Annotated in this window: 55 protein-coding genes and 1 pseudogene (2 of these 56 cut by a window edge); 18 read left to right on the top strand and 38 right to left on the bottom strand. The window is 69.9% G+C overall.

All coding sequences use genetic code 11. The features are described from left to right. Nucleotides 1-218 carry the 5' portion of a hypothetical protein gene (locus tag A3862_RS14590; protein ID WP_043350951.1) on the bottom strand. The gene continues 1 nt to the left of window position 1, outside the view, so only the first 218 of its 219 coding nucleotides appear in the window; it begins with the start codon at nt 216-218; the stop codon is cut by the window's left edge — 2 of its three bases fall inside, at nt 1-2. A 170-nt stretch (nt 219-388) separates the two neighbouring features. Here A3862_RS14590 and A3862_RS14585 point away from each other — a divergent pair, with 170 nt between their 5' ends. From A3862_RS14585 to eda, 3 genes are all read left to right on the top strand, one after another. Next, nucleotides 389-1,510 carry a type II asparaginase gene (locus A3862_RS14585; RefSeq protein WP_111473676.1) on the top strand — a complete coding sequence of 374 codons (1,122 nt, stop codon included), beginning with the start codon at nt 389-391 and terminating at the stop codon, nt 1,508-1,510. A 339-nt stretch (nt 1,511-1,849) separates the two neighbouring features. Next, complete coding sequence (edd, locus tag A3862_RS14580) at nt 1,850-3,676, top strand: phosphogluconate dehydratase (protein WP_043350955.1); 1,827 nt, start codon at nt 1,850-1,852, stop codon at nt 3,674-3,676. Nucleotides 3,677-3,698: 22 nt separating this feature from the next. Then, a complete protein-coding gene (eda, locus tag A3862_RS14575) occupies nt 3,699-4,334 on the top strand; it encodes a bifunctional 4-hydroxy-2-oxoglutarate aldolase/2-dehydro-3-deoxy-phosphogluconate aldolase (RefSeq protein ID WP_170861869.1) in 636 nt (211 codons plus the stop codon). 205 nt (nt 4,335-4,539) lie between these two features. On the opposite strand, the gene A3862_RS14570 is transcribed toward eda, so the two are convergent. Next, nucleotides 4,540-6,651, bottom strand: a complete 2,112-nt coding sequence (locus A3862_RS14570; protein WP_043382818.1) for an ABC transporter ATP-binding protein/permease — start codon at nt 6,649-6,651, stop codon at nt 4,540-4,542. A 149-nt stretch (nt 6,652-6,800) separates the two neighbouring features. Then, entirely contained in the window at nt 6,801-7,118 is a 318-nt protein-coding gene (locus tag A3862_RS14565; RefSeq protein ID WP_043758785.1) for a hypothetical protein, read from the bottom strand. 290 nt (nt 7,119-7,408) lie between these two features. On the opposite strand from A3862_RS14565, the gene A3862_RS14560 reads away from it, so the two are divergent. Further along, on the top strand, nt 7,409-8,041 hold the full coding sequence (locus A3862_RS14560) for a 2OG-Fe(II) oxygenase (protein ID WP_043758786.1): 633 nt from the start codon (nt 7,409-7,411) through the stop codon (nt 8,039-8,041). A gap of 22 nt (nt 8,042-8,063) precedes the next feature. Further along, nucleotides 8,064-8,738, top strand: a complete 675-nt coding sequence (locus tag A3862_RS14555) for a peptidase inhibitor family I36 protein (protein ID WP_111473675.1) — start codon at nt 8,064-8,066, stop codon at nt 8,736-8,738. Nucleotides 8,739-8,747: 9 nt separating this feature from the next. On the opposite strand, the gene lpxB is transcribed toward A3862_RS14555, so the two are convergent. The 9 genes from lpxB to A3862_RS14510 all read right to left on the bottom strand — a co-directional run bounded on the left by lpxB (nt 8,748) and on the right by A3862_RS14510 (nt 20,483). After that, the gene (lpxB, locus tag A3862_RS14550) at nt 8,748-9,926 is read right to left on the bottom strand and encodes a lipid-A-disaccharide synthase (RefSeq protein WP_043758788.1); all 1,179 of its coding nucleotides are present in this window, start codon (nt 9,924-9,926) and stop codon (nt 8,748-8,750) included. Beyond that, a complete protein-coding gene (locus A3862_RS14545; RefSeq protein ID WP_043758790.1) occupies nt 9,923-10,786 on the bottom strand; it encodes an LpxI family protein in 864 nt (287 codons plus the stop codon). Before A3862_RS14545 ends, lpxB begins: the two co-directional genes overlap by 4 nt. Before the next feature lie 11 nt (nt 10,787-10,797). Further along, the gene (gene lpxA, locus A3862_RS14540) at nt 10,798-11,616 is read right to left on the bottom strand and encodes an acyl-ACP--UDP-N-acetylglucosamine O-acyltransferase (protein ID WP_043351218.1); all 819 of its coding nucleotides are present in this window, start codon (nt 11,614-11,616) and stop codon (nt 10,798-10,800) included. Further along, complete coding sequence (gene fabZ / locus A3862_RS14535; protein WP_043351216.1) at nt 11,613-12,089, bottom strand: 3-hydroxyacyl-ACP dehydratase FabZ; 477 nt, start codon at nt 12,087-12,089, stop codon at nt 11,613-11,615. Before fabZ ends, lpxA begins: the two co-directional genes overlap by 4 nt. 109 nt (nt 12,090-12,198) lie before the next feature. Next, nucleotides 12,199-13,260 carry a UDP-3-O-(3-hydroxymyristoyl)glucosamine N-acyltransferase gene (gene lpxD, locus A3862_RS14530; RefSeq protein ID WP_111473674.1) on the bottom strand — a complete coding sequence of 354 codons (1,062 nt, stop codon included), beginning with the start codon at nt 13,258-13,260 and terminating at the stop codon, nt 12,199-12,201. Between the two features lie 50 nt (nt 13,261-13,310). Then, nucleotides 13,311-15,881 carry an outer membrane protein assembly factor BamA gene (bamA, locus tag A3862_RS14525; protein ID WP_053609505.1) on the bottom strand — a complete coding sequence of 857 codons (2,571 nt, stop codon included), beginning with the start codon at nt 15,879-15,881 and terminating at the stop codon, nt 13,311-13,313. A gap of 420 nt (nt 15,882-16,301) precedes the next feature. Continuing rightward, nucleotides 16,302-17,456 (bottom strand): RIP metalloprotease RseP, encoded by a 1,155-nt coding sequence (gene rseP, locus A3862_RS14520; RefSeq protein WP_111473673.1) that lies wholly within the window; start codon nt 17,454-17,456, stop codon nt 16,302-16,304. A 166-nt stretch (nt 17,457-17,622) separates the two neighbouring features. Further along, complete coding sequence (locus tag A3862_RS14515; RefSeq protein ID WP_205782341.1) at nt 17,623-19,233, bottom strand: DHA2 family efflux MFS transporter permease subunit; 1,611 nt, start codon at nt 19,231-19,233, stop codon at nt 17,623-17,625. 8 nt (nt 19,234-19,241) lie between these two features. Continuing rightward, a complete protein-coding gene (locus A3862_RS14510) occupies nt 19,242-20,483 on the bottom strand; it encodes an HlyD family secretion protein (RefSeq protein ID WP_111473672.1) in 1,242 nt (413 codons plus the stop codon). Nucleotides 20,484-20,621: 138 nt separating this feature from the next. Here A3862_RS14510 and A3862_RS14505 point away from each other — a divergent pair, with 138 nt between their 5' ends. Then, nucleotides 20,622-21,260, top strand: a complete 639-nt coding sequence (locus tag A3862_RS14505; RefSeq protein ID WP_043351208.1) for a TetR/AcrR family transcriptional regulator — start codon at nt 20,622-20,624, stop codon at nt 21,258-21,260. A gap of 9 nt (nt 21,261-21,269) precedes the next feature. On the opposite strand, the gene dxr is transcribed toward A3862_RS14505, so the two are convergent. The 14 genes and pseudogenes from dxr to dxs all read right to left on the bottom strand — a co-directional run bounded on the left by dxr (nt 21,270) and on the right by dxs (nt 35,567). After that, nucleotides 21,270-22,448 (bottom strand): 1-deoxy-D-xylulose-5-phosphate reductoisomerase, encoded by a 1,179-nt coding sequence (gene dxr, locus A3862_RS14500; protein WP_043351207.1) that lies wholly within the window; start codon nt 22,446-22,448, stop codon nt 21,270-21,272. Between the two features lie 19 nt (nt 22,449-22,467). Next, entirely contained in the window at nt 22,468-23,325 is an 858-nt protein-coding gene (locus A3862_RS14495; RefSeq protein ID WP_043758800.1) for a phosphatidate cytidylyltransferase, read from the bottom strand. Nucleotides 23,326-23,345: 20 nt separating this feature from the next. Beyond that, a complete protein-coding gene (gene frr, locus A3862_RS14490; RefSeq protein WP_043351205.1) occupies nt 23,346-23,909 on the bottom strand; it encodes a ribosome recycling factor in 564 nt (187 codons plus the stop codon). A gap of 115 nt (nt 23,910-24,024) precedes the next feature. Further along, nucleotides 24,025-24,747 carry a UMP kinase gene (pyrH, locus tag A3862_RS14485; protein ID WP_043351203.1) on the bottom strand — a complete coding sequence of 241 codons (723 nt, stop codon included), beginning with the start codon at nt 24,745-24,747 and terminating at the stop codon, nt 24,025-24,027. A gap of 457 nt (nt 24,748-25,204) precedes the next feature. Continuing rightward, a complete protein-coding gene (gene tsf, locus A3862_RS14480; protein ID WP_043382788.1) occupies nt 25,205-26,131 on the bottom strand; it encodes a translation elongation factor Ts in 927 nt (308 codons plus the stop codon). A gap of 118 nt (nt 26,132-26,249) precedes the next feature. After that, complete coding sequence (locus A3862_RS14475) at nt 26,250-27,317, bottom strand: 30S ribosomal protein S2 (protein WP_012320390.1); 1,068 nt, start codon at nt 27,315-27,317, stop codon at nt 26,250-26,252. Between the two features lie 265 nt (nt 27,318-27,582). Next, the gene (locus A3862_RS14470; protein ID WP_043758803.1) at nt 27,583-28,323 is read right to left on the bottom strand and encodes a pseudouridine synthase; all 741 of its coding nucleotides are present in this window, start codon (nt 28,321-28,323) and stop codon (nt 27,583-27,585) included. Further along, complete coding sequence (locus tag A3862_RS14465; protein WP_043758805.1) at nt 28,320-29,225, bottom strand: class I SAM-dependent methyltransferase; 906 nt, start codon at nt 29,223-29,225, stop codon at nt 28,320-28,322. Before A3862_RS14465 ends, A3862_RS14470 begins: the two co-directional genes overlap by 4 nt. A 149-nt stretch (nt 29,226-29,374) precedes the next feature. Continuing rightward, complete coding sequence (gene era, locus A3862_RS14460) at nt 29,375-30,373, bottom strand: GTPase Era (RefSeq protein ID WP_043351189.1); 999 nt, start codon at nt 30,371-30,373, stop codon at nt 29,375-29,377. Continuing rightward, nucleotides 30,370-31,149: a ribonuclease III gene (gene rnc, locus A3862_RS14455; protein WP_100793995.1), complete on the bottom strand. Its 780-nt coding sequence runs from the start codon at nt 31,147-31,149 to the stop codon at nt 30,370-30,372. Before rnc ends, era begins: the two co-directional genes overlap by 4 nt. Continuing rightward, the gene (gene lepB, locus A3862_RS14450) at nt 31,146-31,931 is read right to left on the bottom strand and encodes a signal peptidase I (protein WP_100793996.1); all 786 of its coding nucleotides are present in this window, start codon (nt 31,929-31,931) and stop codon (nt 31,146-31,148) included. The genes rnc and lepB overlap by 4 nt, the downstream gene beginning before the upstream one ends. Nucleotides 31,932-32,122: 191 nt before the next feature. Next, nucleotides 32,123-32,533 (bottom strand): holo-ACP synthase, encoded by a 411-nt coding sequence (gene acpS, locus A3862_RS14445; RefSeq protein ID WP_043758808.1) that lies wholly within the window; start codon nt 32,531-32,533, stop codon nt 32,123-32,125. After that, entirely contained in the window at nt 32,530-33,279 is a 750-nt protein-coding gene (locus A3862_RS14440) for a pyridoxine 5'-phosphate synthase (protein ID WP_043382776.1), read from the bottom strand. The genes acpS and A3862_RS14440 overlap by 4 nt, the downstream gene beginning before the upstream one ends. Before the next feature lie 312 nt (nt 33,280-33,591). After that, nucleotides 33,592-35,567, bottom strand: a pseudogene (gene dxs, locus A3862_RS14435) (1-deoxy-D-xylulose-5-phosphate synthase). Nucleotides 35,568-35,769: 202 nt separating this feature from the next. On the opposite strand from dxs, the gene A3862_RS14430 reads away from it, so the two are divergent. From A3862_RS14430 to ettA, 4 genes are all read left to right on the top strand, one after another. Next, complete coding sequence (locus A3862_RS14430; RefSeq protein ID WP_111473671.1) at nt 35,770-36,024, top strand: hypothetical protein; 255 nt, start codon at nt 35,770-35,772, stop codon at nt 36,022-36,024. Further along, on the top strand, nt 36,024-36,905 hold the full coding sequence (locus A3862_RS14425; RefSeq protein ID WP_100793997.1) for a DNA/RNA non-specific endonuclease: 882 nt from the start codon (nt 36,024-36,026) through the stop codon (nt 36,903-36,905). The genes A3862_RS14430 and A3862_RS14425 overlap by 1 nt, the downstream gene beginning before the upstream one ends. An 8-nt stretch (nt 36,906-36,913) precedes the next feature. Next, complete coding sequence (locus A3862_RS14420; RefSeq protein ID WP_043758810.1) at nt 36,914-37,216, top strand: hypothetical protein; 303 nt, start codon at nt 36,914-36,916, stop codon at nt 37,214-37,216. A gap of 182 nt (nt 37,217-37,398) precedes the next feature. Continuing rightward, entirely contained in the window at nt 37,399-39,051 is a 1,653-nt protein-coding gene (gene ettA / locus A3862_RS14415) for an energy-dependent translational throttle protein EttA (protein WP_043758811.1), read from the top strand. Between the two features lie 329 nt (nt 39,052-39,380). On the opposite strand, the gene A3862_RS14410 is transcribed toward ettA, so the two are convergent. After that, on the bottom strand, nt 39,381-40,328 hold the full coding sequence (locus A3862_RS14410; protein ID WP_043758812.1) for an NAD-dependent epimerase/dehydratase family protein: 948 nt from the start codon (nt 40,326-40,328) through the stop codon (nt 39,381-39,383). Between the two features lie 286 nt (nt 40,329-40,614). Here A3862_RS14410 and A3862_RS14405 point away from each other — a divergent pair, with 286 nt between their 5' ends. Next, a complete protein-coding gene (locus A3862_RS14405; RefSeq protein WP_043758814.1) occupies nt 40,615-41,808 on the top strand; it encodes an OpgC family protein in 1,194 nt (397 codons plus the stop codon). A 16-nt stretch (nt 41,809-41,824) separates the two neighbouring features. Further along, the gene (locus tag A3862_RS14400) at nt 41,825-42,031 is read left to right on the top strand and encodes a DUF2256 domain-containing protein (RefSeq protein ID WP_193376698.1); all 207 of its coding nucleotides are present in this window, start codon (nt 41,825-41,827) and stop codon (nt 42,029-42,031) included. A 76-nt stretch (nt 42,032-42,107) separates the two neighbouring features. Here the strand turns inward: A3862_RS14400 and A3862_RS14395 are convergent, their stop codons facing one another. From A3862_RS14395 to A3862_RS14380, 4 genes are read right to left on the bottom strand one after another with little or no spacing between them, the layout of a single operon-like run. Next, nucleotides 42,108-42,707, bottom strand: a complete 600-nt coding sequence (locus A3862_RS14395; RefSeq protein WP_043758818.1) for a nucleotidyltransferase family protein — start codon at nt 42,705-42,707, stop codon at nt 42,108-42,110. Nucleotides 42,708-42,727: 20 nt separating this feature from the next. Next, nucleotides 42,728-43,771, bottom strand: coding sequence for a molybdopterin-binding protein (locus A3862_RS14390; RefSeq protein ID WP_111473670.1), 1,044 nt, complete (start codon nt 43,769-43,771; stop codon nt 42,728-42,730). Next, nucleotides 43,768-44,469, bottom strand: coding sequence for an XdhC family protein (locus A3862_RS14385; RefSeq protein WP_043758821.1), 702 nt, complete (start codon nt 44,467-44,469; stop codon nt 43,768-43,770). Before A3862_RS14385 ends, A3862_RS14390 begins: the two co-directional genes overlap by 4 nt. Continuing rightward, on the bottom strand, nt 44,469-44,792 hold the full coding sequence (locus A3862_RS14380) for an XdhC family protein (RefSeq protein WP_043354401.1): 324 nt from the start codon (nt 44,790-44,792) through the stop codon (nt 44,469-44,471). The genes A3862_RS14385 and A3862_RS14380 overlap by 1 nt, the downstream gene beginning before the upstream one ends. A gap of 279 nt (nt 44,793-45,071) precedes the next feature. On the opposite strand from A3862_RS14380, the gene A3862_RS14375 reads away from it, so the two are divergent. Beyond that, nucleotides 45,072-46,469, top strand: a complete 1,398-nt coding sequence (locus A3862_RS14375; protein ID WP_043354403.1) for an ATP-binding protein — start codon at nt 45,072-45,074, stop codon at nt 46,467-46,469. A 6-nt stretch (nt 46,470-46,475) separates the two neighbouring features. Here the strand turns inward: A3862_RS14375 and A3862_RS14370 are convergent, their stop codons facing one another. Continuing rightward, nucleotides 46,476-46,709 carry a hypothetical protein gene (locus tag A3862_RS14370; RefSeq protein ID WP_236952712.1) on the bottom strand — a complete coding sequence of 78 codons (234 nt, stop codon included), beginning with the start codon at nt 46,707-46,709 and terminating at the stop codon, nt 46,476-46,478. Between the two features lie 249 nt (nt 46,710-46,958). Here A3862_RS14370 and A3862_RS14365 point away from each other — a divergent pair, with 249 nt between their 5' ends. Further along, a complete protein-coding gene (locus A3862_RS14365) occupies nt 46,959-47,150 on the top strand; it encodes a hypothetical protein (RefSeq protein WP_043354407.1) in 192 nt (63 codons plus the stop codon). 23 nt (nt 47,151-47,173) lie between these two features. After that, nucleotides 47,174-48,355: a pyridoxal phosphate-dependent aminotransferase gene (locus tag A3862_RS14360; protein ID WP_043758823.1), complete on the top strand. Its 1,182-nt coding sequence runs from the start codon at nt 47,174-47,176 to the stop codon at nt 48,353-48,355. Between the two features lie 174 nt (nt 48,356-48,529). Here the strand turns inward: A3862_RS14360 and A3862_RS14355 are convergent, their stop codons facing one another. The 3 genes from A3862_RS14355 to A3862_RS14345 form a co-directional block, all read right to left on the bottom strand. After that, complete coding sequence (locus A3862_RS14355; protein WP_236962004.1) at nt 48,530-49,540, bottom strand: esterase; 1,011 nt, start codon at nt 49,538-49,540, stop codon at nt 48,530-48,532. A 162-nt stretch (nt 49,541-49,702) separates the two neighbouring features. Next, nucleotides 49,703-50,215, bottom strand: coding sequence for a DUF533 domain-containing protein (locus A3862_RS14350; protein WP_043758825.1), 513 nt, complete (start codon nt 50,213-50,215; stop codon nt 49,703-49,705). 69 nt (nt 50,216-50,284) lie between these two features. Next, a complete protein-coding gene (locus A3862_RS14345) occupies nt 50,285-50,620 on the bottom strand; it encodes a hypothetical protein (RefSeq protein WP_043387705.1) in 336 nt (111 codons plus the stop codon). 250 nt (nt 50,621-50,870) lie between these two features. Here A3862_RS14345 and A3862_RS14340 point away from each other — a divergent pair, with 250 nt between their 5' ends. Further along, nucleotides 50,871-51,755 (top strand): transglutaminase-like domain-containing protein, encoded by an 885-nt coding sequence (locus A3862_RS14340; RefSeq protein ID WP_043387706.1) that lies wholly within the window; start codon nt 50,871-50,873, stop codon nt 51,753-51,755. A gap of 11 nt (nt 51,756-51,766) precedes the next feature. Here A3862_RS14340 and A3862_RS14335 read toward each other — a convergent pair whose 3' ends face one another. Then, the gene (locus tag A3862_RS14335) at nt 51,767-52,795 is read right to left on the bottom strand and encodes an alpha/beta hydrolase (protein WP_043354580.1); all 1,029 of its coding nucleotides are present in this window, start codon (nt 52,793-52,795) and stop codon (nt 51,767-51,769) included. Nucleotides 52,796-52,986: 191 nt separating this feature from the next. Between A3862_RS14335 and meaB the strand changes: the two genes are divergently transcribed. Both meaB and A3862_RS14325 read left to right on the top strand, forming a co-directional pair. After that, entirely contained in the window at nt 52,987-53,973 is a 987-nt protein-coding gene (gene meaB, locus A3862_RS14330) for a methylmalonyl Co-A mutase-associated GTPase MeaB (protein WP_043387707.1), read from the top strand. Between the two features lie 144 nt (nt 53,974-54,117). Then, on the top strand, nt 54,118-54,495 hold the full coding sequence (locus A3862_RS14325; protein ID WP_043354576.1) for a CsbD family protein: 378 nt from the start codon (nt 54,118-54,120) through the stop codon (nt 54,493-54,495). 166 nt (nt 54,496-54,661) lie between these two features. On the opposite strand, the gene A3862_RS14320 is transcribed toward A3862_RS14325, so the two are convergent. Both A3862_RS14320 and A3862_RS14315 read right to left on the bottom strand, forming a co-directional pair. Further along, complete coding sequence (locus tag A3862_RS14320; RefSeq protein WP_043758827.1) at nt 54,662-55,447, bottom strand: 3-hydroxybutyrate dehydrogenase; 786 nt, start codon at nt 55,445-55,447, stop codon at nt 54,662-54,664. Nucleotides 55,448-55,521: 74 nt separating this feature from the next. Continuing rightward, nucleotides 55,522-55,899, bottom strand: the 3' portion of a protein-coding gene (locus A3862_RS14315; RefSeq protein ID WP_052083657.1) for a sensor histidine kinase. It continues 1,131 nt past the right edge of the window; 378 of the gene's 1,509 nt are visible here — the last part of the coding sequence; its start codon lies off the right edge, out of view; it ends in the stop codon at nt 55,522-55,524.

Raw genomic sequence — 55,899 nt, 5'->3', positions numbered from 1 at the left:
TACGACACCGCGGCCAGCTCCGGCGCAGCCGTCGCCGTAGCCGGGTCGGTCGCCTCCGGCGGGGCCTTCCGCGAGACGTAGTAGATGTCGACGGCGCGCCAGAAGGCCCCCTGCTCTTCTACCGAGCGGCGGGCGAGGGACGCCTCAAGGATCGACATCGCGGCCCGTGCGGGCTCGCTCCGCTCGAGTTCCTCGAGCAGGCCGGCGAGATTCAGCATGGGGCTTACCTCCGAGCGGACAACAACCCTAACTAACGCCCGAGCGGGCGTAACGATCCGCCGCGCCCTGCATGCCCGAGCCCTGCATGATCCTTGCCTCGGACCGAGGCGCGGCTACCATCCCCGCGTCGAGTCCGACTCGTCCTCCCGTCCATCATCGAGGATTTCCGATGTTCTCCTGCCGAAGCGGTGCGGCCCTACCCCTGCGCGGAGCGATCTTCGCCCTGGCCCTGGCCGGCGGATTCGGGGCGGCTCCCCTCGGCGCCCGCGAGATGCCCGAGTCCGGCACCGCCGCAGCGGTGAAGAAGCCGAACGTCGTGATCCTCGCCACCGGCGGCACGATCGCCGGCGCCGGCGCCGATGCCGCCAACAGCGCCACGTACACGGCCGCTAAGGTGCCGGTCGAGAAGCTGATCGCGGCCGTGCCGCAGGTGAACACCATCGCCAATGTCCGCGGCGAGCAGGTCTTCCAGATCGCCTCCGAGAGCTTCACCGACGCCCAGCTCGTCCAGCTCGGCAAGCGCGTGTCCCAGCTTCTGAAGCAGGATGACGTCGACGGCGTCGTCGTCACCCACGGGACCGACACCCTGGAGGAGACCGCGTTCTTCCTCGATCTCGTGGTGAAGAGCGACAAGCCGATCGTGGTGGTCGGCTCGATGCGGCCGGGCACGGCGATCTCGGCGGACGGTGCCCTCAACCTGCTCGACGCCGTCACGGTCGCCGCCAGCAAGGAGGCGATCGGCCAGGGCGTCACCGTGACGATGAACGACTACATCCAGTCCGGCCGCGACGTGAACAAGCGGACCAACATCGTGCCCAGCGCCTTTTACAGCCAATGGGGCCCGCTCGGCATGGTCGTCGAGGGCAAGACCTACTTCTTCCGCTCGCTCACGAAGCGGCACAACATGAGCTCCGAATTCGACATCGACCAGATCGACAGCCTGCCGCTGGTCGGTATCGTCTACGGCTCGGGCAACATGATCCCGGGCGTTTACGATGCCGAGGTCCAGGCGGGCGCCAAGGCGATCGTCAACGCCGGCACCGGCAACGGCTCGGTCCCCGGCTACCTCGTCGACAAGCTCAAGGACATCCGCTCCAAGGGGACGCTCGTGATCCGTTCCTCACGGGTGCCGGATGGATTCGTCCTGCGCAACGCCGAGCAGCCCGACGACAAGTACGATTGGGTGGTCGCCCACGATCTGAACCCCGCCAAGGCCAAGGTCCTGGCGGCCGTGGCGCTTACCAAGACGACCGACACCAAGGAGTTGCAGCGCATCTTCTGGGAGTATTGAGGATCGGCGACGGACGCGTGCCGCCCGGGTCGCAGGCGCAGATTCCGGCGCCGCTGCAACCTGGGCGGTCCCATCAGCCGCGCCTCATTCTGAGGTGCGGCGACGTCGCCTCGCAGGAGCGCTCCGGCGAGCCGCCCGATGCCTGGAGCGCCCCGGCGCTTCAGGATGAGGCCGTGAATTGGACGCCGGCTCCCGAAATGGCCGGGCGCTCCCGCGCGCCGCCCGGGTTACATCCCGCGGTGCACTCCTTAGATACCAGCCACCGACGCGGCCGCCGGACCGAGCCCGAATCACGGCCTCAGCCCCGCGCCCGTCGGCACCGAGCCTGGAGGAACGAGAATGACCGAGCTTCATCCCGAGGTCGCGGCGGTCACCGAGCGCGTCGTGGCGCGCTCCCGCGAGACCCGGCGCGCCTATCTCGACCTGATCGCCCGTGAGCGCGAGTCGGGGGTCCGGCGCGGCAAGCTCGCCTGCGGCAACCTCGCCCACGGCTTCGCGGCCTCCGGCGAGGACAAGGCGGCGATCCGCGACGAGCGGACGGTGATGAACATCGGCATCGTCACCGCCTACAACGACATGCTCTCGGCTCATCAGCCCTACGGGCGCTATCCGGACCAGATCAAGCTGTTCGCCCGGGAGCGCGGGGCCACCGCGCAGGTGGCGGGCGGGACGCCGGCCATGTGCGATGGCGTCACCCAGGGGCAGACCGGCATGGAGCTGTCGCTGTTCTCCCGGGACACAATCGCCCTGTCCACCGCGGTGGCCCTGAGCCACGGCATGTTCGACGGCGCGGCGCTCCTCGGCATCTGCGACAAGATCGTGCCGGGCCTGCTGATCGGCGCGTTGCGCTTCGGCCACCTGCCGACGATCCTGATCCCGGCCGGGCCCATGCCCTCCGGCCTCGCCAACAAGGAGAAGCAGCGGATCCGCCAGCTCTACGCCGAGGGCAAGGTCGGCCGCGCGGAACTGCTCGAATCCGAGTCGGCCTCCTACCACGGCGCCGGGACCTGCACGTTCTACGGCACCGCCAACTCGAACCAGATGATGATGGACATGATGGGCCTGCACATGCCCGGCGCGTCCTTCATCAATCCCGGCACCAAGCTGCGCCAGGCCGTGACCCGGGCGGCGATCCACCGGCTCACCGAGATCGGCGCAGCCGGCAACGATTACCGGCCGCTCGGCCTGTGCGTCGACGAGAAGGCGATCGTGAACGCCGCGGTCGGCCTGCTCGCCACCGGCGGCTCGACCAACCACGCGATCCATCTGCCGGCCATCGCCCGCGCCGCCGGCATCGTGATCGACTGGGCGGATATCGATCGCCTCTCCAGCGCGGTTCCGCTGATCGCCCGCGTCTATCCGAACGGCTCCGGCGACGTGAACCACTTCCACGCGGCCGGCGGCATGAGCTTCGTCATGGCCGCGCTGCTGGATGCCGGCCTGCTGCACGACGACATCCTCACCGTGGCGGGCCAGTCGCTGCGCGACCACGCCCGCGACCCGAAGCTCGCCGGCGAGGAGTTGGTCTTCGAGGACGCCGTGCCGGAGAGCCTCGACGACGCGATGCTCCGCCGGCCCGCGAACCCGTTCCAGCCGGATGGCGGCATGCGGCTGGTGAAGGGCAATCTCGGCCGGGCGACGTTCAAGACCAGCGCCGTGGAGGAGCACCGCCGGACCATCGAGGCACCGGCCCGGGTCTTTTCGGACCAGGACGATGTGCTCAAAGCCTTCAAGGCCGGCGAGCTGGAGCGGGACGTCGTGGTGGTGGTCCGCTTCCAGGGCCCGAAGGCCAACGGCATGCCGGAGCTGCACAAGCTCACCCCGCCGCTAGGCGTGCTGCAGGACCGCGGCCACAAGGTCGCGCTGGTGACCGACGGGCGCATGTCGGGGGCTTCGGGCAAGGTTCCGGCCGCGATCCACCTGAGCCCCGAGGCGCTGGGCGGCGGTCCGATCGGGCGGATCCGCGACGGCGACATCGTCCGCCTGAGCGCGGCGGACGGGCTGCTGGAGGTGCTGGTCGACGAGGCAGAGCTGGCCGCCCGGCCGGAGGCCGAGGCTCCGGAGCCGGCGCAGGGCACCGGTCGGGAATTGTTCGCGTTCATGCGCCAGGGGGCCGATACGGCGGAGCGGGGCGCCTCGGCGATGCTCGCCGCCGCCGGTCTCTGAGTTCATAGAGGAGGTGCCGACCATGAATGATCTGACCAGCATCGACGCGCTGATGCGCTCCGTGCCCGTCATTCCGGTCCTGGTGATCGACGACGTGGCTCAGGCCCGGCCCATCGCCGAAGCCCTGGTGAAGGGCGGCCTGACCGCCCTGGAGGTCACCCTGCGCACTCCGGCCGCCCTCGATATCATCCGGGAGATGACCCGGGTCGAGGGCGCGGTTGTGGGCGCCGGGACGGTGCTCAACCCCCGCGACCTGGAGAACGCCCTGAGGGCGGGGGCGGAGTTCATCGTCTCGCCGGGGCTCACCGACCCGCTGACCGACGCCGCCAAGGCCAACGGCGTCCCCTATCTGCCGGGCGTCGCCACGGCGGCCGACATCATGCGCGGGCTCGATCACGGGCTCGACCGGTTCAAGTTCTTCCCGGCCGAGGCCGCGGGCGGGATCAAGGCGCTGAAGGCGCACGCGGCGGTGTTCGGCGCGGTGCGGTTCTGCCCGACGGGTGGCATCACCGAGGCGACCGCCCCCGACTGGCTGGCGCTCCCGTCCGTGCTCTGCGTCGGCGGGAGCTGGGTGGTGAAGCCCGGCACGCCCGATCCGGCGGCGATCGAGCAGGCAGCCCGGGCCGCTGCGGGGCTGCGGACAGGAGCTCACCGCTAAGTCGCCGCGTCCGAAGGGCGTCCCTCCTCCCTCTCGGGGGAGGGAGAGCCGCGGCGTCTCCGGCGTCTCCTGCCGATCCCGATAGATGTCGCCGCCAGCCGGTGCGGCGGATGAAGATCGCGCTTGTCCCGGAGACGCTGGCGTCCGGCGGCGACGTTTAGGCTCGCAGCCCTCTTCCGCCGAAGGCGCGCTGCGGCGCCGCCCGCTACTCCGCCGGCAACGCCTCCCGCCGCGCCCGCGGCACGAACACACCGCCCTCCGGCTCCAGCGTGATGCGCCGCTCGTGGAACGCGTCCAGCGTCGAGCGGTGGCCGATCGACACGATCGTCGTCCCGGGCAGGCGCTCGCGCAGCATCCGGTAGAGGGCCGCCTCGGAGGGTTCGTCGAGCGAGGCCGTCGCCTCGTCGAGGAACAGCCATTCCGGCTTGGACAGAAGCGCACGGGCGATGGCCAGCCGCTGCTGCTCGCCCCCCGACAGCCGCCGCTCCCAGGTGTCGGTCTGGTCGAGGTGGTCGACCAAGTGCGGCAGCTGGGCGGCCGTCAGCGCATCCTTGATCGCCGCGTCCGAGAACTGATCGGTCGTGTTCGGGTAGACCACGGCGCCACGCAGTGTCCCCTGGGGGATGTAAGGCCGCTGCGGCAGCACCAGCGCCGACTGCCCGGCGGGCACGTCGACCCGGCCCTTGCCGAACGGCCAGATCCCAGCGATCGCGCGGAACAGGGTCGACTTGCCCGAGCCGGAGGGACCCGTGACCAGGGTCGCGCCGCCCCGCGGCAGGGTCAGCGTGTCGGCGGTCACGATCGGGCGCCCGTCCGGCAGGGCGAGGACGAGTCCGCGCGCGGTGACGTCGCCCGTGCTCTCGTTGCCCTGGATCAAGCCGTAGCCTGCGGCCTCGAGGGCCTCGGCCTTGGTCATGGCCCGGCGGAAGGATCCGAGACGGTTGGTGTTGGCCTTGTAGGCGGCGAGCGTCGTGTAGGAATCCACGAAGAACGACAGCGAACTCTGCACCTGGCTAAAGGCCTGCGAGGTCTGCTGGAGGGCGCCCAGCGTGATCTTCTTGGCGAAGAAGGACGGGGCCGCCAGCACCATCGGGAAGATCACGCTCGCCTGCCGGTAGCTGAACGTGAAGGCGATCAGCTTGATGCGGCGGAAGATGATCCCGACGTAGTTGTCGATGACGCTGTGGAACAGCGTCGAGAGCCGCGAGGCCTCCGCCCGCTCGCCGCGCAGCAGGGCGATCTGCTCGGAGTAGATGCGGTTGCGGGCCAGCGCGAAGCGGAAATCGGCCTCGACCCGCTCCTGCCGGAAGTCGAGCCCGATGAGCGGCCGGCCGATGAGGTGGGTGAGCCACGTGCCGACCACCGCGTAGGCGATCACCAGCCAGACCAGGAAGCCCGGGATCACCGTGTCGGTGAACGGCACCACGAAGTCCCGCGACAGGGTCCAGAGGATCACGATGAACGAGACGAGCTGCGCGGCCTGGCTCAGCAACCGGATCGACAGCGTCGTGGTCTGCACGATGAAGCTGTTGACGTCGGCCTGGATGCGCTGGTCCGGGTTGTCGGCCTCCTCGTCGGTGAACGGGATCCGGTAATGGGTGCCGTTGCCAAGCCAGCGCTCGTACAGGCTGTGCGTCAGCCACGTGCGCCAGCGGATCAGCAGCGAGGAATCCACGAACAGGTCGAACATGCCGATGGCGATGTTCAGCGTGGCCAGCGGCACGAACACCCAGAGCAGCTGATACCAGAAGGCGTTCGCGTCGTATTCCTGAAGCGAGTTGTAGATGTCGCGGTAGAAGAAGTTGAACCGCAACGTCAGCGCAACGTCGGCGAAGTTCACGAAGATCGACAGGGCCACGAGGTTGCGGCCGATCCGGCCCTCCGTGGTGCCGAACCAGCGGAACAGGCCGATCTCCTTGGTGGGCTTGTCGCGGTTGGCGAAATACGGGTCGGCGATGTTGGTGATCGCCCGGATCGGCTCGAGATGCGAGATGCCGAGCACGATGGCGGCGAAGACCACCGCACCGGTGGCGGCGAAGGCGGGCGGCAGAAGCGCCGCGATCACCGGCGGCAGCAGGCCCATGGCGGCGATCGTCTTCGATCCGGCCAGCAGCAGGTAGCCGACGCCGTAAACCGAGACGAAGACCTTCAGGTAGGCCGAGATGCCGTTCGCGGCGATCAGGATGCCCGCCATGGCGAAGCCGGCGAGCGAGACATAGAGCGGCGGGCTCGGAATACCGGGAAATGCCAGCAGGATCAGCGCGGCCAGAGCCGTGAGCACGGCCTGGATTCCCAGTCCGGTCCTGAGTGCTGCCACGCGTCGATCCCCCATCCGTGTGCGCCCACTGGGGACGCCACCGGCGGCCTTGACCCCGGCTGATGGCCAGATAGTGGCACTTGCCCCAGGCTGTCGCGTGAAACTTTGGTCACGTTCCGACGGTGCGGCGATTTACGCGGTCGGCGCGGCTACCAGTTCCACTCCTCGAAGCCCGGCTCGCGGCAATGATAGCCGATCGGGCATTGCGGGTTGTCGCGCGTGGGGGCGAAGCGCAGCTCGGCGATCTCGGAGGCGCTGCATTGGCCGGGATTGCTCACGAAACGCTCCGGGGCCGACCCGGCGGCGATGATGACGTCACCCTCGTTCCTCACCAGGGCCATGGCCTCGGAGCAGGTCATGCGGGCCGTCATCGAGCCGCGGGGCGGCCGCGACTGCGCACGGGCCTCCAACCCGACCGCAACGACGGCGAGGTGGCTGAACAGCAAGGCGAGGGCCCACGGCCTCATCGGGAACGGGTTCCGGTACGCACCCGGGAAGAAAGCCCGCGGGTCTGGCACCATCCTGCACAAGCGGACCGCCCGAGACTGTCACCGGAATGCGCCACCGGGCCGCTTTCGCCGTCGGACCGCCGCAATCGGCGGATTAGGAGATTCCAGGATTGCCGAAAGCCGCTTTAGATTTGTGATCGTGGACGCCTGCGCGGCGACCCGGGCACGATGGCTCGACCGGCCCTCCGGCACGCGTCTCCGGCGCCCGGCGTGCCGGCCGACCGGCGCCGGAGTCAAGGGACCCAGCGATGTCCGCTCTCTCGATCCTCGACATCTCCGCCGTGCGCGCCGCGCCCGTTTCCCGCGAGCCCTACGCCTACACGCTCGGCAGCAACGTCCTGAAGCCCGACGCGATCGACGACATCCGCCGCGACTTCCCCGAGATCGCCAAGCCCGGCTACCTCACGGTCGACGAGGTCGCCCTGAAGGGCCGGTTCAAGGCGCTGATCGACGAGCTGGAGAGCGACGCCTTCTCCAAGATCCTCGGGGAGAAGTTCGGCATCGACCTCGTCTCCTGCCCGCGTCTGACCACGATCATGCGGCGCAGCCAGCTCAAATACGGCTCGATCCACACCGACGGGCCGTCGAAGGTGCTGACGCTGCTCGTCTACATGAACGACGCCTGGGACGCCCCGGCCGCGGGGCGCCTGCGGGTGCTCTACGACGGGCGCAACTACGAGCCCTTCGCGGTCGAGGTGCCGCCCACCATGGGCACGATGTTCGCCTTCCTGCGGGCGGAGAATTCCTGGCACGGCCACGAGCCCTTCGAGGGCGAGCGTCGGGTCGTGCAGGTCGCGTGGCTCAGGGACGCATCGGAACTGGAGCGCAAGCGCAAGCGCAACCGTACGGCGCAGTTCCTGAAGGGTATCTTCGGCCGCTGATCGAACGAGAAGGGGGCGGACCATGGGTGCGGTCGTGCTGGCGGATCCGGGCGGCGGGGCGCGTTCCGGCTCCTGGCGTCGCTTCGCCCTGCCGGCGCTCCTCGTCCTCGGCTGGGTCGGCCTGTTCGCCTACAGCGCGGCCTACCTGACCGAGGACCTGCCGTTTCGCCCGACGGCGCCGGAGGCCAGCCCCTCCGCGGGGGGCGCCGCCGGTCCGCGCGCCACGGCGCGGCGGGTCGTGATGCTCGACGCGCCCGACCCGGGTGCCCCTGCGGAAGATCCGCCCGGCCAGACCGCCATGGCGGCGCCCACGGCGCCGCCGCCGCCCCAGGCGGCCACCGCGATGCCGGGCGCCGCGGCGAATGCCCGTCCGGCGCCGCACCCCGCCCCGGCCCCCGTGGCGGCCGAGTATGTCGGCGTCTGGGGGCCGACCCCCGAAGCCTGCGGGACCCGATCCCGGCGCCGGGGCTACATCCCGGCCACGATCACGCAGGATCGCGCCCGCGCCGGCCGCACGATCTGCCTCTTCCACGACATGCGACGGGTCGGCAGCGCCTGGGTCGCCGCCGCCGAGTGCAGCGACCGTGGCAGGCGCTGGTCGTCGCAGGTCCGCCTGCTGGTGGATGGCGAGCACCTGACGTGGTCGAGTAATCGCGGGACATCGACCTACACCCGCTGCAGTCGCCGCGCCGGCTGAGCGGCCCCGTCACGCCCTCGGATCGGACGCGTGGCGCTCTGCGGCGCGCAGGACGATGCGCGCGGCGGCCCGGCTCGGCGTGTCATTCGCGGCGAGCCGCATCAGCCCGTCGATCCGGGCGAGGGCAGCGAGCTGTGCGTCGCGGCCCGCACCGCCTACCAGGAGCGACCACATGGCGCCTGCCAGGCGCTCCGGCGTGCAGTCGGCCTGGACGAATTCCGGCATGGCGTTCTCAGCCAGGATCAGGTTCGGCAGCACGATGCTCGGGACCTGGATCAGCCGGCGGGCGATGAATTCCTCCGCCCGCGAGACCTTGTAGGCGACGACCATCGGGACGCCCGCGAGGGCGAGTTCCAGCGTGACCGTGCCGGAGGCGGCGAGCGCCGCCCGGGCCTCCCGGAAGGCGGCGTATTTCGGCGCCTCGCCGGTGACGATGCGGACGGGCACCGTCCACTCCGCGGAAAGCCGCTCGATCAGCGCCCTGTGACGCGTCACGGCGGGCAGCACCGCCTCGACCGCGAGGCCTTCCGCCACCCGCGCCAGCGCCGCACCGAAGACCGGCATCAGCCGCTCGATCTCGGACCGGCGGGACCCCGGCAGCAGCACGAGGCTGTAGGGAACGGACTCGCGCCGCCGCTGCTCGGATGCGGTGGGCCGCAGTTCCGGAAGGCGCTCGATCAGCGGGTGTCCGACATAGGTGCAGGGCGGCCCGCCGAGCCGCAGATGCGCGTCCGGCTCGAAGGGCAGCAGGGCCAGGACGTGGTCGATGAACGGTCGCATCCCCTTCGCCCGCCAGGGCCGCCACGCCCAGACGCTCGGCGACACGTAATCGATGATCGGGATGCCGGGGGCCACCTTGCGCACCCGCCGCGCCACCGCGTGGGTGAAACCCGGACTGTCTATGATCACCAGCACGTCCGGCCGGGCGTCGACCGCCGCCGAGACGGTTTCGCGGATGCGCCGGAGCAGGGTCCGGGCCCGGGCGAGGACCGGCAGATAGCCCATCACCGCCACGTCATCGAGGGGGAATAGGGATGCGAACCCCGCCTCCGCCATGGCCTCGCCGCCGACGCCGCCGAAGACCACATCGGGCGCCGCCTCGCGCAGGGCCCGCATCAGCTTGGCGCCGAGCTGATCGCCGGAATCCTCGCCGGCCACGAGCCAGATGGTCCGGGGCCGGCCGGTCACGGCGTCCCTCCGTAGCCGACGACGAAGAGACCGAGGCGGTCGGCTTCCGCGGCCGTGGCCACGCGGTCGATGACCAGGGTCCCGCCGGCCTCCAGCGCCAGGCCGACGCAGCCTGCCTGGGCCGCGTTGCGCACGGTGCGCGGTCCGATGGCCGGGAGATCGATGCGACGGTCCTGGCCGACCTTGGGGGCCTTCACCAGCACGGTGGCAGGCATCGCCCGGCCGAACCCGAACGGACGGCGCCCCAGGGCCCGCGCCCGAGCCAGCATGCGATCGGTGCCCTCCGGCCCCTCCACGGCCAGGATCCGGTCGCCGGCCAGGGCCACAGCCTGTCCCAGATCGTAGGGCGAGAGGGCGTCGAGGACCCCGCGCCCGGCGCGGATCGAGGCAGCCGCCTCGGCATCCGGAATCCGGCGCCCGATGGGGCCCTCCGGGCAGAGCAGGTCCGGCGCGGCCTCGTGGACGCCCACGACCCTGTGGCCGTCCTCTTCCACCAGTGTGACGGCGGCGCGCAGGAGGCGGTCGTCGCCCCCGCCGGCGATCGCCCGCAGGGCCTCCCGGTTGCGCAGGGCGGCTCCGGCATTGAGGATCGCGGCCGGGCTCGGCCGGGAGACGCCGCCGGCCGGTACCACGACCGCCGGCCCCCAGCGCCGCAGAAGCTTCAGGGTGGCGGCGAGGTCGAGCAGGTCGACCGTGGCGTCGGCACTGGCCCGCAGGGTCGCCCCCGTGAAACCGCGCAGGGCGATCACGCGGAAGGGCCGGCGCGCCCGGCGCAGCGACTCGGCGACGAGTTCCGGCAGCCGGCCGGCCCCGGCGATCAGGACCAGGGCCCCCTCGGGGTGCGGATCGGCCTCGGTCACGGCCCGGCCGCTCAGGCGGCGCTGATGGGCGTCGGGATCTCGCGCGGCGTGCAGATCGAGCGCTTGCCGCCGAGGCGGATGAAGTCGAGGATCTCGCGGACCGCCGCGTGGGATTCGAAGGTCGCGGCCACGTCCTCCACCCGCTCCATCAGCGTGCCCTCGGGCGCGAAGAGCAGGCGGTAGGCGCGCCGCAGGGCGTGGATGTCGTCGCGGGCGAAGCCGCGGCGCTGCAGCCCGATGATGTTGAGCCCCGACAGGTAGGCCCGGTTGCCGAGCACCATACCGTACGGGATGCAGTCGTTCTCCAGGCCCGACAGGCCGCCCACGAAGGCGTGCGCACCGACGCGCGCGAACTGGATCACGGCGGCGCCGCCACCCAGGATCGCGTAGTCGCCGACGCTGCAATGGCCCGCCAGCATCACGTTGTTGGAGAAGATCACATGCGCGCCGACCCGGCAGTCGTGGCCGACATGCGAATTCGCCAGGAAGGTGCAGTGATCGCCGACCACGGTCTCCAGGCCGCCGCCGCTGGTGCCCGGGTTCATCGTGACGCCCTCGCGGATCAGGCAATCGGCGCCGATCGTCAGGGTCGAGGCCTCGCCCCGGTACTTCAGGTCCTGCGGCTGGTGGCCGATCGACGCGAAGGGGAAGATCCGGGTGCGGGGGCCGATCGTGGTGCGGCCCGCCAGGACGACGTGACTGATGAGTTCGCAATCCGGCCCGAGCACGACCTCGGGGCCGACATGGCAGAAGGGGCCGATCCGGGCCCCGTCGCCGATCCGGGCGCCGGACTCGATCACGGCGCTCGCATGGATGAACGGCGCGGTCACTCCGTCACCAGCATGGCGCTGATCTCGGCCTCGGCGACGAGGTTGCCGTCGACCCGGGCCTCGCCGCGGAACCACCACATGGTCCGGCGCTGATTCAGCTTCGTCATGTGGAAGCGCACCTGGTCGCCGGGGGTGACGGGCTTGCGGAACTTGCACTTGTCGATGGTCATGAAGAACACCTGCTTGGTGTTCCGTCCGTCCGCCCGGATGTGGCGGCAGCAGATTGCGCCCGCCGTCTGCGCCATGCCCTCGATCAGGAGCACGCCCGGGAAGACCGGCATGTCCGGGAAGTGTCCCATGAACTGCGGCTCGTTCGCCGTGACGTTCTTGATGCCGACACAGGACTCGTCCCGGTCGATCTCGACGATGCGATCCACCATCAGGAACGGGTAACGGTGTGGCAGCAATTCCAGCAACGTCTGGATATCGGCTATGCCCAGCTCGGTGCCGGTCTCGCGCGCCGCCTCACTCATCGAAATCCGCACCTCGACTTGCCGCCCGGGGCGGCTTGCAATCCGGCCGCCCTTGGCGGGCCGAACGCCCTCTTCGGAAGAAATCGCCGGAAGCGCAAGGCCTTCCCGGTCAGGTGTCCTCGCCGCTCAGGTCCTTGCCGCCGCGCTCGGCGAGGCGGGCCAGCGTCGTCAACTCCCGGAACCAGGCCCGGACCGGCTTGGCGGGCGTTCCGCCCCAGCGGCTGCCCGGCGGCACGTCGCGGTTGACGTTGGACGAGCCTGCGATCTGCGCACCGCGGCCGATGCGCAGGTGGCCGACGACGCCGACCTGACCGCCGAGGACGACGTAATCCTCCAGGGTGGTCGAGCCCGAGATGCCGACGCCCGACACGATGACGCAGTGCCGCCCGATCACGACGTTGTGGGCGATCTGCACGAGATTATCGATCTTGGTCCCCTCCCCGATCACCGTGTCGCGCGAGGCGCCCCGGTCGATCGTGGTGTTGGCGCCGATCTCGACATCGTCCTGAACGATCACCCGCCCGACCTGCGGGACCTTGAGGTGGCTGGCGCCCATGGCGAAGCCGAACCCGTCCTGGCCGAGGCGCGCACCCGGGTGGATGATCACCCGGTTCCCGAGGAGGGCGTGGCTGAGCGTGGTACCGGCGCCGATCGCACAGTCCCGCCCGATGCGGACGCCGGGACCGATCACGGCATTCGGCCCGATCACCGTTCCTGCGCCGATCTCGGCACCCGGCCCGACGACCGCGCCGGGATCGACCGTGACGCCGTCCTCGAGCCGGGCTTCCGGATGGACATGGGCGCCGGACGCGACGCCGCGGACGGCGAACTGGGAGCCGGGACGCAGGGCATCCGGATGCAGACGGCCGAGCAAAGCCGCATAGGCGCGGTAGGGATCGCGGCTGACGAGGGCAACGGTGGTTGCGGGACAACGCGCCGCGAACCGGGGGGAGACCAGACACACCCCCGCTCGCGTCGCGGTGAGCGCGTCGCCGTAGCGGGCATTGTCCATGTAGGCGAGGTGTTCCGGACCGGCGCTCTCCAGGGAGGCCGCGCCGCTGAACCGGCGTTCCGGATCCGCTCCGTCGGGAAGGCTGGCGCCGGCGGCTGCCGCGATCTCGGCCAGGGTGAGGCCATCGGCGGCGGCGGCGAAGAAGATGGGATCTGACATGCTCAATAACGCGCCGGCCGGGACAATCCGGCCGGCGCGCGCAACTTTTATCAGAAGCGCGAGCCGCCGGAGAAGCGGAACGCCTGGGTCTGATCCTTGCCGATATGGCCGTACTTGCCGAGGGCCGGGACGAACACCTTCTCACCCTCGTCCTTCGTCAGAGCGTAGGCGTAGTCGAACCGGATCGGGCCGAGCGGCGAGTTCCACAGGATGGACGCACCGATCGAGGAGCGGATCGCCGCCGTGTCGCGGACGTTCACGCATTCCGGCTCCACGCCGATCGTGAAGGCGTTGAAGTTGCACTTCCCGGTCGTCGGCGAGATGCCGTTGATGAAGGCGTCGCCGTTCACGTTGAAGTTCCGCTGGCCGTGATAGCCGAACAGCGTGCCGGCATCGGCGAACAGAGCGCCCTTCAGACCTAGATCGCGCGGCACGGCCGGGAGCGGGAACTGCACCTCGAGGGTACCGCCCACATAGGTGGAGCCGCCGATCGCGTTCGAACGGGCATCGGCGATGCCGACGTCGCGCGGACCGATGCCGTTCGGCGCGAAGCCGCGGACCAGCGACGGGCCGAGGAAGAACTGGTCGGTCACCCGCAGCGGGTCGTTGTTGAGCGACGAGATGTGGCCGCCCTGGAAGCGGATGAAGCCGACGACGTCCTCGAAGATCTCCTTGTAGTACCGCGCATCGGCCGTCACGCGGAAGAACTTGGAGTCGCCACCCAGGCCGGCGACGTCGGGCTTCAGCTCGGCGTAGAGGCCGTTGCGGGGCGCGCCGATCACGTCGAGTGTCGAGTAGGCGAGCGTCAGGCCGGCCAGCGAGGTCAGCGTGTTGCCCTGCGAACCCTTGATGGCGATCGAGGCTTCGCCGTCATACGCGCAGTTCGGGTAGATCGACTGGCCGCCGATGTTCCGGCCCGTATTCGGGTCGATCGTGCCCGCCGCGTAGGTGGCGGTGTAGCCCGGGATCGGGATCGAGCAGTCGTTGTACGGCCGCTTGAGGGTGTTCGGGACCTTCAGCTCGGTGTTGTACAGCGAGTAGCGCAGCGTGATGCCGAACTCCTCGGTGATCGGCAGGCCGAGGCGGAGCTGGCCGCCATACACCGTGGTCTCGTAGCGCGAGTACCGGGTCAGGTCGGAGTACTTGTAGAAGGCGTCGAAGCCCGCTGCCAGCCGGTAGCCGAGGAAGTACGGCTCGGTGAACGAGAAGTCGACGCCGCGCGAGTACTGGCCACCCGTACCGGCCAAGCGGACGTACTGGCCGCGGCCGAGGAAGTTCGACTCGGAGACCGAGACCTCGCCGATGATGCCGTCCTGGGTGGAGTAGCCGCCCGCCACCGAGAACGAACCCGTGGGCTGATCCTCAACGTCGATGTTGATGACCACGCGGTCCGGGGCCGAGCCCGGCTCGTTGGAGAAGCGGACCTTCTTGAAGAAGCCGAGACCGTTCAGGCGCCGCTCGGCGCGGTCGGTCAGCACGCGGTTGTAGGCGTCGCCCTCGGCGATATCGAGCTCGCGACGGATGACGTAGTCGCGGGTCCGGGTGTTGCCGCGGATGTTGATGCGCTCGACGTAGACGTGCGGGCCGTCCTCGACCACGAAGCCCAGGGAGACCTGATGGCTGGCCGGATCGCGCTGCCCGGTCGGGCGAACCTGCGCGAAGGGGTAGCCGGCGCGGTTGACCTCGCGGGTGACGTTGTTGAGCGTCTTCTCGACGTCGTCGGCGTTGTAGATGTCGCCCACGGAGGTGGCGATGTCGGTGTCGAGCTTCGTGGTGTCGAGGCCCGGCAGACGCGAATCCACCTGGACCGCGCCGACCTTGTACTGCTCGCCCTCGTTCACCGTGATGGTGATGACGTAGCCGGACTTGTCGCCCTCGACGTAGCGCGCGTCGGCGCTGACCACCTGGAAGTCGGCGTAGCCGTTCTTCAGGTAGTAGCGGCGGACTTGGTCGAGGTCGTTGGTGATGCGGTCGGGATCGTAGACGTCGGAGGTCTTGATGAACGACAGGAAGTTCATCTCCGAGGAGCTCATCAGCCCCTTCAGCGTCCGCTCCGAGTAGGCGTTGTTGCCGACGAAGTTGATCGAGAGGATGCCGGTCTTATCGCCCTCGTCGATCTGGTAGATCACGTCGACGCGGCCGTTGGGCAGGTCGACCGTCCGGTAGGTCACCTTGGCGGTGCCGCGCCCGAAGCGCTTGTAGACGTCGCGGATGCGGGCGAGGTCGGCGTTGATGATCGCCTCGCTGTACGGGCCGCGGGCCTTGGCCTCGACGATCCCCTCGAGGGTCGCCTTCTCGACCTTCTTGTTGCCCTCGAAGACAACGCGGTTGATCAGGTTGTTCTCGCGGACCGTCACCACCGTGCGGCCACCCGACTGGGCGACCTTCACGTCGGAGAACATCCCGCTCGCGAGGAGGTTGCGGCGGGCCTCCTCGGCGGAGCCGGACGCCGTCCCGGTCACGTAGGACCGGATCGTGTCGGCATCGACGCGCTGGTTGCCCTGGACGACGATCTGCTGCGCCTGGGCGGCCCCGCTCAGGACAACGCCAAGACCCGCAGTGACTAGGACGATGGTTTTCCGCACCGACTTACGTCGGGGCTTCCCCGTCAACGACATCATGCAATCGCCCGTTTCTGTTCTGGTCGCGGGGGTTAGCCCGTCACAGGCGACCGTTGATCGGCCGTCCCGTCACCTGGTCCAAGCGTGGCTTCGGTCCAAGCGTAGCTCTTACCGGGATTCCCCAGCCAAGCAAACGCGCGGGAGGCCATCGTCAGGGGATTTTGGGGGGTCGTGGCCTTCGCGCCACTTAACGGTGCGGTCAGCATGAAGACAAACCGCAGATCGTGGTGAACGCCACGTAAATGTCTGGACTGTCGGAGGTTTTCAGACCCGATCGCGATCCCGTGAACAGGATCTTAACCCGGTTTCACCCCGTCGGAGCGGTGCCATCCGGGCGGCGTCCGGGCGAGACCGCGGCGGGATTGGGGCAGCCTTTCCGGTGGAGATCCGGCGGAATCACAGGACCCCGCCGGCCCCCAATCAGGTGTTCCGCCAGGAGGCGCCGAGATTGAGGATGTCGTTCCAGGCGGCGAACAGCATCAGCATCAGCACCAGGGCGAGACCGATACGGAATCCGATCTCCTGGGCCCGCTCGCTCAGCGGACGGCCGCGCACCACCTCGAAGGCGTAGAACAGCAGGTGTCCGCCATCGAGCAACGGCACGGGGAACAGGTTGAGCAGGCCGATCGAGACGGAGAGCAGCGCGATGAGCCCGACCAGACCGCCGACGCCGCCGGTCTTGGCGACCTCGCCGGAGACGCGGGCGATGCCGATCGGACCCGAGAGCTGGTCGGCGGATTCCCGGCCGGTGACGAGCTTGCCGAGATACGAGAAGGTGCGCTCGACGACGAAGTAGGTCTCCTTCACGCCGAGATTGAGCGAATCGAGCGCCCCGTAAGTCACGAGGCGGGCCTCCGAGCCCGCGGGCGACCGGATGCCGAGCCGGCCGATCCGGTGGCGGCCGAACGGCGTCTTCTCCTCAAAGGTGGCGGGCGTCGCCTGGATCGTGATGGGCTGGTCGTTGCGCTCCACCGTGAAGGTCAGCGGCGTCCCGGCGCTGCCGGTCACCGTGCGGTACATGGCGTTGAAGTCGCCGATCTTCTCGCCGTCGATGGCGGTGATCACGTCGCCGGGCTGGAAGCCGGTCTGGGCGGCGACGCTGTTCGGCTCCACCGACGAGACCCGGGCGGGCAGCTCGTAGCGGCCGCCCAGCCAGATCGCGCCGGCGAAGAGCAGGATCGCCAGGATGAAGTTCGCCACAGGGCCGGCGGCGACGATCGCCGCGCGCTTGGACACGGGCTGGGTCGGGAAGCTGATCGCCCGCTCCTGCGGGCTCATCCGGGCGACGGCCTCGGGATCGGGCATGCTGGCGCCGTTCACGTCGCCGTGGAACTTCACGTAGCCGCCGAGGGGGATGGCGCAGAGCTTCCAGCGGGTGCCGCGGCGGTCGTTGAAGCCGAACAGCTCGGGGCCGAAGCCGAGCGAGAAGGCGTGAACCCCGACCCCGCACCAGCGCCCGACCAGGAAGTGGCCCATCTCGTGCACGAACACCACGACGGTGAGCACGAATAGGAACGGAATCACTGCGCCAAAGAAGCCGCCGGCGGTTCCGCCCATCGCGTTGAGGAAGTCCATACGCCGTATCCTGGCCGTCTCGGCGCCGGCTTCTCGGGCCGGCCATCCGCCCTGTCTAGCAGATCGGCGGGTCCGACCGCCAACGCAATCCTGCGGGGCGGCTGCGGAAGGTCGCACGCGCGGTCCGATTCCGCACCCGCCGACCGCCCGGGATCGGGGCAACCCGTCAGTGGCCGGCCCTGCCACCCGCACCGGCCTGGGGCCGCCGGATCATGGGAACGGCGCAGGCCATCACCAGGAACAGTACCGTCAGCGCCAGGAATACATCCTCGAAGGCCATGACCAGGCCCTGGATCCGCACGGTGTTGGTCATCGCCTTCAGCGCCATGCCCGACGCGGCACTTCCATAGGCCTCGAAGCCGCGCTGCATCGTATCGAGGCGCTCCAGGGCGGCCGTGTTCGCCCAGGTGAAGCGCTCGTGCAGCCGCGCGAGATGGAGGTCCCACCGGTCGTTGAGGATCGTGTTGATCAGCGCGAGGCCGACCGCGCCACCGAGGTTACGGGTCAGGTTGAACAGCCCCGACGCGTTCTTCATCCGCGCCGGCGGCAGCGTCCCGAGCGCGATGTTGTTGATCGGGATCATGCACAGCATCAGCGAGCAGCCACGCAGGATCTGGGGCAGGAGCAGCTCGTAGAAGTCCCAGTCCTTGGTCAGGCCGGTGACGATCCACGTGCCGCAGGCGAAGCCGACGAAGCCGATCCCCATCATGATGCGGGGATCGACCTTGCCCGAAAGCCGGCCGGCGATGGGGGCGGTGGCGAACATGCACAGGCCGGAGACGAACATCGTCTCGCCGATCATCAGCGCCGAGTAGCCGCGCACCCGGGCCAGATAGACCGGATAGATGTAGGTCAGCCCGTAGAGCCCGATGCCCAGGACGAAGCTCGCCACGCACCCACTGGCGAAGTTCCGGTCCGAGAAGGCCCTCAGATCGACGATCGGCTGCTTCGCCGTGAAGACCCGCCAGAAGAACAGCAGCGCCGAGGTTCCGCAGATGACCGCGCAGGCGAACACCGCCTCGTCCTGCAGCCAATCGTGGTTCGGCCCCTCCTCCAGCACGTATTCCAGGCAGCCGAGGAAGCCGGCCATGAAGGCGAGACCGGCCCAGTCGAACGATTTGATCAGGCCGTAATTGGGCTCGTCGAAATCGACCAGGATCCAGGTCGAGACGGTCACGAAGATGCCCGGCACGACGTTGATCAGGAACAGCCAGTGCCACGACATGAGATCGGTGAGATAGCCGCCCACCGTCGGGCCGATCGTCGGCGCCAGCGTCGCCACGAGCCCGATCATCGGCGACACGATGGTCCGCTTCGAGGGCGGGAAGATCGTGAAGGCCGCCGCGAACACGGTGGGGATCATGCCACCGCCGATGAAGCCCTGGAGCGCCCGCCAGACGATCATCTCGCCGATCGACGAGGAGGTGGCGCACATCAGGCTCATCAGGGTGAAGCCGCCCGCCGAGATGGCGAACATCCAGCGCGTCGAGAGCACCCGCGACAGGGTGCCGGAGAGCGGGATCGAGATGACCTCGGCGATCAGGTAGCTGGTCTGGACCCAGGGGATCTCGTCGCCGGAGGCCGAGAGGCCGGCCTGGATCTCGTTCAGGGAGGCCGAGACGATCTGGATGTCCAGGATCGCCATGAACATCCCGAAGACCATGCAGACGAACGCCACCATGCGGCGGCGGTCGAGGGGCGGCTCAGCGGCGCGAGCCGTCACGCCGCGCGTCGGGGCGGCGGCATCGCCCGCGGAGGTGGCGGCACTGGCGGCCATCGCGGGTCTCAGCGGCTCGCGGTGTTGACCGGCCGCGGCGCGGAAGCGCGGTCGAGGACGGAGCGGTCCGCGCCGATGCGGGTATCGACCCGCACCACCGCCGACAGGCCCGGCCGCAGCAGGCCCTCGCGGGCGACGTCCTCGGGCACCCTCACCCGGACGGGCAGGCGCTGAACGATCTTGGTGAAGTTGCCCGTGGCGTTGTCGGGCGGCAGCAGGCTGAACACCGAGCCGGAGGCCGGCGAGAACGATTCCACCACGGCGTGGATCTCGCGGTCCGGATAGGCGTCGACCGTGACGGTCACGGGCTGGCCGGGACGCATGCGCTCGACCTGGGTCTCCTTGAAGTTCGCGTCGATCCGGACGCTCTGGAGCGGGACGAGCGCGGCGATCCGCGTGCCGGGCCCGACATAGGCGCCGGCCTCCACGGCCTTGTTGCCGACGACTCCGTCGAAGGGCGCGCGGATCACCGTGAAGTCGAGGTCGCGGCGGGCCCGGTCGACGGCGGTGCGGAGTTCCGCCGCGAGGCTCTCCGCCTCGCGCTTCTGCGCGTGGAGGACGTCGACATTGGCGCGGGCCGCGACGAGGCCGGCCTCCATGGCCTTGACGGAGGCCTCGGTGCGGTCGCGGTCGGCGCGGGTCTGGTCGATGCGCGACTTGGCGACGTAATCCGCCTGCATCTGCATCGACCGGGTGAAATCGGCCTGGGCGCGAACGGCGTCGGCGCGGCTCGCGTCGAGCTGCGCGGCGGCCTGGGCGACCTGCGCCTGGGCCGCCTCGGCTTGCCGGGCGATCCGCGCGATGGTGCTCTCCTGCGTGGCGAGCTTGTCCTGCGCGGCCTGGAGCGCGAGGCGATAGTCGCCGTCGTCGAGTTGGGCGATGACGTCGCCCTTCTTCACCGCGAGGCCGTTCACCACCGGGACCGACTGGAGGTAGCCCGGGATCTTGGCCGCGAGAACGGAGATGTCGGCCTGGACGTAGGCATCGTCGGTGGAGACGAAGAACCGCCCGACGGTCCACCACTGCCACCCTTCATAGGCGCCGCCGCCCAGGGCGGCCGTCAGGAGGCCGAGCAGGAGGAGCCGCCTGACGGGACGCTTGCGCGCCGGGACCGCCTCGTCCGGCACGGGCCTCGGCAGAGGTGCCGTGACTGAGGCCTGCGCAGGGTGCTCCGCGCGCTCCTCGTCTCTGGCCTCGATTCCGGCCTCAAGACCGGAATTGGGCCGATCAGCGTCCTCGCGAAGGGACATATCAGCGCCTCGACATCAATGACCGAACGGTTCGGTCAATAACAAGGCACGGCTTGACGCGCCCCCGCAGAAGCCGCAGATTATTTTGACCGAACGGTTCGGTCAAGCGTGGCGGCGCCACGGGCGCGGAGCGGGATGATGGCTCAGGGTGCGGTTCTGGAGCGAGGTCAGGCCCAGCACGAGGGCGACAAGCGGCAGCAGATCCTCGAGGGTGCGCGGATTGTGTTCCTGTCGGCGGGGTTCGACGGTGCCAGCATGGGCGAGATCGCCCGCGCGGCCGGCGTCTCGAAGGGCACGCTCTACGTCTATTTCGAGAGCAAGGAGGCGCTGTTCGAGGCGCTGACGACGCAGGAGAAGGCCAGCCTCGCCGAAGCCCTGTTCACGCTCGATGCGGATGATCCCGATGTGCCGGGCGTGCTCACGCGGCTGGGGGTGAGCTTCCTGACCGAGATGTGCCGGCCGGAGCATGTCTCGCTGGTTCGCATGGTGATCGGTGCGAGCGAGAAGTTTCCCCGCTTCGGGCAGGTCTATTATCAGGCCGGTCCGGCCTGCGGCGTCGACCGCCTCTCCCGCTATCTCGACGCGCAGGTCCAGGCGGGACGCCTGACCATCGCCGACACCGAACTCGCGGCCCGACACTTCCTGCACCTCTGCCAGGCCGGTCTGCTGACGCGCCTGCTGTTCGCGGCAGGCGGCATCGCCGGCGAGGCCGAGATGCGCCATCAGATCGACGAGGCGGTGCGGGTGTTCCTGGCCGGCTACGGCCCGGCGCGCTGAGGCGAAGGTTCAGCCGGCGGCGCGCAACTCCGGCAGGGCCTCGGCGCTCCAGATCCGGACGTGGGCGTCGATGGCGAGCGCCTCGTCCACGTCGGCCGGTGCGGTGCGGTACGAGCCGGCGAAGTGCGTGCAGGCGCGCTCGACCAGATCGCTGATCCCGTAGAAGCCGATCCGGCCGGCAATGAAGGCCGCCACCGCGATCTCGTTGGCCGCGTTCATCACGGTCGGCGCCGCGCCGCCGGCGGCCAGCGCCGCCCGGGCGATCCGCAGGCAGGGGAAACGCGCCTCGTCCGCCGCCTCGAAGGTGAGCGAACCCAGCGTCACGAGGTCGAGGGGCCGACCGCGCTCGATGGTGAGCCGGTCCCCGAGCCCGAGGCAGTGCGAGATCGGCACGCGCATGTCGGGCAGCGCCAGCTCGGCGGTCACCGCCCCGTCGAGCCAGTAGACCAGGCCGTGGATCACCGATTGCGGATGCACCACGACGTCCAGGCGCTCGGGCTCGATCCCGAACAGATGGTGCGCCTCGATCAGTTCGAGGCCCTTGTTCATCAGGCTCGCCGAATCGATGTTGATCTTCATGCCCATCGACCAGGTCGGATGGGCGGCCGCCTCGGCCGCGGAGGCGGCGGCGATGCGCTCGCGGGTCCAGGTCCGGAACGGGCCGCCCGAGGCCGTGATCATCATGGTGCGGACGTCGGCGAGCGGCCGGCCGGCCAGCGCCTGGCTCAGGGCGTCGTGCTCGGAATCCATCGGCAGGATCGTGGCGCCGTAGCGGGCAGCGTCGCGCATGAAGGCGTCGCCGGCGCAGACGAGGCTCTCCTTGTTGGCGAGCGCGACCTTGCGGCCCAGCCGAAGGGCGGCGTGGGTCGATTTCAGCCCTGCCGCCCCGCTCACCGCCGCCACGACGATGTCGGCGTCGCGGGCGGCCGCCTCCATGACGGCCGCCTCCCCCGCCCCGCTCGGGATGCCGGAGCCCGACAGGGCCTCGGCGAGGGCCGGGCCGGCGGATTCATCGGCCAGTGCCGCGAAGGACGCATTCAGCTCCCGCGCGACCTTGGCCAGGGCGACGGGATCCTTGCCCCCCACCAGGGCGCCGGCCCGGAACCGGTCGGCATGCTGGGCGAGGAGGTCGGCGGTGGAACGGCCGATCGAGCCGGTGGCGCCGAAGACGGTGACGACCTGGGTCACGGGTTCAACTCCCTCATCGTCACGCGATCAGACCGCCCCCGCGCAGGGCGAGATAGAGGGCCGCCAGCACGGCGACCGCGAAGAATCCGTCGAGCCGGTCCATGACGCCGCCATGGCCCGGGATGATCTTTCCGGAATCCTTCACGCCGTAATGGCGCTTGAGACCGGATTCGATCAGGTCCCCCGCCTGACTCAGGACGGAGGCGAGCGCGCTGACGCCTGCCACAACCGGCAGGGAGGCGGCACTGGGCAGAGGCATCCCGGCAAGGTCGGCGACCACCGGGACCAGCGTCCCGGCCGCGACCGCGCCGACGAGGCCGCCGAGGGCCCCCGACCACGTCTTGTTGGGCGAGACCCGGGGCATCAGCTTCGGGCCGCCGATCTTCCGGCCGGCGAAATAGGCGGCGATGTCGGTGGACCAGACCACCGCGAACATCCAGGCCGGACCGACGAGACCGATGGCGGGATCGTCGCGCAGGGCCACGGGCACCGCCGCGATCGCCGCCGCGCCGAGCACACCGGCGAACGCGCGGAACCGGCCCCCGGGCGTCCGCGCCACCGTGGCGCAGGCCGCGGCGCCGAGTACAAGGACTGCGATGCAGGCCGGTGTCGGGGCACCGCCGCGCTGGCAGAGCAGCAGGGCGCCCAGCGTCGCAGCGCCCAGTGCGATCAGAACCTCGCGGGGCTCGGTGCGGCTCATCACCATCCACTCGCCGAATCCGATGATGCCGGCGGCGAGCCAGATCCCCGCGAAGGGCCAGCCCCCATAGACGAGTGCGGCCAGCACGCCGGCTCCGAGCACGAGGCCCGAGGCGACGCGCAGCCACAGCTCGCGCCGTCCCGAGGGACGCGCGGCCGGTGCGGCGGCGGCGGTCACGCGCGTCCCGTCCCTTCGCCTCAGACCTGCATGATTTCCTTCTCCTTGGAGGCCAGCACGCCGTCGATCTCGGCGATGAACTGGTCGGTCGCCTTCTGCACGTCGGCGGCCTGGCGCTTCTCGTCGTCCTCCGAGATGGCGCTGTCCTTCAGGAGCTTCTTCAGATGGTCGAGGCCGTCCCGGCGGACGTGGCGCACGGCGACGCGGGCCTCCTCGGTGTACTTGTGGGCGACCTTGACCATCTCCTTGCGGCGCTGCTCGTTCATCTCGGGGATGCGGAGCCGGATGGTCTGCCCCTCGGTCTGCGGGTTGAGTCCGAGATCGGATTCGCGGATCGCCTTCTCGACGGCGGTGACCATGCTGCGGTCCCAGACCGAGATCGACAGGAGCCGGGGCTCCGGCACGCTGACGGTGGCGACCTGCGCCATCGGCATCATCGATCCGTAGGCATCCACCTGGATCGGATCCAGGAGCGACGGCGTGGCGCGCCCGGTGCGCAGCGAGCCGAGATCCTTCGAGAGCGAGGACACGGCGCCCTGCATCCGGCGCTTGAGGTCGTTGAGATCGAATTCCGGTGTGGCCATGGTGGTCGTCCCGAGACGTCTGACGGTATCTTGAGCCCGGCGCGGGCAATCGCGGCCTCAATGGACGAATTTTTTCAGGGCCGCAAACGGTCGCGGCGGCATCACAGCCGCGTCGTCAGGGAGCCACGAGGGTCGAGGGGGCCTCGCCCGACAGGATGCCGGCAATCGAGCTCGGCGGATGGAGCGATCCGACGAGGATCGACAGCCGGCTCTCCCGGGCCAGCGCGAAGGCCGCCGTGTCCATCACCTTGAGATCGCGGGCGATGGCCTCGTCATGGGTGATGCGGTCGTAGCGGGTCGCGCTCGGATCCTTCTTGGGATCGGCCGTGTAAACGCCGTCGACCTGCGTCGCCTTCAGAACCGCGTCGCAGCGCAATTCGGCGGCGCGCAGGACGGCGGCGGTGTCGGTGGTGAAGAACGGGTTCCCGGTGCCGCCCGCGAGGACGACCACCTGCCCCTTGTCGAGGTGGTGCAAGGCCGGCTGGCGGGCGTAGGTCTCGCAGATGGTCGGCATCGACACCGCCGACATGGTGCGGGCCTGGACGCCCGCGGCGTTCAGGGCGGTCTCGATAGCCAGGGAATTCATGACGGTGGCCATCATCCCCAGCGAATCCCCGGTGGCCCGGTCGATCCAGCCGGCCGCCGAGATCCGCGCTCCGCGGATCATGTTGCCGCCGCCGACCACGATGGCGATCTCGGCGCCGGCCTCGATGGTACGGGCGATGTCCTCGGCGAGCCCCGCCAGGGTCGGCGGATGCAACCAGTACCCGTCAGGGGCTGCAAGGGCCTCGCCCGATAGCTTCAGCAATATCCGGCGAAACGGCGTCGTATCCGGCATCGGGTTTCCCGGCTCCATCCCGCGTCGCGCAAACCGGGAGGCTTCTACGTCAGACGCGGGAGTTCCGTCGAGGGGTTCGGGCCGATCCGGCGGGGCACATCGGTCGAATCATACGGGAGAGATGGCCCAATCCCGGTAGGACCATCCGTCAACGGGCGAGGCGCCGGCCTGATCGTGGATCAGGCCGGCACCCGGTTTTCAGCTGCCGGTCAGGACGCCGACGGCGCCGAGAACGGTCATAACGAGACCTGAGGCGAACACGCCGATCATCAGGTAGGAGAAGGGTTTCAAAGGCATGGGCACGACATAGCGCAGCGCCGCGAAACGGCGTGTGCGCCGCAACACGGTCCGGCGTGGAACGCTTTGGCGCGCCCGAAAATGCGAAGCCCCGCCCGGCTCGCGCCGGACGGGGCTCGTCTCTCGGCGGCCCGGCGCGCCGGGCGATCGCGGACGATGATCAGGCGCGGCCGGCCTGCTGGGCGACCTCGGTGGCGAAGTCCGGCCCCTCTTCCTTCTCGATGCCCTCGCCGAGGGCGTAGCGCACGAAGCCCGTCAGGGTGACCGGACCGCCGACCTTCGAGCCGGCCTCCTTGAGAACCTGGCTCACCGTCTTCGAGCCGTCGTGCACGAAGGGCTGCTCCAGGAGGGTGACCTCCTTGTAGTAGCTCTTCAGGCCGCTCTCGATGATCTTGGCGAGGACGTGGTCCGGCTTGCCGGCGTTCTTCTCGCGCAGGATGTTCGACTCGCGCTCCACCGTGGCGGTGTCGACGCCCGAGGCGTCGAGCGCCACCGGGTTGGTCGCCGCGACATGCATGGCGATCTGGCGACCGAGGGCCGAGAGCGCCTCGACGTCGCCCTCGGACTCGAGAGCCACGAGCACACCGATCTTGCCGAGCCCCTCGGAGATCTGGTTGTGCACGTAGGAGGCGATCACGCCCTTCTTGACCTCGAGCTTGGCCACGCGCCGCAGGTTCATGTTCTCGCCGATCGTGGCGATCAGGTTCTGCAGCTTCTCGGAGACGGTCTCGGTGGCGCCCGGGAAATGGGCGGCCTGCAGACCCTCCAGCGTGCCGTCGGTGTTGAGCGCGATCTTGGCGGCCTCGCGGACGAAGGCCTGGAAGGCGTCGTTGCGGGCGACGAAGTCGGTCTCGGAGTTCACCTCGACCACGGCGGCGTGGTGGCCGGCGGACTCGACGGCCACGAGGCCCTCGGCGGCGACGCGGCCGGCCTTCTTGGCGGCCTTGGCGAGACCCTTCTTGCGCAGCCAGTCGACGGCGGCCTCGATGTCGCCCTGCGTCTCGTTGAGCGCGCCCTTGCAGTCCATCATGCCGGCGCCGGTCTTCTCCCGGAGCTCCTTCACCATCGCGGCGGTGATGTTGGCCATGGCGGTCCCTTTCGTGTGGTCTGGATGCGAGAGGCCCGGCGCGCGGGTGAGCGGCCGGGCCCGGTATGCCTGGAACCGCGACGGCCCGATGACGGTGCCGCCGCGGAGTCCCGATGGATCAGGCTGCGGCGGCGGCCTCGACGAAGCCACGGGCCTGCGAGACCCACGAATCGCGGTCGATGCGGCCGTTGAGCTTCAGGTCGGCGTCGACCTTGGCAACGTCCTCGGGGGTCATCGCGGCGAGCTGCCAGTAGTGGTAGATGCCGGCGTCGTTCAGCTTCTGGACGATCTGCGGGCCGGCGCCGTTGAGCTTGGTCAGGTCGTCCGGCGCGCCGCGCGGGGCGGCGAGCAGCTCGAAATGCTCGGTCGACTCGGCGAGCATCGCCACGTCGGCCGGGTCGAGGGCGTCGGACTCGACCGTGACGGCCGCGTCGTCGTTGGCGGGCAGCTCCTCGGCCATCGGCTCCTCGGAGGCGCCGAGATCCATGCCCGACGAGCCCTGGGCGCGCGAGATGCCGTCGATGGCGGCCTTGGCGATCAGGTCGCAGTAGAGCGCGATGGCGCGGCCCGCATCGTCGTTGGCCGGGACGATGTAGCTGATGCCGTCCGGGTTGCAGTTCGTGTCGACGATGGCGGCCACCGGGATGCCGAGGCGGTTCGCCTCCTTGATCGCCAGCTGCTCCTTGTTGGTGTCGATCACGAACAGCAGGTCGGGGACGCCGCCCATGTCCTTGATGCCGCCGAGCGCCTTCTCGAGCTTCTCCTTCTCACGGGAGAGCATCAGGCGCTCCTTCTTGGTCAGGCCCGGGCCGCCGGTCTCCAGCGTCTCGGTGACCTTGCGCAGGCGCGAGATCGAACCCGAGATCGTCTTCCAGTTGGTGAGCATGCCGCCCAGCCAGCGGGAGTTGACGTAGTACTGGGCCGAGCGCTTGGCCGCCTCGGCGATCGTGTCGGCCGCCTGGCGCTTGGTGCCGACGAACAGCACGCGGCCGCCCTTGGCGACGGTGTCGCTCACCGCCTGCAGCGCCTGGTGCATCGCCGGCACGGTCTGGGCCAGATCGATGATGTGGATGTTGTTGCGCGTTCCGAAGATGTAGGGCTGCATCTTCGGGTTCCAGCGGTGCGCCTGGTGACCGAAATGCGCCCCCGCCTCGAGGAGCTGACGCATAGAGAAATCGACGGCCATGTCTGTGTACTCTCCGGTTATATCCGCCGCGGAGGGATGCGGCCGTCCGAGATCTCGGACGACCACCGGAAACGCCTCATTCAGGCATGAGGCCGGCTCCGCGTGTGGGATGGGCCGGCGCTTAGCAGAGGCCGGGTGCGAAGGCAAGGCGCGGAACGGGGGCCGCGCGATCGGCATCCAGGCCCCGGCCGTCGTCGGCGCAATCGTCAGTCTTGCGTCAATCTTGCCCGGTCGCCGCGCTGGTCGCCCTCGAACACGGGACGGCTCACGCAGCCGCAAACACCGCCGCCACGTCCCCGGCGGTCATCACCCGGTAATCCCCCGCCGCCAGATCCGCCGGCAGGTCGAGGCCGCCGACCCGATCCCGGTGCAGGGCCGTGACGTGGTTGCCGATGGCGGCGAACATCCGGCGGACCTGATGGTAGCGGCCCTCCGTCAGCGTCACCGCGCAATGCGTGGCATCGGCGACGTCGAGGTGCACCGGCAGCAGCGGGCGGTCCTCACCCTCGAGCATCAGCGTGCCGGCGGCGAAGACCGCCGCCTCCCCGCCGGTCAGCGGCCGGTCGAGGGTGACGCGGTAGCGCTTGGCCACCTGCGCCTTCGGGCTGATGATCCGGTGCAGCAGAGCGCCATCGTCGGTCAGCAGCAGGAGGCCCGAGGTCTCCTTGTCGAGCCGCCCGACGGTCGAGAGCGGCGGGTCACGGCGGCGCCAGCGCTCCGGCAGAAGCCCGTAGACCAGCGGACCGGCCTCCTTGTGCGAGCAGGTCACGCCGAGCGGCTTGTGCAGCATCAGACACAGGCCGGGCAGCGGATCGACGGGCGCGCCGTCGATCGTCAGCCGGTCCGGCAGATCCGGGTCGAGGGCGATCCGGTCGCCGGCATCGACCAGATCCGCGCCATCGAGGCGGATCGCGCCGGCGCGGGCGAGGGTCTGGATCTCGCGGCGCGAGCCGTAGCCGAGATTGGCGAGGAGCTTGTCGAGCCGGACGGACTTGGCTGCGCTCACCGGCGCGCCTCGTAGACGCGGAAGCCGTTCGCCTGCACGGCGACGGAGACGCTCCGGAACGCCGCGCGCAGGGGCGCCTCGTAAGGCAGATGCGCGTTGGCCACGAGCCAGAGCATGCCGCCCGGCCGCAGAACCTCGGATGCCCGGGCGATGAATGCGCGGCCGAGGGACGGGTCCTCGGTTCCGGCCTCGTGAAACGGCGGATTGGTGACGATGAAGTCGAGCTGGTCCGGCACCACGCCGGGCGTCCGGACATCCGCCCAGTGGATCGTGGCCCGCGGGTCGGCGACGTTGCGCCGGGCCATCTCGACGGCCCGGCGGTCGATCTCCACCAGCGTCAGGGCGGTGACCGCGTCCGATCCCAGCACCGCTCGGGACAGGATCCCGAGGCCGCAGCCGAAATCGGCGCCGCGGCCCTTGAAGGCCGGCAGATTCGCCAGGAGCAGCGCCGTGCCGGCATCCAGCCGGTCCCACGAGAAGATTCCGGGCTGCGTGCACAGGGCGAGGTTGTCGACATGGCGCGGACCGCCCTCATCGATCGCCTCGGCGAGGCCGGCCGGCTCTGTCGGGCGCTCCGCCGTGCAGATCCGGTGATGCCGGCGCGGCTGGTCTGCGGCGGCGCAGCCGAAGGTCGTCAGCTCCTTGGCGAGACGGGTGCCGCCCCGGTCCTTCGGGGCCAGGGCGACCATGCGCCCGCCCGGCCCGAGGGCGCGCAGCACCTGGGCCAGCACGTAGCGCCGCTCGACCGTTCCGGGCGGCGCGAGCACCGTGGCCGCGTCGAGGCTGTTCTCGGACAGATCCTCAAGCCGTGCGGCGCCGGGGATCATGGGGGAAAGCTGGACGGCGTCGCCGGGAACCTCAGCGAGGTCGGCCGGCGGCAGGCCGTAGACGGCATGGCGCATGAACGGTTCGGGATCTGGAGAGCCAACGCCGGAACGCGAATCCGCGGCGGAGCGGGGCAAGCCCGCGCCCGACTCGGTTCATCCGGGGGAACACCGCGTTTATACCGGAACCGGCCGGGAAGCCCAGCCTCCCGGGCGCGGCCCCGTCGTCAGCCGCGCGGGAATTCGAGGCCCATCTCGCGGTAGCGGGCCGGATCGTCGGCCCAGTTCTCCCGCACCTTCACGTGCAGGAACAGGTGGACCTTGGCGTCGGCCGCCTCGGCGATCTCGACGCGGGCCGCCTGCCCGATCGACCGGATGGTCTGGCCGCCCTTGCCGAGCACGATGGAGCGCTGGCTCTCCCGCTCGACGAAGATCGTCTGCTCGATCCGAACCGACCCGTCGGGCCGGATCTGCCACTGGTCGGTTTCCACCGTCGAGCGATAGGGCAGTTCCTCGTGAAGCCGGTCGTAGATCTTCTCGCGGGTGATCTCGGCGGCGAGCATGCGCAGCGGCGCGTCCGAGACCTGATCCTCCGGATAGAGCCAGGGGCCCGGCGGCATCCGGGCCGCGAGGGCGCGGCGCAGATCGTCCACGCCGTCGCCGTTCAGCGCCGAGATCATGAAGGTCTCGGCGAAGGGCGCCGCGGCGTTGAGCTTGGCGGCGAGGTCGAGCAGGCGCTCGCGCGGGATCAGGTCGATCTTGTTGAGGATCAGCAGCTTCTCGCGCTTCACCTCGCCGAGCCGCCCGAGCACGGCCTCCACCTCCGCATCGACGCCCTTGCGCGCATCGACCAGCAGGCAGACCGCGTCGGCATCGGCGGCGCCGCTCCAGGCCGAATGCACCATCGCCCGGTCGAGGCGGCGCTTGGGCGCGAAGATGCCGGGGGTGTCGACGAGCACGACCTGGGCCGAGCCCTCGATGAGGATGCCCCGCACCAGCGCCCGGGTCGTCTGCACCTTCCGGGAGACGATCGAGACCTTGGTGCCGACGAGGTTGTTGAGCAGGGTCGACTTGCCGGCATTCGGCACGCCGATCAGCGCGACGAAGCCGGCCCGGGCGTCGGCGGGCGTGCCCGGGAGCATGGACGGATCGCGCGCGGGCTCCTGGCCCGGCATGGCGCCGGGGCCGTCCTGCGCGTCGTGATCGTCCGGTTCGTGCGTGTTCATGCTGTCTCCGTCGGCCCCGCATCCGCGGAGGCTCCGATTCCCTCTCGCTCCATCAGCGCCCGGGCGGCGGCCTGCTCGGCGATCCGCTTCGAGGTGCCGTCGCCGAGACCGGGCTCGAGGCCCTCGACCTGGACGGCGATGCGGAACCGGGGCGCGTGGTCGGGACCCGTGCGTTCGACCACCGCATAGGTGGGGATCGGCAGGCTGCGGCCCATGGCCCATTCTTGCAAGGCCGATTTGGCGTCACGGCCCCGTGCCGCAGCCGTCGGCTCGCCCGGGCGGAAATGCGCCTCGACCACCGCCCGGGCGGCGTCGAAGCCGGCGTCGAGGTAGATCGCCCCCAGGATCGCCTCGCAGACGTCGGCGAGGATCGTCTGATTGCGCCGGCCGCCACCCATCACCTCGCCCTGGCCGAGGATCAGGTGCGGTCCGACCTCCCAGGACGCGGCCACAACCGCGCAGGTCTCACGCCGGACCAGGGCGGCGAGCCGCCGGGAGAGATCGCCCTCGTCGGCCTCCGGAAAGGCGCCGTAAAGGCGATCGGCGACCGCGAGCCCGAGCACCCGGTCGCCGAGGAATTCCAGGCGCTGGTAGCTGCCGCCCCGACCGCTGGATTTGCTGGTATGGGTCAGGGCACGGGTGAGCAGGTCCTGATCGGCGAAGCTGTGCCCGATCCGCTCCTCGAGCGCGCTCAGGGGCGGCCGCGGCTTGTGGGCCCGACGGGATCGGGCGTTGGCCCGGGGCTGCGCGGCGTCGTCCAAGTCCGAACCGGTCAATGGATCGTCGTGAACAGGCGCGACCAGCGCACGTGGGCCGGCCAGTTCCAGACCTGCCACGCCGGGGTCCCCTCGTCGATCGAGAAGAAGATCATCTCGGCGCGCCCGACCAGATTGGCGAAGGGCACGTAGCCGACATTGGCGAGGTCGCGCGAATCAGTGGAGTTGTCGCGGTTGTCGCCCATCATGAAAAAGTGACCGGGCGGGACCGTGTACAGCTCGGTCTTGTCCCAGAAACCATTGTCGCCGTCGCGCTCGATCACCCGGTGGACCACGCCATTGGGCAGGGTCTCCATATATTGCGGCACCTTGGTGGGCTGCCCGTAGGGATCGGTCGTCTCGTAATCGGCGATCCGCTCGCGCTTGACCGCCTTGCCGTTGATGTTGAGCACGCCGTCGATCATCTGGATCTTGTCGCCCGGCAGGCCGATCACGCGCTTGATGTAGTCGGTCGAATTGTCCTTGGGCAGCTTGAACACCGCGATGTCGCCGCGCTTCGGATCGGCGCCCCAGATCCGGCCCTCGGCCTGAATCGGAATGTATTCCGACAGCGGCAGCGAGTACTTGGAGTAGCCGTAGGAATATTTCGATACGAACAGGTAATCGCCGATCAGCAGGGTCGGCACCAGCGACCCTGAGGGGATGTTGAACGGCTGGAACAGCAGCGTCCGCACCACCAGGGCGATCAGCAGCGCCTGGATGCCGACCTTCAGCGTCTCGCGGATGCTGGCCCAGGTGCCGGTCTCGGCGGGTTTCCTGAGCGGCTTGCCGTCGTAATCCACGCGCGCGTTCCGTCTTTGGTTGAGGTTCGTCACCTGCCGCCAGCGGGGCGCAGCCCCGCCGCGCGCGGCTTGCTGATGTGCGGTTGGCCCGAGGAATGCGCCGCAATCGTGTCCGCTGTGAGCGGCGGTCTAGACCATGCGCGAGCCCCCCGCAACGCGCGACCGGGGCCGGCTAATCCGCGATGGCAGCCTCAACCGGCGACAGAGACCGGCAGGGCTTCAATGATCACGAAGGCTTGTGCCATCGGTGGATCGTCCGTGAGGCTCACATGCAGGCGCGCCGCGTGTCCGGCCGGCAGAAGTTCCGCGAGCCGCGCGGCCGCACCGCCCGCCAGCCGGAGGGTCGGCTGTCCGGAGGGCAGGTTCACCACCTCCATGTCACGCCAGAACACGCCGGCGCTGAAACCCGTCCCCAGTGCCTTGGCGCAGGCCTCCTTGGCGGCGAAACGGCGGGCGTAGCCCTCGGCACGGGCGGCCCGCCGGTCGCAGCGGGCCCGCTCGCCCTCGGTGAAGACCCGGTGGGTGAAGCGCGCGCCGTGCCGCTCCAGGGTCCGGGCGATCCGACGGATGTCGCAGAGATCCGACCCAATCCCGACGATCATGCGAGCCGGGCCCGATCCATGGCGGCCCGCATGTCGCGCACCGCTTGGTCGAGCCCCACGAAGATCGCGTCGGCGATCAGCGAATGGCCGATATTGAGCTCCCGGATCTGCGGCAGCGCCGCCACCGGCCCGACGCTGCCGAGGGTCAGCCCGTGACCCGCATGGATCTCCAAGCCGAGGCCGGCCCCGTGCTCGGCTGCGCGCCGGAGGCGGGCGAGTTCGTGGGCCGTGCGGCCGTCATCGTCCTCAAGGGCGGCCTCGCAGTAGCTGCCCGTGTGCAACTCGACCACCGGCGCCCCCAGGGCATGGGCGGCGTCCATCACCGCGGGCTCCGGCTCGACGAACAGCGAGACGCGGATACCGGCTTCCGCGAGGGTCCGGATGCGCGGCGCGAGGTGCTCCCGGCCGCCGACGATGTCGAGCCCGCCCTCGGTGGTGCGCTCCTCGCGCTTCTCCGGGACGAGGCAGGCGGCATGGGGCCGCGTGGCCAGCGCGATCGCCACCATCTCGTCGGTGGCCGCCATCTCGAAATTGAGCGGCACGGACAATCCGCGCTTCAGCGCGGCGATGTCGGTGTCGCGGATATGGCGCCGGTCCTCGCGCAGATGCGCGGTGATGCCGTCGGCGCCCGCCTCGACGGCGAGCAGCGCCGCCCGCACCGGGTCCGGGTAATCGCCGCCGCGGGCGTTGCGGACGGTCGCGACGTGATCGATGTTGACGCCGAGGCGCAGCTTTTCGGAGGTCATCCGCTCGTTCGTCCCCGTGTCGGCGCGATGCGACAGGCTTACCGGCAGGGTTCGGAAGGCGCGGCGCGCCCTCACCCCGTGCCGGCGATATGCGGAGGATCGCGCGCGCCGGCAAGACGGCCGGGGCCGCGACACTTACCGATCGGCTGGCGCGCCCGTCATCGCGGAAGACGGCGATCTGGGGGACGAGGATCATCACTCCGGAGATCTGGCGCCGCCGGGATTGGCGGCGCCGAGGGAGCAAGATCCCTGGGCGGGCCTTCCCGACAGGCGGCCCGCCCGGTCATCCATGGGGCCGAAGGGCCCTCCCGCTCAGGCGAGGCGCAGGCGCGACCGGCCTTCCTTCCGCTCGGGCAGGGCATCGAGGGCCGCCTTGACGATGGCTTTGGCGTCGAGGCCGGCCTCGGCGTACATCTTCTCGGGGCTGTCGTGGTCCTGGTAGGTGTCCGGCAGCGTCAGCGTCCGCACCCGGACCCCGCCCGCGTCCAGCGCCCCCGTCTCCGACAGCAGGTGCAGCACCATCGCGCCGAACCCGCCCCGCGAGCCCTCCTCGATCGTCAGCAGGACCTCGTGGTCCCGCGCCAGATCCAGGATCAGCGCCTCGTCCAGCGGCTTGGCGAACCGCGCATCCGCCACCGTCACCGCCACGCCCTGCTCGGACAGCGTGTCCGCCGCCTTCGAGGCCTCGGCCAGCCGCGTGCCCAGGCTGAGGATCGCCACCCGCGCCTCCGCGTCCCGGCGCACCACCCGGCCCTTGCCGATCGCCAGGACCTCGCCCCGCTCCGGCAGCTCGACCCCACGCCCTCGCCGCGCGGGTAGCGCAGGGCGATCGGGCCCGAATCATGCGCGTGGGCGGTGGCCACCATGTGCACCAGCTCGGCCTCGTCGGAGGCCGCCATCACGGTCATGTTCGGCAGGCAGCACAGATACGCCAGGTCGAACGCGCCGGCATGCGTCGCCCCGTCCGCGCCCACCAGACCCGCCCGGTCCAGGCAGAACCGCACCGGCAGGTTCTGCAGCGCCACGTCGTGCACCACCTGGTCGTAGGCCCGCTGCAGGAACGTCGAGTAGATCGCCACGAACGGCCGGTAGCCCTCGGTGGCCAGCCCGCCCGCGAACGTCACCGCGTGCTGCTCGGCGATGCCCACGTCGAAGGTCTTGTCCGGATGCGCCTTGCCGAACAGGTCGATGCCGGTGCCGCCCGGCATGGCGGCGGTGATCGCCACCACCTTGTCGTCGGCATCCGCCGCCTTGATCAGGCTCTCGCCGAACACCCGCGTGTAGGCCGGCGCGTTCGGCTTGGCCTTGGCCTGCACGCCCGAGATCACGTCGAACTTGACCACGCCGTGGTAGCGGTCGGCGCTCGCCTCGGCCGGCGCGTAGCCCTTGCCCTTCTGGGTGACGACGTGCAGCAGGATCGGGCCGTGCTCGGCGTCGCGGACGTTCTTGAGCACCGGCAGCAGGTGGTCGAGATTGTGCCCGTCCACCGGGCCGACATAGTGGAAGCCCATCTCCTCGAACATCGTGCCGCCGCCGACCACGAGCGAGCGGGCGTATTCCTCGGCCGCCGCGGCGCGCTGGTAGAGCGCCTTCGGCAGCAGCTTGCCGAGCTGCTTGGCGGTCTCGCGCAGGGACTGGTAGGCGCCCCCGAGGCCAGCCGCGCCAGATAGGCCGACATGGCGCCCACCGGCGGGGCGATCGACATGTCGTTGTCGTTGAGGATGACGATCAGGCGCGAGTGCAGGGCGCCGGCATTGTTGAGCGCCTCGTAGGCCATGCCGGCCGACATCGAGCCGTCGCCGATCACCGCGATGGCGTTGCGGCGCTTCTGCGGGCGGCCCTTCACCTTGGCGGTGGCGTTGTCGAGGTCGCGCGCGACCGCCATGCCCAGCGCCGCCGAGATCGAGGTCGAGGAATGGGCGGCGCCGAACGGGTCGTAGACGCTCTCGCTGCGCTTGGTGAAGCCCGACAGCCCCCGCCCTGGCGCAGGGTCCGGATGCGGTCGCGGCGCTCCGTCAGGATCTTGTGCGGGTAGCACTGGTGGCCGACGTCCCAGACGATGCGGTCGTCGGGGTGTCGAACACGTGGTGCAGCGCCACCGTCAGCTCGACCACGCCGAGCCCCGAGCCCAGATGGCCGCCGGTGATCGACACCGCGTCGATCATCTCGGCGCGCACCGCCTCCGCAACAGCCGGAAGATCCGATTCCGGAAGACGCCGCAGCGCCGCAGGATTCGGGACACGGTCCAGCAACGCCGATTGCTCAGGGGAGAGTGCCAATGGTCGCATCCGTTCGTTCGAATATGGCGACGGCTCCGTCACGGGCCCGTGGCAACCGCAACGCCAGCACCCCGGGAGCACGCGTTCATGCTAGAACCCGCCCGTCCGCCGCTGTCATGATAGTGCCAGGTACGGATGAACGGCGGCGCGATCAATGTCGGGCCGTCGCTTTTTTGAATCACGTGCCCTTAACGCCACAAGAGGTTCGCCTTTGAATCCGGCTCGTCTGTGCACAATCCTGCTCGCGCTCGCGATTACGGTTTACGCCCAAGCTTACGCCGCGGCGCGGCCGCTGGACGGCAATCTCGACTTCGCGTGCAACTTCCTGGGCAAGTGCCCGGCCCGGGTCGCCCCGGGCGGCCCGGACCGCGATGTCCGCCCGTTCAACGGCACCCTCGGCCGGCCCTGCGCCTGGCGGGATCGCCCGACCCCGGAGGGTGTGCGCCGGGTCCGCGTCTGCTGGTGATGCGCGCGCCGGCTCTCATCGCCACAGCCCTGGTTCTCGCGCTCGGATCGGTTCCGGTCGGCGCCCAGGATGCCTGTCCGGGGCTGTTCGCCGATGGGCGGATGCCCGTCCTCACCAATCCGAAGCTCGCCGTTCAAGCGACTCCGCTGTGCTTCGAGGCCTTCGCGGTGCTGCATTCCGGCGTGACCCGCACGCCCCTCTACGCCGCCGAGCACCTCACCCGCGCCAGCATCGCTGCGGCCCGCGCTGTGGCACGCGACGATTCCTTCCACGAAGAGGCGCGCCTGCCGGAAGACCAGCGCGCCGCCCTTGAGGATTATGTCCGCAGTGGGTTCGACCGGGGCCATCTCGCGCCGGCCGGCGACATGCCGACGGCAAGCGCCCAGGCCGAGTCGTTCAGCCTCGCCAACATCACGCCGCAGAACCGCGTCCTGAACCGGGGGCTCTGGGCCGATATCGAGGAGGGCACCCGGCGCCTGACCAGCCGGCGCGGTGCGCTCTTCGTGGTCACCGGTGTGATCTTCTCCGGCGACGCGGTGCAGCAGATCAAGGGCGGCGTGCTCGTCCCGACCCACTTGTTCAAGGCCCTCTACGATCCGGCGAGCGGCGAGGCCGGAGCATACCTCGCCCGGAACGACGATTCGAAGGATTGGCGCGTGCTGTCGATCGACGATCTGCGCCGGGAATCCGGCATCGACGTCTTTCCCGGCCTGCCGCAAGCGGCTCGCGCGACCGCGATGAGCCTCCCGGATCCCCAGGCTTTCGCCCGCGCGGACGAGCGCCGGCCCCGGCACGAGCAGACCTGGCAGGAATGGCTGGAGCGCGAGCTGGCCCGAGCGGCGCGGAAATTCCTGCGCGACCTGCTGCGTTCGTTCTTCTGAGAGGACCCATGCCCAAGGACACGCAACGCGCCTCCGGAGGCGCGACGGAAGATCCGAAAGCCTTCACGCCCTTCGCGGACGATGCCGGCGTGCGCACCATCGGCAGCTTGAGCTTCGAGAACGGCACGGACCGGATCGCCCTGCACGGATCCCTCGACATCACCCGCGACAGGACCGGGCTGGAGCAGGCCCGGCTTCTCCGGAAGACGCTGGACGCGATCGTGAAGACCCTGGAGGCCTCCGATCTGCCCGAAGCGGTGGCGGAGGCGCCGGACGCGCCGCCGCGATCGGTGAAGAACCCGTTCGCCTGAGAGATCGGCACCCCGCGACGGCCGGGCCGTCCTTGCCGCTTCCTGGCGGGCCTGATACTCCGAGAGGGTCATTCCTATATCTTAGGGACGCGCGTCCAGGACGGGGACTGATCCCCCGTGCCTGACCCGTGCCGCTGGCACGATCCGCGCAGTCCCGAACAACGCGCCGAGGACGATCCGCGATGGCTCGCGAATTCATCTACCACATGCGGGGCCTGACCAAGGCCTATACCGGCGGCAAGAAGGTCCTGGATAACGTCAACCTGTCGTTCTACCCGGACGCCAAGATCGGCGTCCTGGGCATCAACGGCGCCGGCAAGTCGACGCTGCTCAAGATCATGGCGGGCCTCGACAAGGAATACACCGGTGACGGCTGGGTCGCGCAGGGTGCGCGCGTCGGCTATCTGCCGCAGGAGCCCCAGCTCGATCCGAACAAGACCGTCCGCGAGAACGTGATGGAGGGCGTGGCCGAGAAGCAGGCCATGCTCGACCGCTACAACGAACTCGCCATGAACTACTCGGAGGAGACGGCCGACGAGATGACCGAGCTCCAGGACCGAATCGAGTCGCTGGGCCTCTGGGAGCTCGATTCGAAGGTCGACCAGGCCATGGAGGCCCTGGGCTGCCCGAGCGACGAGCAGCCGGTGGCCACCCTGTCGGGCGGCGAGCGGCGCCGCATCGCCCTGTGCCGCCTCCTCCTGTGGGAGCCGGAACTGCTCCTCCTCGACGAGCCGACCAACCACCTCGACGCCGAGACGGTGAACTGGCTGGAGGGCCACCTGCGCCAGTATCCCGGCGCGATCCTGATTGTGACCCACGATCGCTACTTCCTCGACAACGTCACGAGCTGGATCCTGGAGCTCGATCGCGGAAAGGGCATCCCGTACGAGGGCAACTATTCGGCGTGGCTGGTCCAGAAGCAGAAGCGCCTGGAGCAGGAGGGCCGTGAGGACATGGCCCGGCAGCGCTCCATCGCCCGCGAGCAGGAGTGGATCGCCGCCTCCCCGAAGGCGCGCCAGTCGAAGTCGAAGGCCCGCATCACCCGCTACGAGGAGCTGGTCGCCCGGCAGGCGCAGAAGATCGACGCCGCGGCCCAGATCGTCATCCCGATCGACGAGCGCCTCGGCAACAACGTCATCGAGTTCGAGCACCTGAACAAGGCGTTCGGCGACCGGCTGCTGATCGAGGACCTGTCGTTCAAGCTGCCGCCGGGCGGAATCGTCGGCGTGATCGGTCCGAACGGGGCCGGCAAGACCACCCTGTTCAAGATGATCACCGGCCAGGAGAAGCCGGACGGCGGCAAGATCGAGATCGGCGAGACGGTCAAGCTCGGCTACGTCGATCAGTCGCGCGACGCCCTCGATCCGAACGCCACGGTCTGGCAGGAGGTCTCGGGCGGCAACGACATCATCTATTTCAACAAGCGCGAAATCAATTCGCGTGCCTATTGCGCGGCCTTCGCCTTCAAGGGGCCCGACCAGCAGAAGAAGGTCGGCACGCTCTCGGGCGGCGAGCGCAACCGGGTGCACCTCGCGCGGACCCTGAAGGGCGGCGCCAATGTGCTGCTCCTCGACGAGCCGACCAACGACCTCGACATGGAGACCCTGCGCGCCCTCGAAGACGCGCTGGAGGACTACGCCGGCTGCGCCGTCATCATCAGCCACGATCGCTGGTTCCTGAACCGCATCGCGACGCACATCCTCGCCTTCGAGGGCGACAGCCACGTGGAATGGTTCGAGGGCAACTTCTCCGAATACGAAGCCGACAAGGTGCGTCGGCTCGGGGCGGATTCGATCATGCCGAAGAAGATCAAGTACAAGCGGTTCTCGCGCTGAGGACCGGCCCCGTCGTTCCGGGGCCGTAACGGCGAAACCGGAACCGAATAGCCGTTGACGGGCGAGGTCCAGCCCTGGACCTCGCCCGGGTAAGCTCTGAACACGGCCGGGAGGAATCCATCGGCCGGTCGCGCGGTCCCTGCCCCCGGTTCAAAGCCTCTGCGGCGCTCCGGCGCTGCAGAATGACGGAGCGATCGGGAGATCGGATGTCGTGCCCCCCTGCACCCGGGGGGAAAGGCGGATGCGCAAGCTCCCGGAGCGCTTGCAGAGCCGGAGCGTGCCACCCCGGGGACCGGGACGGCATCGACGGCCGGCCGCCCGATATGCCCTCATCCGAGTTGCGCCCGGGCCTCCGACAGAATCGTGGACAGGCTCCGCGAGAGCGGGATGGCTGGAGTCCATCCGGTGGCGGTTGCGAAGGCCGTGGAATCACAGCCCTCGCTGCGCACGCCCGCCGCCCGGACCCGATCGGGCGAGACCCGAAGGGTGAAGCGTGCGCCCGTCATGCCGCGGAACATCTCCAGGATCTCGGCGACCGGCGTCACGACTCCCGATCCCACGTTGAAGATTCCGCCATTCGGAAGGTCGTCGATCTGTCCGATCACGCGCAGGCACGCCGCGGTGACATCGGCCACGTCGACGAAATCGCGCCCGGCGGAGAGGTCGCCAACCTCCAGGCTCGGGGGCACCAAGCCTCGCTCGATACGGGCGATCTGCCCCGCGAAGGAGGCGACCACGAACGTCTCACTCTGACCCGCACCGATGTAGTTCGATGGTCGCAGCACCAGATGCTTGACGCCGGCATTCGCCAGGACATCGCGCAGGATGTACTCGCAGGCGTTCTTGGTTCGGCCCGAGATGGTGTCGGGACGCGGCGTCACGGTCTCGTCCGGACGTGCCTGCTCGCGGAACGCCTCCCCGTAGACGACGGTCGAGCTGAGGAACACCAGGGCCGCGCGGGTCTTCGCCACCGCCTCGGCCAGGTTCAGCGTGCCGAGCAGTTCGGCCCGCCAGGCATAGGACGGTGTCTCGCTCGACTGGGCCACGGACGCCAGCGCCGCCAAGTGGAACACGATGGTGGGGTCGAAGGCGGCGATCGTCTCGGCGAGTTCGTGGGCATCGAACGGATCGACGGCTCTCAGCGACACGCCGCCGAGGGGCGGTTGCGGAGCCCGATCCAGGCCGAGGATGGAGCTGCCGGGCGGAAGTCCCCTGTGCAGCGCCTCGAGCAGGCGGCGGCCGAGATAGTCTCCGGCTCCGGTGACGAGGACGCGCATGGCCGTTGCCCTGAACCTTGCCCTGTAGCGCGCCCCGGGCCTGGGCCCTCCCGGTGGCGGGCGAGGAAAGCCGGGATCGCCCACCGCCTCTATACCGGGCTCGGCCGCGATGCGAGAGGCCCGAGGCGCTCCGCGGAGCGTCGGACCATCGGGGCGACGGATCCCTGCGCCGGGCCGAACACAGGCGCGTGATCGGCGCAGCCGCGCACCGCAGGCGCGCTATTGTTGCACCGCGGACTCTGCCGTATCCCACATCCGGTCGGAGACCGCCGCGGTGATGAACTGAGTGACGCGCGTCGACGATCTTGAGCGGCCCGCTGCCACGAAGCAGCGGACGATCCCCGCGCCGGAAGCCGGCACGCGGCCCACGAAGCCCGTCCGTGACGCGCGGGTCGACGTGGTGCGCGGGCTGGCGCTGCTGACGATCTTCGTCGACCACATCCCGCGCAACGCGCCTGCCCTGCTGACGCTGCACAATTTCGGATTCTCGGATGCGGCCGAGATCTTCGTTCTGCTCGCCGGCTATTCCTCGATGATCGCCTATGGCGGCCTCTTCCGCCGAGCCGGCGTCCGGACGGCGCTGGTGCGCATCGCGCAGCGCTGTCTGCGCATCTACCTGTTCCAGGCGGGGCTGCTTTTGGCGACCCTGGTCATCGTCCGGATCTGGATGGACATCACCGGTCTCACGCCGCGGTTCGGCGTCGCGCCCCTGCTGCAGATGGGGCTGCTGCCGGGCCTGCTGCGCGGCCTCGCGCTGAACGCGCTCCCGAATTACCTCGATATTCTGCCGCTCTACATTCTCCTTCTGGCACTGTTCCCGCTGATCTATCTCGGGATGCGGCGCGGGATCTGGGGCGTCCTGGCGCTGTCGGCGACCCTGTGGATTGCCGCCAACGTCGATCATCAGCTGAACCTGCCGAACGCCGCGGCGGTCGATGAGGGCTGGTACTTCAATCCCTTCGCGTGGCAATTCCTGTTCGTGCTCGGAGCGGCCCTCGCCGTCTGGGTCCAGGCCCAGGACGGATTGCTGCCGTGGCGTGGCTGGGCCGTCGCCATGGCCTCGGCCTATCTCGCCTTCGCCTTCTTCCAGGGCGGCTCCTGGGCGGAATGGGGGCTGCCGGACCTCCGGCCGCTGTCGATCGGGGTCCCCGACAAGAGCCATGTCGGCCCCCTGCGCCTGATCAACATGCTGGCCCTGGCCTACCTGCTGTTCAGCATACCCGCGGTGGCGCGTCTCAGCCGGTGGCGGCGGCTGCGCCTGATCGATGCCTGCGGCCGGCACTCGCTCGAGATCTTCGCAGCCGGATGCCTGGCGGCGCTCATCGGCCGCATTCTCTATCGAACCTTCGACGCCACATGGCCGCTGCAGATCGCGGTCAATCTCGGCGGGCTCGCGGTCATGCTCGGATTGGCGCACCTCTTGGATGCGCGCCGCCGCGGTGCCGCCGCTCCGGGCCCGGACCTGCGCCGGCCGGGATAGGACGCGAGGAGAGACGATGCCGCCGATGCGCCGCAAGGGCGACCTGCCCGAGAAGGTCTGTGCCCAGTGCGGCCGCCCGTTCGCGTGGCGCAAGAAGTGGGCACGCGTCTGGGACGAGGTCCGCTACTGCTCCGACCGATGCCGGGCCGAGGCCAAGGCAGGACGCGGGCGCCCCGTCGGCGCGAGCGCAGAGACCCGCCCCACGACCGCGCGACAGGGATAGGCAGAGCGCCGCCGGATCGACCGCAGGCACGGACGGCCGTCAGCGCGATCCGTCCCACACCGAGGGCGCCGATGGCTCAGGCCGGACCACGGCTCAGGGCGGCGAGCCCGGCCGGCGTGTCGATGTCGAGGGCGGTGGCCGTATCGCCTGGGATCTCCAGCACGTCGGGCCGCCCCCTGAGCAGCGGTCCGGCCCCGTGGTCGCCGGCGAGGCGGCCGATCTCCTCCCCGAGACGACGCAGGTTGAGCAGTACGGGATTGCCGCGCCGCCCGTCCTGCACCGGCACCACGGCAGCAGGAGTCGCCGCGGCCTCCGTGAAGGCGCTCACGAGACGGTCGATATGGGCGGCCGTCACCCGCGGCATGTCGCCCAGCACGATCACGGCGCCCGTGCAGCAGGGTGGCAACGCCGCGAGACCGGCGCGCAGCGAGGATGCCAATCCGGTACGGTAATCCGGATTCTCGATCCGGATCAGGTCCAGCCCGGCCAGCGTCGCGCGGACCGCCTCCGCGTGCGCGCCCAGCACGACCACCACAGGGCGGGGACCAGCCTCGAGGGCAGCCTCCGCCGCGTGGCGCACCAGCGGCTTGCCGTCGAGGGGGGCGAGCAGCTTCGGCGCGGAGCCGAACCGGCTGCCGAGGCCCGCGGCGAGCAGAACCGTGCCGACCTCCGGCATCCCCGAGATCCTCTCCCGCCTCAATCGTCTGTCGCCGGATCGCGCGCGTCCCCTGTCACCGCGCCGCCGGCGCGGGGCTGCGGACGCGAGACGATCTCCATCAACAGACCGCCGACACCGAGGGCGACGATGTCGGCGCGGGTTACGGCCAGATCTGCGAGCAGACGGTGCAGAATCCAGTCGAATCCGTTCTCCTTCGGCGAGCGCGCGCAGCCCGGGGCGCCGACTACCGGCACGTCGCCCCGGGCACCGACAAGGAGCAGGTTGCCGGGATCGACCGGCATGCCGAGGTGGGCGACATGCCCGCCGGCCGCCTCGATTCCGGCCGGGATGACGTCGCGGCGGTCGGCGATGGCCGAGGCACCGAACACAACCACAAGGTCCGCCCCGGCTCTATCGATGAGATCGGTCACCGCAGCAGCCACGGCGTCGTCGGTGTGGGGGATCCGGGCTTCGGCGACGATCGCGGCGCCCGTGGGGGCGAGACGTTCGGCCAGAACCCGGAGCGTCTTGTCGATGGTGGCCTCCTTGAGGCTCGGCAGCCGCGTCGAGACCACGCCCACACGGCGGCGGCGATAGGTCGCCACCGCCAGCGCGTCGGCTCCGGCCGCCGCACAGGCGCGGTCCAGCACGGCGCCCGGCACGGCGTAGGGGATGATCTTCACGGTGGCGATCATTTCGCCCTCGATCACCGGCCGGAAGCGCGGCAGCGTCGCCACCGTCACCGCCTCGTCGACGGCGTTGACGGCCTCGATCCGGGTCGGGTCGAGCGTCAGCACCCCGGGCCTCTCGGCGAACAGGTTGCAGCGGCCGGTGAACGGCGACTCGACACGCAGGTTCGACCCGCGAAGACAGCCGGCGAGCCGCGCGGCCGCCTCGTCCTCGCCGACATCGCCAGGCTCCAGAGCGGCCACCACGATCTCCGAGAGGCCGGTCCGCGCGAGACCGGCGGCCTCCTCCGGGCCGATCACCGCCCCCTTGCGCAGGGTGATGTCAGCCCGCCGGACCGTATGCGCGCTGATCAGTCCGCCCGCCTCGGCGAGCGGGACGGTCCCGAACCTCACGCGACCTCCGAACGGGGCGCACGGCGCAGGCACGCCACCACCTCGGCGAGCACGGCCAGCGCGATCTCGGCGGGACTGACGGCGCCGATCGGAAGCCCGATCGGTGCGTGGATCCGGCCGATCTGCGCGGGCGTGAACCCCGCCTCGGTGAGCCGCGCGACGCGGGCCGCGTGGGTCTTCCGGGAGCCGAGGGCGCCCACGTAGAAGCACTCGGCCGCCAGGGCCGCCTTCAGCGCAGGATCGTCGATCTTGGGATCGTGGGTCAGGGCTGCGAGGGCGCAGTAGCGATCCAGCACCGGGACGGTTGTGCCGAGGGCGGCGTCCGGCCACTCGGCGACCAGCGCGATGCCCGGGAAACGCTCCGGCGTGGCGAATGCGGTGCGGGGGTCGATCACCGTGAGCGCGAGGTCGAGCCCGGCCGCCATCGGCGCCATGGCCTGCGAAATGTGGACGGCGCCGACGACCACGAGCCGCACCGGCGGCACCTGCACGGTGAGGAACAGGGTCCGCCCGTCAGCCTCGACGAGGCCGCTCTTGCCGGACGCAAGGTGTTTCGCCAGGACGTCGGCCAGGGGGTCGACGGCGAGGTCCGACTCGCGCACGAGGCGCTGCGCGCCGTCGGCGATGTCGGTGACGAGGATCGCGGCGCGGCGGGCCGCGCGCTCGTCGTTCAGCGCCGCAAGGATGTCGCTGCGCATCAGTCGACCCGCTCGACGAAGACCCGGATCCGCCCGCCGCAGGACAGGCCGGCCCGCCAGGCCGTCTCGTCCGCGACGCCGAATTCGAGGACGCGCGGCGTGCCGGCCTCGATCACCTCGAGGGCCTCGGTGATGACCGCGCCCTCGACGCAGCCTCCCGAGACGGAGCCGAGGAAGTTGCCGTCGCCGTCGACCGCGAGGTGGCTGCCCACGGGCCGGGGCGCCGAGCCCCAGGTCTCGATCACGGTGGCAAGCGCCACGGCGCGACCGTCGCGCCGCCAGGACTGGGCGGCGGAGAGGATGTCTGTATCGGTGCTGAGCATGGCCTCGTGGACTCTCGGCCGGCGGGTGGCCCCCGCTTCCCACAGGTATGGCCCACGCGCCGCCGTGCAAGGCGCCCTCCGACTCGCACACCATGCCCACCGCCCGGGGCACCGGGCCTGTGGCCGTCGTGCGCGCGCCTTGGCCGATCCCGGCGCGGATGCGATAACAGGCCGGCCAAGCGTTCCCGCTCAGACCATGTCCGCCACCGTCGAACGGAGTTCATGCCAGACGACCCGCCCCTGCTTTCGCGGGAGGGAGCGGCGCGTGCTCCGGGTGACGTGAACGCCCCCGATCCCGCTCTGGCGCGCAGGCTGCGCAAGGATCCGCCGCCGCGCTCCGCGCCGCACCGCCTGTGGCGGCGCATCAGCCGGGCGATCGGCGACGTCCTGCCGAAAGGCCTCTACGCCCGTTCGCTGATCATCATCATCGCGCCGGTCGTCCTGCTCCAGTCGGTGATCGCCTACACCTTCATGGAGCGGCACTGGCAGCTCGTGACCAAGCGCCTGTCGGCGGCGGTGACCGCAGACGTGGCCGCCTTGATCGACATCTACGAGAGCTACCCGCAGGACAAGGATGCCGAGACTCTCTCGCGCATCGCCGGGGAACGGTTGAACCTCGACCTCGACATCCTCAAGGGGGCCAAGCTCCCGCCGCCGGGCCCGCGCCCGTTCTTCTCGATCCTCGACGAGGCCCTCTCGGACGAGATCAAGCGCCAGATCCGCCGGCCCTTCTGGATCGACACGGTCGGCCGCTCCAACCTGATCGAGATCCGGGTGGCGATTCCCGACGGCGTGATGCGCATCACCGCGCGGCGCAGCCAAGCCTACGCGTCGAATTCGCACATCTTCCTCGTCTGGATGATCGGCTCCTCGCTGGTGCTGCTCGGCGTCGCGATCCTGTTCCTGCGCAACCAGATCAAGCCCATCCTCCGCCTCGCCGCGGTGGCGGAGGGCTTCGGCAAGGGCCGGGAGATCGAGTTCCGGCCGCGCGGCGCCCGCGAGGTGCGCCAAGCCGGTCACGCCTTCATCGAGATGAAGCGGCGGATCGAGCGGGCGATGGAGCAGCGCACGACGATGCTGAACGGTGTCAGCCACGACCTGCGCACCATCCTCACCCGCTTCCGCCTGTCCCTGGCACTGGTCGAGCAGACCAGCGAGATCGAGGATCTCAGCCGCGACGTGGATGAGATGAGCCGGATGCTGGAGGGCTACCTCGCCTTCGCGCGGGGCGACTCGGCCGAGCCCGCGACGCCCACGGACATGCGCGCCCTGCTGGAGGACCTGCGGACCGACGTGGAGCGCCTCGGCGCCCATGTCTCCGCCGTGGAGCTCGTCGGCACGCCCGAGGTCACGGTCCGTCCGGGCGCCTTCCGGCGTTGCCTGTTCAACCTCGCGGCCAACGCCGTGCGCTACGGCGAGACGGTGGCGATCTCCGGCCGACTGGAGGCCCGGACCTTCTTCGTCTCCATCGACGACGACGGGCCGGGCATTCCGGCCGAGAGCCGCGAGGACGTGTTCAAGCCGTTCCTGCGGCTCGACGACGCCCGCCAGGACGCCGGCGGCTCCGGGCTGGGCCTCTCGATCGCGCGGGACATCGCCCGCGCCCATGGCGGCGACATCACCCTGCACGACAGCCCCCTGGGGGGCCTGCGGGCCACCGTCCGGGTTCCGGCCTAGGCCGGATCAGGCATCGGCGGGCCGGCGCAGGCGCAGGTGCTCGGCCTGCACATTCCGGATGAGATGATCGAGGCTGGCCTCGTCGAGGCCGGCGCCGACGAGCCGGGTGCGCAGGCTCGCCTCGCCGTGCCACGCGTAGCCGGCATCGTGCGGCAGGTGGCGCAGCAGGAGGGCGCTCACGATCGATTCACGCCGGTAGGCGGGGTGGCGCAGCAGCTTCCCGATATGGAGGACCAGCATGTCGACGCCGGAGGTCGCGGGGTCCGAAGCCCCCGTGCCCTTCCCATTCCCACTGACCGATGCCCGACGCATACATGCCCGCCTTTGAGAGGCGATACTCTCGCGCCAAATGATTGCACATCCATGAGCGTTCGGACGAGCCGGCGAAAAACTGCCGATTCCGGGGTCCCAACCTTCGCAGCACGGTGATATGCAGGGTCGTTTTCCCAGGGCCGCGGTCAGCCGCGCGCCGGATTTCGAGTGCCGCACATGAACCCGCTCGTCCCGCTCTTCATCCTGCTCTCGCTGCCGCTCGCGGCCATCGGGCTCGTGCTCTACACCGACGAAGGCATCAACCCGGACCTGTTCTACGCCTCCGTGAAGACCTTCGTGATCCTGGGCGCGATCGCGGTGGCGATGTCGTTCGGTGCGATGAAGCTCTCCGAGCGGTCCAAGCACTGAGATCCCACCGCCCGGAGGGCGCGATGCTGCAGGTGGTTCCGGCCTTCTCGCGTATCGGCGAGGAAAACGCCTTCGCGGTGCTGGCCCGCGCCCAAGCCCTCGCCGCGCAGGGCCGGGACGTGATCAACCTCGGTATCGGCCAGCCGGACATGCCGACCCCCGCCCACGTGGTCGAGGCGGGCATCAAGGCCCTGCGCGACGGCCACCACGGCTACACGCCGGCGGTGGGCATTCCGCCGCTGCGCGAGGCGGTGGCTCGCGACATCCATCGCCGCCACGGCGTCGAGGTCTCCCCCGAATCCGTGATGATCGTGCCCGGCGGCAAGGTCACCATGTTCATGGCGATCCTGATGTTCGGCGCGCCCGGAACCGAGATCCTGTATCCGGACCCCGGCTTCCCGATCTACCGCTCGATGATCGAGTTCACGGGCGCGAAGCCGGTCCCCGTGCCGATCCGCGAGGAGAACGGTTTCGCCTTCTCGGCGACCGAGACCCTGGCGCTGATCACGCCGAAGACCCGGCTGCTGATCGTCAACTCACCCGCCAACCCGACGGGCGGCGTGACACCGAAAGCCGAGATCGACGCCCTGGTGAAGGGCCTGGCCGAGCACCCCGACGTCGCCGTGCTGTCGGACGAGATCTACGGCACCATGACCTACGACGGCGAGACCCATCACTCGCTGCTCAAGTATCCCGAGATCCGCGACCGGCTCGTCTACCTCGACGGCGCGTCGAAGACCTACGCGATGACCGGTTGGCGCCTCGGCTGGTCGGTCTGGCCGAAGCCGCTCTACGACGCGGCCCGCAAGCTCGCCGTCAACGCGCATTCCTGCGTCAACGCGGCGACCCAGTGGGCCGGCATCGCGGCGCTGGACGGCCCCCAGGACTGCGTGACCGAGATGGTCGCCGAATTCGACCGGCGCCGGACGATCGTGGTGGACGGTCTGAACGCCTTGCCGGGCGTGTCGTGCATCGCGCCCAAGGGCGCGTTCTACGCCTTCCCGAATATCTCCCGGACCGGCTGGAAGGCGAAGGCGCTGGCGTCGGCCCTTCTGGAAGAAGCGGGCGTCGCGGTGATCGGCGGCCCGGATTTCGGCGTCCACGGCGAGGGCTACATCCGTCTGTCCTATGCCAACTCGGCCGAGAACATCCGACGTGCATTGGACCGGATGGGCACGTTCCTCAGCGAGCAGAAGCCGGCCTGACTTTCCGTCGGGTCGGAAAAGCCCTTCGTCGCGCCCTCACCCTGAGGTGCCGGAGCGCGGGGGAGGCCCGAAGGCGCTTCCGGATCCCTCGATGATTCCTGAAACCCGCCTTCGAGGCCCGCTGCCGCAGGCGCGGCGACGGGTAGGATCGACCGGGTGTCCGACCGGGCTTCCCTACGACTTGCCGGGGGCCCGCTTGTCGATCCAGCCCGCCAGCCAATCGGCGATATCGAGGCTGTTCTTGTCCTGCATCAGCATGTGCGAATTGCCGTGGATGCCGATCTCCGGCAGCAGGATCAGCTCCGCCCGGCCGCCCGCGGCATTCGCCGCCGCCACGAAGCTGCGGCACTGCTTGAGCCGCGGCGCCCAGCGGGGCGAGGCGTCGACGTAATCGCCGAAGAGGACGAGGATCGGCAGGTCCCTGTAGGGCGCGAGATCGTCCTTCGCCGGGTCCGGGCACGCGGCCGGCTCGATGGCGACGATGGCGCGGATGCCCGACCGGTCGAGGGACGCGGTCTGGAACGGGTAGATCCCCGATTGAGAGTGGGAGATCAGCACCGCACCTTTGAGCTTCTTGGCCAGTTCCGACAGGGCCGGCACAGTGGGGTTCGGCACCGGGAGGGCGGCCGACCAGTCCGGGACCATCTGCTTCCAGAACTCGCCCTGGGCCTCCAGGGGGAACTGCATGTCGGGAAACACCTTCGGGTATTCCGGCCCGAACCGGAAGATCGCCCAGGCCGGCTCGCGCCCGGCCGAGAAGACCGGCGGCAGCGCGTTCGGGTCGGCCCGCCCCATCTTCACCGCGTTGATCTGGGCCGGGCTCGCCGCCGAGCGACCGCGCCAGGCCTGATCGATCACGTAGGTCGGGAAGCCGCGCCGGACGAAGTACTCGTCCCAGCCCATGCGTCCGTCCGGCGTCGTCTCCCAGGTCTTGCCGGTGAGGCAGCAGCCGTGGATCAGCACCAGAGGCGGCCGTCCGATCGTCACCGGAACCTGATAGCGGACATAGATCTGGTCGACGCTGATCGTGCCGGACGGTGCGTAGGCCGGCAGCGTCGACAGCGTGTCGGACTGAACGTCACGGCCGCCGACGAAGAAACTACCCTGCTCGGCAATGGTCAGGGGGCCGGCGGCCGGTTCGGCGGCACGGGCAGTTCCGCCGCCGATCAGCATCGCACCGACCAAGGCACAGGCGCTCCGCCAGACGCGCCCGCGCGCAGGCACTGACAGTCCCGACATGAAATGTCCCGTCCTCCCGCGAAGGGCCAGTCCGGACCCGTTCCCGACCGGAAGCCTAGCATGAAGCTCGGCGGCAATGGGAGTTCCCCGCGCCCGTCCGGTTGCCGGTCAAGCCGCGATGTTGCGCTCGACCCGGTCGATCGCGTCGGCGGGAAGATCGAGGGCCTCGGCCAGCATCTTCAGGAATTGACGCTCCTGGAGCGTGTCGGGATCGATGGCGAGCCGCGCCGCCGCGAAGATCCGCGCCGCCGCATCGGGGCTTGCGACCCGCTCGGCGATCTCGTCGACGTCGGCGGGATCCGCGAGCTCCCGATCGAGCCAGGATCGCCCGTCGGGATCGAGGCCCGCATCCGCGACGGCCGTATCGAGGCGCTTCCGCTCGGCCGCGTCGACCATGCCGTCGGCCGTCGTGGCCGCCACCATGGCCCGCAGCATCAGCCGGGCTTCGTCCTCATCGATCTCGGTGAAGTCCGGGCCGCCCGACTCGGGCGGTGGGGCACCGCGCAAGGCCCGGTAGGCGAGGCTGCCGATCAGCGCCAAGCCTCCGAGGGCCGCGCCGGCGGCTAGACCGCCGCCCCTGGAACGCACCAGTGCGTCGACGATCCGTCTGCTGTCAGCCATGCCAACCTCCCGGGATTGAATCCGATTCGGATCGGAAACAACCCGGGAGGCGCTCGGGTTCAGCCGCGCTCAGGCATCGGCCTCATCCTCGTCCTCGTCGATATCCACCAAGAAGACGATGTCGGCCTCATCGGCGTCGTCCGAATCGGTCTCGGTGTGATGGGGATCGTCGACGAAATCGCCCTCGCCGTCGTCCTCTGCCAGCGCGTCCTCGAAGATCTCGACCTCGTCCTCGGTGGCCGCCCGGACCTTGAGCGGCGATGTGCCGTTCCAGAGCGGCTTGCCGCCCGTCGTCATGGTCCGGATGTCTTCCTTGAATCCGTCACAGGTGAAGAGGTCCTTGGCGGACGCCTCGTCGCTGTTGATCACCGCAACGGCGGTGCCGTCGATCTCGAGCGTGAACATGGCCGGCATCCTTCTCGTAACCGTCCTCAGGCGCGCCCATTCAGCAGGCTGACCCACGGGTGCGACGCGCTGCCCCGGGAAGAATCACGGATGCTCCCCCCGGCAGCCATGAGCGCCGCGCGCGGATGCTGTAGGGGTGAACCGGACGGCCGCCAAGCCCATCCCGCCTCCACCGGCCCGAAAGCCATGGCGCGGATCCTGCGGGGCAGCGGTGGCGATGAAACTCGGACGCGAAGAAGGATCACCGCGGATGCGGATCAGGCTCGGCTGCGAGATGCGCTACGCCTTCCCCTATCCCGTACCGATGGTGGTCATGCTGAACGTGCATCCCACCCGGGCGGGCGCCCTGGAGGCCCCCGACACGCTGCGCACCGAGCCGCCCGTGCCGGTCGACCTCTATCGCGACGGTTTCGGCAACCTGTGCGCGCGGCTGAGCGCGCCGGCCGGGAGCTTCACGATCGGCACGGACGCAGTGATCGACGATGACGGGCGCCCGGACCCGGTGCACCCGGAGGCCAAGCAGCACGCGATCGAGGACCTGCCGGCCGAAACCATCGTGTTCCTGCTGCCCAGCCGGTACTGCGAATCGGATCTGCTGGCCGACGAGGCGTGGCGCTTGTTCGGCCATACCGAGCCCGGCTGGAGCCGGGTGCAGGCGGTCTGCGATTTCGTGCACGACCACATCGCGTTCGGCTACGAATTCGCTCACGGCGACCGCACGGCGCAGGATGCCTATGCGGGTCGCCGCGGCGTCTGCCGGGACTTCACCCACCTGGCCGTGGCCTTCTGTCGCGCGCTGAACATCCCGACCCGCTACTGTACCGGTTATGTCAGCTTCATCGGCGAGCCCGAGCCGCACCCGGCGGGCGATTTCGCCGCCTGGATGGAGGTCTATCTCGGCGGGCGCTGGCACGTGTTCGACCCGCGCAACAACGCCCCGCGGATCGGCCGGGTCATGGTCGCCTACGGTCGCGACGCCGCGGATGTGCCGCTGACCCACACGTTCGGACCGAATCCCCTCGTGGGCTTCCGGGTCTGGGCCGACCGGATCGACCATCTGGACGCCTCCGGCGACGCGCCGATCCTGCCGGAGGAACCCCTGCCGCCGCAGAGCATGACGACCCGGATGGGGTGAGCGCCGCGCGCCTACACCCCGGCGCCCCGGGCGATGGCGCGCTTGACCACCCCCTGCACATCCGGATTCGAGAGAAACAGGTCGTGGTTGATCAGGCCGCCGCCGTAATCGGAGGCGTCGGCGACGCGCACGCCGAGTGCCTCGAGCTTGGCGCGATCAGCCGCGCCCGCACGCACGCCCCCCGCCAGGGCGGCGGAGAGTTCGAGCGCCCGGTCGTTGGTGGAGGAGATCACCGTGATCTTCGAGACGTCGGGTCCGAGGCGGGCAACGCCGTTGGAGAACAGGTCGAAATCGATGTCGGGTGCGGCCAGCACCACGGCTCCGATCCGCGCCATCGCGGCCTCGCCGGCCTCGGCGCGGAGCAAGCGCAGGGTCTCGAGCGTGAGGAGCGTGCCCATCGAGTGCGCGACGATGTTGATGCGGCCGCCGCTCGGCGAGGCGGCCAGCGCCTTGAGCAGGTCCTCGAAGGCGTCGCGCGACCAGAGGGCGCTCTCGCGATCGTAATTGTAATCGAGGGTCGCCGCCGCCGACGGCCACGTGAACAGGCCGGAGACGCCGCCGAAGCGGATGCCGTCCGAGAGCCTGGCCGCGCTGATCGCGGCCGATTCGAACGATTCGCGGTAGCCGTGGACGTAGATCAGCACGTCCCGCCCGAGGGCCGCCTGCGAGAAGGCTGTGGCGGCACCGGATCCCGTCTCGAATTTCGGCACCGCGCCGATCGTCCAGTCGCCGGTGATGACGGACGAGACCTTGCCGAGGAGCGAGCGGTCGGGCGGCGACAGGCGCACCTCCGCGAAGCTCAGGCCGCGGCCGCGGTCGCTGCTGAAATACGGCGGCCGGGGCGGATTGCCCACGGGCTTGCGGGTCGTGGCGACCAGCAACACCGGCATGACGTCGAGGGCCGATTGCTTTTCGGGCAAGGCCGCGCCGGTCCCGAGATCGTCGGTGACGCAGGCGCCGAGCGACGGGGCGAGACCCGCGGCGCCCGCGAGAGCTCCGAACCGGAGAAGGACGCGACGTGAGACGATCTGGCTCGACATGATCCGGTTGCGCTCGGGCGGGGTGCCCTCCGTCGCCCAGGATCGTGACCATCGCGGGGCACGATCACGGCGGGTCGGCGTGAATAGCGGGCATGACCGGGCTTGTGGTGGACGGGCCACAGCCGGCCCATCCCCCCGGTGCCGGTGCCCTCCCCCTCGACGGCAGCCGTCGCCGCGGCCATGAAGGGACCATGACGCCGTCCATCGACATTCAGAGCCTTCGCGAGCGCCTCCTGCGCGGCGACCGCGCCGCGCTGGCCCGGGCCATCACGCTGGCCGAGTCCAAGCGCGCCGATCACCGGGCCCTGGCGGCGGATCTCATCGATTCGGTTCTGCCCGAAACCGGTCGGGCGATCCGCGTCGGGATCACCGGCGTGCCCGGCGTCGGCAAGTCGACCACCATCGACGCCCTGGGCTCGAACCTGACCGAGGCCGGCCACAAGGTGGCGGTGCTGGCGGTCGATCCGTCCTCTTCCCGGACCGGCGGTTCGATCCTGGGCGACAAGACCCGGATGGCGCGGCTGTCGCACGATCCCAACGCCTTCATCCGCCCCTCCCCGTCCTCCGGAACGCTCGGCGGCGTGGCGGCCAAGACCCGCGAGACCATGCTTCTCTGCGAGGCCGCGGGCTTCGACGTGATCCTCGTCGAGACGGTCGGCGTTGGCCAGTCGGAGACGGCGGTGGCCGACCTGACCGATTTCTTCCTGGTGCTGATGCTGCCCGGGGCGGGCGACGAGCTCCAGGGCATCAAGAAGGGCATCCTCGAACTCGCCGATATGATCGCGGTCAACAAGGCCGATGTTGGCGAGGCCGAGCAGCGGGCCAATGCAGCGGCTTCGGAATACCGTGCGGCGTTGCACATCCTCACCCCGGCCTCCGCCACCTGGACGCCGCCGGTGGTGACGATCTCGGGCTTCCACAATCTGCGTCTCGACGCGCTGTGGGCGAAGATCGTCGACCACCGGGAGAAGCTCACCGCCACCGGAGAGATCCAGGCGAAGCGCCGGACCCAGGACGTGAAGTGGATGTGGGCGCTAGTGGACGAGCGTCTGCACCAGCGCCTCGTCGGGTCCCCGGAGGTCCGGCGCCGCACGGCCGAGGCGGAGGCGGGTGTGGCGCGGGGCGAGACATCCCCCGCCGCCGGCGCCGCGGCCATCGCCGAGCTGATCGGCCTCTGACCTGTCCCGTCTGCCACGGAAACGCTGGCCGCGCATAATTTCATGGCGGCCGGGGGCACAAACGCCATCTCGCGCGTTCGGTGGACGACGGCGTAACGAGCGACGCCCGCGTCGCGGCGCCGCGCTCACGTCCAGGAGAGTGCCATGGTGGATACGGATCGGATCGTCGGCGGCGCCAAGGAGGCCGTCGGCAAGGTTCAGGGCGCGGCCGGAGATTTCGCGGGCTCGAACCGCGACTCGGTCGAGGGTCGGTTCCGCGAGGCCCAGGGCGAGGCGCAGAACGTCTACGGCCAGGTGAAGGACAAGGCGCGCGACATCGCCGACCGGGCCGGCGACGTCGCCAGCGACGCGTATGACCGCGCCGGCGACATCGCGGGTGAGGCCTATGAGCGGAGCGGTTCCTACCTCCGCGACGGGCGTGCCGCCGTCGGCGCCCGCGTGGAAGAGAATCCCCTGGTCGCCCTGCTGATCGCCGGCGCGGTGGGCTACGGCCTCGCCCTGCTGGTCCACGGCCGCCGCTGACCGAGGAGCGGCCCCACCTGAAGCCGGGCGGGGCCATCCCAGAGGCTCCGCCCGATCGTCGCGGCTGACGGCGGCGGAACGCCCATGATACCGAAGGTGTCGATGCGGAAAGATGTCAGGCCCCGGGCGACGGGCGCTGCCTTCCGGAACGCAGCAGTGGACGCCGCTACTGCGCGGTCCAGCCGCCATCCATGCTGATATTGGCGCCGGTGATCTGGCTCGCCGCATCGGAGCACAGGAACACCGCCAGTGCGGCGACCTGATCGACGGTGACGAATTCCTTGGTCGGCTGCGCCTTCAGCATCACGTCTTCGATCACCTGCTCCTTGGTCAGACCGCGGGCCTTCATCGTGTCGGGAATCTGCGACTCCACGAGGGGCGTCCAGACGTAACCGGGCGAAATGCAGTTCACCGTGATCTTGTGGGGCGCGAGTTCCAATGCCGCCGCCTTGCTCAGGCCCGCGATCCCGTGCTTGGCCGCCACGTAGGCCGACTTGAACGGCGAGGCCACCAGCGAATGGGCCGAAGCGGTGTTGATGATCCGGCCCCAGCCGCGTGCCTTCATCCCGGGAATTGCCGCATGCATCGTGTGGAAGGCCGAGGACAGGTTGATCGCGATGATCTGCTCCCACTTGTCGGCCGGAAAGTCCTCGATCGGCGATACGAACTGGATCCCGGCATTGTTGACCAGCACGTCGACGGATCCGAAAGCGCCCTCCGCCTCGCGCACCATGGCGTTGATCGCCTCGGGCTTGCTCATGTCGGCGGACGAATAGTGGACCTTGACCCCGTAGGCGCTTTCGATCCCGGCCCGCGTTTCCTCGATGGCGGTCGCGTCCCCGAACCCGTTGAGCACGACGTTGGCTCCCTCGGCCGCAAGGGCGCGCGCGATGGCAAGTCCGATGCCGCTGGTCGAGCCGGTGACGAGGGCGGTCTTGGTCTTGAGGGTCATGGAGCCTCCTGGAACTCGGGCGCGCTGCCGAGCGAATGGGAAGACGGCGCGGTCGCAGCGGGACAGGTCGCGACCTAACTAGCGCGGGACGGGGACGCCGGCACAGGGTCGCCCGATGCCGGTGCGGGCAGGATGTCACCGGCTTCCGTCTGCGGGCGCGGTGAAGCCGGAAGGCCGATCTCGACCCGCAGCCCTGGGGCGTTGTCGAAGAGCCGCAGGGTCCCGTGATGCAGGCGCACCACGGCGTTGACGAGGCTGAGGCCCAGCCCGAAGCCCGGTCGCGAACGGGCATCCTCCAGGCGCACGAAGCGACCGAGGACGCGGGCCCGCTCCGCTTCGGGGATGCCCGGTCCATGATCGGACACGGCAAGGCGGATCGTCTCGCCGTCGCGCCATGCCTCCAGCGTCACGCTGGCCTCCGCTCCGGCGGATTCGGCCCCGTATTTCAGGGC

Origin of the sequence: Methylobacterium sp. XJLW (genome assembly GCF_003254375.1) — a bacterium.
Lineage (GTDB): Bacteria > Pseudomonadota > Alphaproteobacteria > Rhizobiales > Beijerinckiaceae > Methylobacterium > Methylobacterium fujisawaense.
This window is presented reverse-complemented; position numbering and strand designations above follow the sequence as displayed.

Bases quoted from the DNA above. Each gene is read 5' to 3' on its own strand.
- A3862_RS14585 (WP_111473676.1), top strand. From the start codon at position 389: ATGTTCTCCTGCCGAAGCGGTGCGGCCCTACCCCTGCGCGGAGCGATC.
- edd (WP_043350955.1), top strand. From the start codon at position 1,850: ATGACCGAGCTTCATCCCGAGGTCGCGGCGGTCACCGAGCGCGTCGTG.
- eda (WP_170861869.1), top strand. From the start codon at position 3,699: ATGAATGATCTGACCAGCATCGACGCGCTGATGCGCTCCGTGCCCGTC.
- A3862_RS14565 (WP_043758785.1), bottom strand. From the start codon at position 7,118: ATGAGGCCGTGGGCCCTCGCCTTGCTGTTCAGCCACCTCGCCGTCGTT.
- A3862_RS14560 (WP_043758786.1), top strand. From the start codon at position 7,409: ATGTCCGCTCTCTCGATCCTCGACATCTCCGCCGTGCGCGCCGCGCCC.
- A3862_RS14555 (WP_111473675.1), top strand. From the start codon at position 8,064: ATGGGTGCGGTCGTGCTGGCGGATCCGGGCGGCGGGGCGCGTTCCGGC.
- fabZ (WP_043351216.1), bottom strand. From the start codon at position 12,089: ATGAGTGAGGCGGCGCGCGAGACCGGCACCGAGCTGGGCATAGCCGAT.
- lpxD (WP_111473674.1), bottom strand. From the start codon at position 13,260: ATGTCAGATCCCATCTTCTTCGCCGCCGCCGCCGATGGCCTCACCCTG.
- bamA (WP_053609505.1), bottom strand. From the start codon at position 15,881: ATGATGTCGTTGACGGGGAAGCCCCGACGTAAGTCGGTGCGGAAAACC.
- rseP (WP_111473673.1), bottom strand. From the start codon at position 17,456: ATGGACTTCCTCAACGCGATGGGCGGAACCGCCGGCGGCTTCTTTGGC.
- A3862_RS14515 (WP_205782341.1), bottom strand. From the start codon at position 19,233: ATGGCCGCCAGTGCCGCCACCTCCGCGGGCGATGCCGCCGCCCCGACG.
- A3862_RS14510 (WP_111473672.1), bottom strand. From the start codon at position 20,483: ATGTCCCTTCGCGAGGACGCTGATCGGCCCAATTCCGGTCTTGAGGCC.
- A3862_RS14505 (WP_043351208.1), top strand. From the start codon at position 20,622: ATGGCTCAGGGTGCGGTTCTGGAGCGAGGTCAGGCCCAGCACGAGGGC.
- frr (WP_043351205.1), bottom strand. From the start codon at position 23,909: ATGGCCACACCGGAATTCGATCTCAACGACCTCAAGCGCCGGATGCAG.
- pyrH (WP_043351203.1), bottom strand. From the start codon at position 24,747: ATGCCGGATACGACGCCGTTTCGCCGGATATTGCTGAAGCTATCGGGC.
- tsf (WP_043382788.1), bottom strand. From the start codon at position 26,131: ATGGCCAACATCACCGCCGCGATGGTGAAGGAGCTCCGGGAGAAGACC.
- A3862_RS14475 (WP_012320390.1), bottom strand. From the start codon at position 27,317: ATGGCCGTCGATTTCTCTATGCGTCAGCTCCTCGAGGCGGGGGCGCAT.
- A3862_RS14465 (WP_043758805.1), bottom strand. From the start codon at position 29,225: ATGCGCCATGCCGTCTACGGCCTGCCGCCGGCCGACCTCGCTGAGGTT.
- era (WP_043351189.1), bottom strand. From the start codon at position 30,373: ATGAACACGCACGAACCGGACGATCACGACGCGCAGGACGGCCCCGGC.
- acpS (WP_043758808.1), bottom strand. From the start codon at position 32,533: ATGATCGTCGGGATTGGGTCGGATCTCTGCGACATCCGTCGGATCGCC.
- A3862_RS14440 (WP_043382776.1), bottom strand. From the start codon at position 33,279: ATGACCTCCGAAAAGCTGCGCCTCGGCGTCAACATCGATCACGTCGCG.
- A3862_RS14425 (WP_100793997.1), top strand. From the start codon at position 36,024: ATGCGCGCGCCGGCTCTCATCGCCACAGCCCTGGTTCTCGCGCTCGGA.
- A3862_RS14420 (WP_043758810.1), top strand. From the start codon at position 36,914: ATGCCCAAGGACACGCAACGCGCCTCCGGAGGCGCGACGGAAGATCCG.
- ettA (WP_043758811.1), top strand. From the start codon at position 37,399: ATGGCTCGCGAATTCATCTACCACATGCGGGGCCTGACCAAGGCCTAT.
- A3862_RS14410 (WP_043758812.1), bottom strand. From the start codon at position 40,328: ATGCGCGTCCTCGTCACCGGAGCCGGAGACTATCTCGGCCGCCGCCTG.
- A3862_RS14400 (WP_193376698.1), top strand. From the start codon at position 41,825: ATGCCGCCGATGCGCCGCAAGGGCGACCTGCCCGAGAAGGTCTGTGCC.
- A3862_RS14395 (WP_043758818.1), bottom strand. From the start codon at position 42,707: ATGCCGGAGGTCGGCACGGTTCTGCTCGCCGCGGGCCTCGGCAGCCGG.
- A3862_RS14385 (WP_043758821.1), bottom strand. From the start codon at position 44,469: ATGCGCAGCGACATCCTTGCGGCGCTGAACGACGAGCGCGCGGCCCGC.
- A3862_RS14380 (WP_043354401.1), bottom strand. From the start codon at position 44,792: ATGCTCAGCACCGATACAGACATCCTCTCCGCCGCCCAGTCCTGGCGG.
- A3862_RS14370 (WP_236952712.1), bottom strand. From the start codon at position 46,709: ATGCTGGTCCTCCATATCGGGAAGCTGCTGCGCCACCCCGCCTACCGG.
- A3862_RS14365 (WP_043354407.1), top strand. From the start codon at position 46,959: ATGAACCCGCTCGTCCCGCTCTTCATCCTGCTCTCGCTGCCGCTCGCG.
- A3862_RS14360 (WP_043758823.1), top strand. From the start codon at position 47,174: ATGCTGCAGGTGGTTCCGGCCTTCTCGCGTATCGGCGAGGAAAACGCC.
- A3862_RS14350 (WP_043758825.1), bottom strand. From the start codon at position 50,215: ATGGCTGACAGCAGACGGATCGTCGACGCACTGGTGCGTTCCAGGGGC.
- A3862_RS14345 (WP_043387705.1), bottom strand. From the start codon at position 50,620: ATGTTCACGCTCGAGATCGACGGCACCGCCGTTGCGGTGATCAACAGC.
- A3862_RS14340 (WP_043387706.1), top strand. From the start codon at position 50,871: ATGCGGATCAGGCTCGGCTGCGAGATGCGCTACGCCTTCCCCTATCCC.
- A3862_RS14335 (WP_043354580.1), bottom strand. From the start codon at position 52,795: ATGTCGAGCCAGATCGTCTCACGTCGCGTCCTTCTCCGGTTCGGAGCT.
- meaB (WP_043387707.1), top strand. From the start codon at position 52,987: ATGACGCCGTCCATCGACATTCAGAGCCTTCGCGAGCGCCTCCTGCGC.
- A3862_RS14325 (WP_043354576.1), top strand. From the start codon at position 54,118: ATGGTGGATACGGATCGGATCGTCGGCGGCGCCAAGGAGGCCGTCGGC.
- A3862_RS14320 (WP_043758827.1), bottom strand. From the start codon at position 55,447: ATGACCCTCAAGACCAAGACCGCCCTCGTCACCGGCTCGACCAGCGGC.